Source organism: Vallitalea longa (assembly GCF_027923465.1).
GTDB classification, from domain to species: Bacteria; Bacillota; Clostridia; order Lachnospirales; family Vallitaleaceae; genus Vallitalea; species Vallitalea longa.
Genome location: NZ_BRLB01000006.1, coordinates 115,344 through 173,014, shown reverse-complemented (window position 1 = coordinate 173,014; position 57,671 = coordinate 115,344). Strand labels below are relative to the sequence as shown.

Sequence of the window (57,671 nt, the reverse complement as noted above, 5' to 3'; positions counted from 1 at the left end):
TATTCTAGAAACTTCAACAGTTCCTTTTATATCGTTTACAGTATGTACATGGGTTAATGCCCAATCATCAACTGTAACTTTTTTATAGTTACCTTCACTATCTTTTCTTTCTTTTACGATAGTATCTGTAAAACACATTACTTCTTTTATTGGCTCAATTAGAAATTGCAGAACATCAAAAGCATGACTACCTAAATCATATAACGCTCCACCACCTGATATTTTCTCGTCTAGTCTCCATGCATAAGGTTTATCTGGATTAAGATACGAAGAGTGATAATACTCAATACGAAAACTAGAAATATCTCCTATAACATTATTTTTAATAGCAGCTCTAGCTTTAGCAAATGCAGGGATATATCTCATTATATAACATATTTGAATTCTCGATTTACTTTTTTTATGTCTATTCAAAATTTCTCTGGTTTCTTCACCATTCATGGAAAGAGGTTTTTCACAATAAACATGTATATTTTTTTCTATAGCTTCTATTACTAAATCTTTATGATTGATATTCGGACTACATATATCTATTAATTGTGCTTTATTACTATCAATTTCCCATGACTCTACATCTACAGTTTTTTCAAAACCTAATAACTGCGCTGCTTCTAATCTTTTAACAGGATCTCTTGTAACTAATTGATTCTTAATAATATTACTTTTAATAGGTAAATTTAATAAATTAAAATTATTCATTGCCATCAAATGAATTTTACCAATATACCCTAAGCCAACTAAATTATAATCAATTTGCATTAGTTGTCCTCCTTAATAATAATATAAAAAGCTCCTATTTTATTTAGGAACTCTTATATTATATCATATATACATTTTACAAAATACTACTTTTATATCATTTTACTTACATTCATATAGAAAGCAATTTACTACCTTAAATTGTTTTCTGTTTATCTTACTTTCCTCCTGTTGTAGCAATACCTTCAATAAACTGTTTTTGAGCAAAAAAGTAAATAATTATTGTTGGTACTATAAACATTGTTGTAGCTGCCATTAATGGGCCCCAAGCAATACTATGTGCTGTTAGATATTGTCTTAACCCTAGAGACAATGTATACATATTCTCGTTGTTTAAATATATTAATGGTCCTAAAAAATCTGACCAAGAAGTTAAAAATGTAAATATTGTAACAGTTGCTAATGCTGGTTTTATTAATGGGAGTATAACTTTCCAATAAACTTTATATTCAGAAGCCCCATCAATCTTAGCTGCTTCAATTAAAGAATCTGGTATTCCTACTATAAATTGACGCAATAAAAAAATATATAGAGGATATCCAAAAAAACTTGGTAAAATTAATGGTAAAAATGTACCTACGAAACCCATCTTATGGTAAATCATATATACTGGAATCATTGTAACTTGAAAAGGTAAAAACATTGTTCCTATTATAAGCATAAATACTATTTTACTACCAAACCATCTAATCTTAGCTATAGAATAAGCTACTAATGGAGCCGCAAACAGTTGACCTATAACACAAAATACAGTAACAATCAAAGTATTAGAAATATATTTAAAATATGGGATAGAAGTTATTGCATCAACATAGTTTTTCCAGTGAAGTTTAGTTGGTAAAAAGGCAAATTTAATCCGATAAATTTCTTCTGGAGATTTTAATGATGTAGAAATCATCCATAATATGGGAATCAAAAAGAATATACTAAAAACTATTAGAAAGAAATATACTATTATTTTATGTAAATTATCTGTTGTTTTTATACTTTTTGCTTTTACATTTCTCATTAATCTCCACCCCCATAAAATACCCATTTCTTAGAACTTTTAAATACACACAAAGTTATAATCGTGGATACAATGAAAAGTATCCATGCCATTGCTGAAGCTTTACCCATTTCTAGATACTGAAAAGCATTATAAAATATTGATATAGCGTAAAACAACATAGAATTTTCAGGACCACCACTAGCTAACGTATAACTATCTGTCGAAAGCATTACATAAGCTTGAGTGAAATATTGTAAAGCAGCAATAATTCCAATTATTACTTGAAAAAATATAACTGGAGAAATAACTGGTAATGTAATATAAAAAAATTTATGTATTCTATTAGCACCATCAATCTTGGCAGCTTCATATAAACTTTTAGGCACATCTTGCAATGCAGCTAAGAAAACAACCATAGTCATACCACAAGCCCATATACCAATGATTAATAGTGATACTTTCGTAAATTTCGGGTCAACCAGCCACCCTGGTTGATATAAATTTAGTTTATCAAGTATAACATTAATTAAACCGTTCTTTGCATTGTAAATCCACATCCACAATATTGAACAGGCAACAATAGGTACAATTGAAGGAATAAAATAAATAGTTCTGAATATGGACTGTCCTTTAACCTTACTATTAAGTAGCATAGCCATTAACAAACCAAAAATGATATTTAAAGGAACACCAATAATTGTAATATAACCAGTATTTAACATACTTTTATAAAAATTATCATCTTGAAATAGTTGTATATAATTATTTAATCCAACAAAACTCGGTTTTTGAAATATATTAAAATTCGTAAAACTATAGTACAAAGAAAGTATTATAGGAACAACCGTGAAAACTATAAATCCAATTAACCATGGACTGGCAAAAATCAAACCATTTATATTGTCTTTATTTCTTCTTCTCATATTTATAACACCTCCGATATATGTGTAAAATTAAGGAGGCAGTTTTTATTATTTATTACTCTGCCTCTCTTAATAATGATTTATTTTTACTTTAATTATACTATTTTATTAATTTTACATTTTAGGATCGAGTTTCTTTTTAATTTTTTCAATTGCTTCTTCAGCTGATATCTTATTGTTCATAATCATGTCATATTGAGCAATTAACTCGGATACATATTCAGCTTCTGGATTCATTGGAGCAATTGAGCAAATATTATCACCTTGAGCATAATCCAAGAATACTTTAAATCCATTTATATGGTCATAAGCTTTATTGTCCATACAGCTTTTTCTAGCGGGAAGATTCCCTATCTTAGCAGTAAATTTAACCATAGCTTCTTCAGATACTAAATATTTAAGGAAAGTCCATGCTTCTTCAGGATGTTTAGTTGATTGTGGTATGTACATAATACTTGGGGAAGCATATCCAGCATTTTTAAGTTCTGGTTTATCATCAGGATAAGGTAATGGTGCAATTGAATAATTTAAATCTTTTGCAAATTCGTCAATAATTGATACAAGCCATTCTCCATCAAATTTGACTGCAACATTTCCAGTGAAAAATGGATTATCAGGAGACATATATTTGCCAAATGATGAACCATATTTTGCGATACTTTCATAACTATAATTATCTGTAAATTCTTTTTCAAATTTATATGCATTTATTAATGCTTCATCTTCTAAAATTTCCTTACCATCGTCAGAAACAAATTTTGCCCCATACATTGATGCAATATTAAAAATTCCAGGATCAGCTGAAGGCATATAGCCTAATTGTTTAATGTTTCCATCTTCAACTACACTTAAGTCATTTATCATTTGCTTGAACTCACTAATTTTTTCTGGAAATTTATCGTAACCTGCTGCTTCTAACATGTCCTTATTGTAATACAACATGTTAACATGCATTGCTATGGGTAACGCATATAATCTATCGTTAAGAGTTACTGTTTTTACTGTTGAAGGAACAAAATCATTAATATCATATTTATCTCTTTCAATTAACTCAGATAAATCCATCATCGCACCTTTTTGAGCCCATGATGCTACATTAAAATAGAAATTTCCTGCTATATCTGGACCGCTGCCAGTAGATAAAGCAGCTAACTGTTTCTGAATATCTGTACTAAGGAGAGTAACATGAATATCTGTTTGACTCTCATTAAAATCATCTACTACTGCTTGAAGTGCTTCAGCTTCAGAACCAGTCCATAAATGCCAAAAATTTAATTCAACTGTTTTTTTATTATCTACATTATTGTTATCAGTTTTTTTAGTTACCTCATCAACCTTCGACGTGGATTTATCCTCTGTCTTATCTCCGCACCCTGTAATACTAAAACACAATACTAATATTAATAATAAAGTCATAATTTTTTTCATACAATCTAACCTCCATTTTATAATTACAATTTAGTTATCTGAACAAAACAGTATTTGCATTGGATGATCACTACCTGGTACTATTTGAGTTTCTAAATAATAAGTGCTAGGATTACACTTAGAAAATACGTATCCTCTATTTCTTGAATTTACCCATCTAGGTGAAACTTTAATTTGATTACCAATTTTACCAACAAAATAAGCATAAAACCAATTAAGATTAGCTTCGTGTACAGGATCTGTAAAAATCATATCAATTTTAGAATAACCAGACCAAGGATTACTTAGATTTATTTTCAACTTATAATCAATACCATAATTACCGTAGTTCTCAACCTGTTTATTATCTACACTACTATAGCCTACCTCTTTTTCTCCTGCTAAATAGTTATATTCACTTCCCCATCTTGGATCATTACCAAGATTAATATATCTATTTCCTGTAGTTCCATTATAATTTATAGTGGATTCTCTTGTATTAGAGTTCCATTTTCCTCTAGTTATCCCTACAATATCCCCTTTATAATTGGTTACCCAAGGTAAAATAGGTATAGATAAAATAGATGCATTATCAATTCCGTTACTAGGATCGTTATTAGGATAATTATCAGAAATAACAGTTGTAACTTTTGCAGTATCACTATTTCCATTCATATCAGTAATATTAAAATCTATTATAGCTTCACCAGTATATTTATCATTTACCTTTCTTATTGTAAAATATTTTGTTTTTCCAGCAGGTATATTACCCCAGAAAATATCATTTGTACTTTTACTCAACCAATCTTTTGTTATTTGGCTACCACACTTAGCAGCATCTAAATCTTCTCCAACACCAATTCTATTCCAAAAAATTTTTATGGTATGATTAGTAGTATTGGATAATGCTATACTATAATATAAATCTTTATTACCATGGTTTTGATGGTAATACATCAATCTAAATCTACCATTGACCTCCTCCCTATAGCTCGCCCATGTTCCCTTAAAAGTTCCATTATCAGGTTGATTAGTCATAAATGGCATTAATACCTCTGGCATATCAACAAATATTAAAGAATCTCCTGTTTGACTAAAAGATGTATATGTTGTTAATTTCTCTGCTACTGGTATTGGTTCAATACAATCATCAACACTATAAGCATGAATAGGAACATTTGTTGAAATTGTTAATATCATACAAATCATAATTAAAACAATTTTTTTCATTCTACTAACCTCCAATTTACCTACAAACTTTATACTTTTCTAATAATAATCCTCTTTATTATTTTGTTTTTCACCTCCATGGAATCAATATTATGTATTAGAACTATAAATCATTTAAAAGTAATTCCAATTTCATACAATCTATTCCAAGGAATATTAACATCAAAATCAAATTTTAACCCCATAAGGTTTTTGTTTTGGAAATCATATAATTTATCTTTAATTGTGTCACATACATAATCTAATTTATCCTCTAGATTAAAATATGAAATTTGCATATCTTCTAACATATCAATTATGTCCTTTCTCACATAATGCTGATATGCCCAATCTTCAAGATATCTCTGACATAAAAATTTCTTTGATTTGATTTCATTTGAGTCATATAATTTATTATTAACAATATAATAAGAGGTAACCATGCTATGTGCTATTACTGTTCCAAGTGTATTAGAAGATGTATTCCAGCCAGCATATGATAATAACTTGTCTAATAAATGATAACTTTTTAGAAGCATCATCATATCATCATCTACATCATTTACCTGTGCAACATCTGCTACAGCACATGGAATATCTTTTTCAATATAATATTTAACTGCAAGGACAAATTCATTAATATTTCTATATGGATCATTTAATTCAATTCTTTTAAAAATTGAATCATTACCATCATATAACCTTAATGTATTATAAGAAGGTGGATTTACCATTAATACAAAATCACACTCTAAAGAATTATCAACAACTATACCTCCAGCTGCAATTATTTGATATTTTACTGTTTCGTGAACACTCCTATCCTCTAATCTAGGTATTAATGTAGGTCCTACTACAGAAGAATATCTTATATATAACCTTGGCTGATATTTTATAATTTTATTAAATGCCCTTGTAACTAACGTACACCCTACTTCATCAGCACCAGGATAGGAGTAAATTTTATGTAACAACCCTTTTTGGCGAATTATACTCATTATATTTCTTCGCTCTTTTGAGCTAAATCCAAACTCTGAACAATCATCCATAGGAATAATTAAAAAATCTATAATATCTTCTTCTACATAATTAATAACTGCTTTAGTAATCTTATTATTTAATTCTCTTCTTTTAATATAGTCTTGCATTGCATCACTGGGTATTTCTTCTTTTATTATCTCTTGTTGTTGTTTTTCCTCGTTTGAAGAAATATTTTGTGAAATTTTATCCATTAGAGCTCCCAGTTCAAATATTTTTTCTCCATATAATTCATAATAATCTGGTTCTTCATCATCACTATTATAAGATGGAACTCTCATTATTGTATCAAAAGCATATATTTTTAATTTATCATTTATATTCTTAAACTTCTTTAGTAAATTAAGGTTATTAATACACTGAATATAAGGTCTATTATGAATTCTTGATGGTATTAATCCACCGTATATAAACATATCTATAGATAGTACCAAATAATCTATATCACTAATGTTAGCCTCCATCCAATTAGAAAGTAAACTAATATCAGCATTTTTCTTTTTCATTCCCATTATATTAACTGGTGGTAATAGAACCTCAACATCACTTATGTCAAGTATCATCTTAGGATATACAACATTCACCGGACGTTCATCTAAAGGAATGTACATTATTCTTTGTGGCATTTTTATCCTCCTAACAATTTTATTATAAATATTTGAGTATTAATTTTGCTGCACCATACATTGTTGCTTTGTTACTAAGTAAAGCACTATTAATTTTTATATCTTTATCAATTTGTAAAATAAAACTATCCCACCATATTTCTTTTGAATTAATTAACCCGCCACCTATTATAAATATTTCTGGATCAAGTATATTTCTTAAATTATTGATTGCTATAGCTAGAGTCTTAATGGCTTCATTAACAACAAGATTAGCTATATTATCTTCTTTAATATATAACTCGAAAACTTCTTCTGCCTTATTAACCTTATTTCCACCTATCATCTTATTATATCTTTTTGTTATTCCATTTCCCGATACATACTGCTCTAAGCAGCCTTTTTTACCACAATTACATTCTATTCCATCTGGATATATAACTGTGTGACCAATTTCACCTGTACTAAAGTGTTTTCCCCTGACTAGCTTATTATCACATATTACAGCACCGCCTACACCAGTTCCTAAAGTTATCATTATAATATTTTTGTAACCTAATGCACTACCAATCCAATGTTCACCTAACACAGCAGTATTAACATCATTATCCGCTATAACAGGAATTTTATATTTAGTTTCTACTGTTTTTTTAATATTTAGATTAGTCCACCCTGGTAGATTATCTGTTGCATAATCTACTATCCCCTTATTATAGTTAATTCTTCCTGCTGAACCCACTCCTATACCTTTTACTTCTTTATCCATTAACTTATTAATGATACTAAAAATACTATTAATTATTGCATCTCTTCCACATAATGCGTTTGTTGGAACTTTAATACTTTCAATTAAAGTCCCTTTTTCATTAATTAAACCTCCTAATATTTTAGTTCCACCAATATCTATACCAATAACTTTTTTCATTTTATACCTTCCATCCCCCCACTGATTAGGCTTAAATTAATTAATACATTTTTTCTAATACCGCTTTAGCTGTTTTATCCAGACTCTTTACACCTTTATCTTTCATCTTAATAGCTACACTAGTATATAAAATATCTAATGTGTGAAGTTGTGCTATCTTAGATGTCAAAGCCCCACTTCTTAGAGGTGTTTCTTTTGCTGATGTTAATAATACAATATCTGACACAGCTGTAATCGGAGACCTTGCATAATTAGTTATACTAATAATTTTACAACCTGTTTTTTTTGCTAAAGTACATGTTTCAACTGTATCTTTTGTACTTCCTGAAAAAGATATTCCTATAGCTACATCATTTTTCCCTAAATTTACTGTAGATATTGCTTGAATATGTGGGTCCAAATTTACTGAAGTATTTAACCCTAATCTCATAAACTTATAATTAGCATCTAGTGCTACATATGCCGAGGCTCCTACTCCAAAAAATACTATTTTATTTGCATCTTTAACTAACTCTACAGCTTTTTCTAATTCATCTAGATCAATCATTTTTGTTGTGTTAGATACAGCTACTATATTCTCATTAGTAATTTTCTGTACTAATACATCTAGGGAATCATCAAAGGAAATTTTATCATGGATATTGGTTTCTGGTTCGACTATATCCTTTGCCATCTTTAACTTAAACTCTTGAAACCCAGTTAATCCAATATGCCTACAAAACCTAATAATTGTTGCTTCTCCAGCGTTACATTTTTCAGCAAACTCTGTAACCGAAAAGTAAATAACTTCTTGTGGATTATTAAGCACATAATCTGCTACTTTTTTCTGTGATTTGGTTAGTGATTTATAACAGCTTTGAATCTTTAATATAATACTACTTTGCTCTACAATAAAGCATCACTCCTTTTAATATACGATACAAATCTTTTCGTTATTTCTTGTGGTCTTGTTATTGCACCACCTACTACAATGGCATAAGCTCCAAATTTCAATGCCATAACTGTCTGTTCAGGTGTCTGTATTTTACCTTCACCTATAAGAGGAATATCTATATCTTTTGAAAGTCTTTCAATCAAATCAAAATCTGGTCCATTAATTTTAGTACTATAATCAGTATATCCTGACAATGTGGTTGATACTAAATCAAACCCAAGTTTATATGCTTTAATTCCTTCTTCATATGTAGATATATCAGCCATCATTAATATGTTAGGATACTTGATTTTTATTTGTTGAAATAATTCTCCAGTTGTTAATTGACCAGGTTTTTCTAATTTGGTTGCATCTATTGCTACAATATCAGCTCCAGCTTGTACTATTTTATCCACTTCTTGTATAGTTGGAGTTATATAAGGTAAAAAACCATCATATTTCTTTTTAATTAATCCAATTATAGGTAAATTTACCTCACTTTTAATTTCTTTAATATCTTCATATCCATTAGCTCTTATAGCAACCGCTCCACCTAGCATAGCAGCTTTTGCCATTTTCTTCATAATGAATGAGCTATGGAGTGGCTCATCTTCTAATGCCTGGCATGATACAATTAAACCGCCTTTTATCTTTTCTATTATATCCTTTTTCCCCATACCTTTCTCCCTTCATAAATATGCAATTTCTATTTAATTTTTAATACTTGAAATTTATATATATCTAAAGTTTAATCTTTTTAAAGAATTACTCCACCATTTACATTTTTTTTGGAGTATTATTTCTCTAATAATAACACAAATAATTCTTCCCGTCAATAATTTGAAAACAAAATTACATTGTAATATAAAAAAATACATGCAATTAACATGTATCTTTTTATATTTTCAAACTTTTATTTTAATGTATTTTGTTATATACTAACCTTTAATGTATGAATTTCAAATGGTTGAAATCTAAGATTAATTACACCTTTTTCAATTGATATTTCTCTAGAATTTTCCTCCATCATATCAACCATTTTTACAGATTTCACATCAAAATTAAAAATTATCTGTGTATCAACACTAGAATTATTGTTTTCGTACAATCTGATAATAAGATCATTATCAACTTCAGCTTTTTTTACCGATTCAATAATTACATTGTCACTTAAAACCTCAATAAATGATTTAGCTTTTGGCAATAATGCTTCATTGATATTTCCTTTTATATAATTCATAGGAATGTTAAGTTCATACGCTTTTTTCGCAACTTCTCCTACTACGTGATCTCCATTATGAGGATATAAAGAATATGTAAATTCATGCCTACCTCTATCCGCATCAATACCAGGATATTCTGTACTTCTTAATAAATTCAAATCTATAGTGTTTTCCAATACTTTATATCCGTACTTACAATCATTAATTAGTGCAACACCATAATCCCTTTGTGAAATATCAACCCATTTATGAGCACATATTTCGAATTTCGCTAACTCCCAACTTGTATTTCTATACAGCGGACGTTTTATAGTACCAAACTGAATATCGCAAATTGCTTCTGTAGCATATATATCTACTGGAAATGACGTTCTTAACATTTTATTTCGCTCTTCCCACATAACTTCAGTACTAAAGTCAATCCTGCGACTATCTTTTGTTAAAATAACTTTTTGTATTAGTTCAGATTCTCCATATTTATATACTTGTTTCATAACGGCTTGTGGTCCATCTACATAATTTTCTTTTGAAACTAACAGAAAACTATCGCATAGTCTTTCATCATAATTAATATCAAAATCCCATGCATCTCCTTGGTCATCATAAATAGCTAACTTATTAGCTACCATTTCTTCTTGTATGACCTCTCGTTTATATTCTTTATCATAAATTGATTTTATTGTTCCATCTGCATTAAATCGTAATTTAATCATTTCATTTTCCAAATGATCTTCTTTAATTACTAGGTTTTCATTAGGAATTTCTACTTTCTTCTCATCTGTTACTAAATATCCCATTGAGGGAACTGATAAATATTGCCAGTCATCATTTACTTTTACCCATTCTTTTCGTTCCCATGAAAGCGAATTAAATACAACATATGGATTATTCATTCCAGTAATATTAATTTTATCTACTATTGCAGCAAAAGATTGTTTTAATAATTCTTCTGTTTTATCCATTAGTATTTTGTATCTGTCAAGACTTTCATCATAAACCCGCTTAATTGATGAACCAGGTAAAATATCATGAAATTGATAAAGTAAAACTTCTTTCCATATTTCTTCAATGTCCTCTTGTGGATAGATCTTATCAGCATTTAACTGAGCTAACATGGATGAAAATTCTAATTCTCTTAACATTATCTCCATTTTTCTATTATATTTTTTATTTTTTGCTTGAGTCGTAAAAGTTCCCTGATGTTTTTCAAGATATAACTCACCATTCCAAGTTTTGTACTTATTAGAATCATTATCTATTTTTTTAAAAAAGTCTAGTGAACTTTCTTGAACTACTGGTGATAATCCATTAAGATTCTTAACCCTTTTGAGTCTCTCTAAATGCTCTGCTCCAGGTCCTCCACCCCCATCTCCTATTCCAAATAACATAAGGCAACGATCAGAAACTCCTTTGTCCAAGAATTGTGATTCTGTTTTTTTTATTGCTTGAGGACTTGCAGAACTATTATATGTACCTTCTGGTGGCATATGACATAATATTTTTGTACCATCTATACCTTGCCAATTAAACGTATGATGAGGGAATTGGTTGATTTCACTCCATGATAACTTAATTGTCATAAAATAATCGACACCTGATTTTTTTAATATCTGAGGCAATGAAGCAGTGTATCCAAAAACATCTGGAAGCCATAAGCTTTTCATGTCTTTATTGAATTCTTCTCTAAAAAACCTTTTACCGTAAAGAACCTGCCTAACTAATGCTTCTCCACCTGATATATTCGTATCTGGTTCTACCCACATAGCCCCTTGTACTTCCCAACGTCCTTCTTTTATTTTTTCCTTTATTTTTCTATATAAACTAGGATAGTGTTCTTTCATCCATATATAAAGTTGAGGCTGACTCGCTCCAAATATATAATCTGGATAACGTTCCATCATTTCCAAAACTGTTGAAAAAGTTCTAGCTCCTTTTCTAATAGTTTCTCTAATAGGCCATTGCCATGCAAGGTCCATGTGAGCATGACCAATAGCACTAATTGTTAATGATGGATCACCACCTTTTTTATTTAACTCACTCATTAATATTTTTCTAGCTATAGCTGCTTCTTCTTCTGTATAGTTTTTCATGATTTTTGCAGCTTCATCTAATTTATAAAGTATACTCATGTGTCTTGATTCACTATCTGGCAACTGTAACATCAAATTATATAATACTTCAAAATCATAATATAAAGCTCTCATTTGTTTGTTACAAACTGCAATACAGGCTTCTTCTAAAGTACCTTTTTTACTATATCTACCAAAAAGATCATTGCAACCTGTTTCTACCCATATATCAATTTTCTCTTCACCTTCAGCATGTTCTAAAAATTGGACAACCTGCTTACCAGGTTTTCCTAATGTATAATCAAAATATGAACTTATATTTGTTAATCCTCTAATAGGACATCCTTTTCTATCAAAAACACAACCCTCACCATTAACATCTATCAATAACACAACCTTCTTACCAGCTTGGGATTTAGGAACCTTACCTGTAAAATGGAACCATCCACAATCCCACAGCTGACCCCAAGTCTCTCCCATATTAATTTGTTTCTTTTCTCCAGTACATCGTTCTTCAAATGGAACTGGTTCTCTAGTAACCCATGCAACAGCATTTAATTCTGCCACCTTTATATACATAACTTCATTTATTTTTTTAATCACATTTTGAATATAGACATACATCTGCTTTTTATTATATGGCATAATTATACTAACTCCCATCTTATTAAACTTTACTTTATATTTAATTAAACTGATTTTTTATTTTATTCCTGTCATACTGATTCCTTCAACGAATTTTTTCTGGAAAATTAAGAAAACAATAACTATTGGAGCTAAGGTCGTAATTAATGCTGCAGATTCTAAGATCATATCATATCCTGTCTGAAAATTAGTCTGAAATCCCATCATACAAAGTTGAACTGTAAATACTTCTGATTTGTTAGTAACTATCATTGGCCAAAGATAATCATTCCACATCTGAGTATACGTTATAATAAAATATGTAGCTATTACTGGTCCTGATAATGGTAACACAACCTTAAAGAAAATTTTCATTTCACTAGCACCATCTATGTATGCAGATTCAATTATTGAATCCGGAAGTGTCTCTAAAAATTGTTTAGCAAGAAATATTCCTACAATATTAACTAACCCTGGTATAATAAGTGCCGCTAATTTATTTAATAGATTTAAATCTCGTATCAAAATATAATTAGGTATTAATAATACTTCTGCAGGTACCATCAAAGTGGAAAGTAACATGATAAATATTATTTTTCTTCCTCTAAACTTTTTCTTAGCTATCACATAACCTACTAAAATTGCAATAAATGCACTTACTATAGTAAAAATCGTTACATAAATCAAACTATTTTTATATCCTACTCCTAGATTTGACATTTTCCAAGCTTCAATATAATTTTCAAAATGAAATCCTTCAGGTAATAAATATATTTTACCTATTTCCGGTAAAAAATCTTTGGGTTGTAAAGAATAAACTATCCTAAGATAAAAAGGAAACAATTGAACAAATGCAAAGATACTTAATATTATATAAAATATTGTATTTCTGATTTTATTTTTACCTTTACTCATAAGTCACAGTCTCCCCCTCAAATCTAAATTGTATTATTGTAACAATTAGAATAAATATAAAAAACATAACCGCAATAGATGATGCATATCCCATTTTATTCTCAACAAAACCATCTTGATATATTCTTAGAACAACTGACATAGTACTACCTATAGGTCCCCCATTCGTAACAAGCTGCATTGGACCTATTACCTTAAAACTTTCTATTGTTGTATAGACTATGTTTAATAAAATAATTGGTTTTAATAATGGAATAGTAATTTTCTTAAAAATGGTCCAGTTACTAGCTCCATCAATTTTAGCTGCTTCATAAAAAGCTTTAGGTATTTGTTTGAAACCAGCTAAATAGATAAGCATCCTTATTCCAAAACCTAAAAATAATGGATAAAGCATTAATGATACTAAAGCCATATCTGGATCTGATAGCCAAGCTACAGATTTTAGACCAAAGTGTCCAATTATTGTATTCAAAAATCCATAAGGACTAGGATCAAATATCCATTCAATCATTGTAGCTCCTACAACCTGTGAAACAAGTATAGGCCAAAATAAAGCTGCTCGGAAGAATTTTTCACCCTTAGAAATGCAGGTAATCATATAAGCTGTACCAAGTCCAATTAGATTGTGTCCTATGACAGTACACACGGTCCATATAAATGTATTACTAAATGCTTTCCACAATGCTCCATCGTTGGTAAAAATACGAATATAATTATCTAATCCAACAAAACTTGGAGCCTTAAATATATTCCAATCTGTAAAACTCAAATAAATAACTCGAAATAATGCAAACACAAAAAATATTCCCCAAAGAATTAATGGTATTGCAAGCATCTTGTATGCTATGATTTCTTGCTTGTATTTAACTCTTCTCTTTCTATACTTATTATCAATCTTTTTCATGGATATACTTTTCATCATTAACCTTCTTTCAAAACAGGGTACAGTAAAATACGATACTGTACCCATAATTTTATGCAATTATTTGAACTTATTGTTATTTAATATTTTTTATTTCTTCATCACACTTTTCTTTTGCTTCTTTTAATGCTTCTTCTGGTTCTGCAACACCAGTTAGTACTTTTTGAATTGCATTTGAAAGATGTTTGTCAATTGAAGGCCATGCTGGACTTCCTGGTCTTGACACAGTATTTTTGAATTGTTCAATGAACACTTTCCATTCTGGAGTATTAAACATTTCATCTTCTAGTGAATCCTTTAATGAAGGCATTAGATTAGTCTGTTTAGCATAAGACAACTGTAAATCTTTATTAGTTGCTAAGAATTTACAAAAATCATATGCTTCTTGTTGATGTTTTGTTGCTTTCGTTATTGCTAGACTATATAATCCTAATGGAGCATAACCTGTAACTGAGTCTTTTAGTGATACTAAAGGTGCAACATTTAAATTAGCTGCTTCATCTGCTGTAAGTCTATTGATATTCCAACATCCCATTTCCAGTAAACCAATCTTACCTTCATAAAATTCATTTTCAAGATATACATTTGGTGGTATTGCTCCGCAACTAAGTAAATCATCTACTTGCTGTAATGCATTGACAGCTTCTTCGCTATCTAATGTACTTGCACTCCAGTCATCATTTAAGATAGAACCACCATTTCTAGCTACCCATGAACTAAATTGGAAAGATAAGAATCCGCTTTCTTTTGGATTGACTGGAACAGTGTATCCATATACTCCCTCTTCACCTAAATCATTAATTGCAAGTGATACTTCTTTTAATTCTTCATATGTAGTAGGAACTTTCTTACCTACTTTAGCTAATAAATCTTCATTATACATTAATGCTAGTGTATTAGCATCAAATGGTAATGCATATACATGGTCTTTATACATATTTGCTTTCCATGCTGCATCTACAAATTTATCTCTGATTTCATTTGCACCAAATTCACCCAAATCTAGAATTTGATCATCATAACCTAATGATTGAACAAATACATGATCAATTTTCACAATATCAGGTGCAGTATTTCCTACCAATGAAACTTTATAATTATCATAGTAATCAAAACTAGCTAACCATTCTGGTTCGATTTTTATATTTGGATGTTCAGCCTCATACTCTGAAATTGCATCTAATAATGGTTCCTTGAATTCATCTTGACTTGCCCACCAAATACTAAGTTTAACTTGTTTCTCATTATCTCCTTTTTGTTCATTAACTTTCCCATCTGTTTTCTTGGATCCTTCATTTGAAACTGTTTCTTTTGAACCACATCCAGTAAATAAACTCATTATCATTATTAGACTTATAACAAGAGTAAACCATTTTTTAGTATTAAACATTTTATATCCTCCCTAAAACCTTAGATTTATGATATTTTATAGATGTTTTTATATTAAAACTTGTCCTATAGAACCTGTTTTAATAATTTTGTATTCGTTCAAAACAATGTTTGATAGCTGTTGCTTATTATCTATAATCATAGTAATTTGTTTAGCTGCAGCTTCTCCTAATTTCTTATAATCTACTACCACCCTACTAACTTCAGGATTTAAAAAATAATCCATACCACCTAATGCAAAAACAGAAATATCATTAGGTATATTAATACCTTTATCTTTTGCTTCTTCATATACCCCCAGTGCCACTACATCAGATTCAGTAATAATGGCGCTAAATTCACCATTTTCTAGAATACTACTTGCTAACTTCCTTGCCTTTAATATTGTATTATCGCAGTTATATATATAAGAAGGTTCAAAATCAATTTGATTCTCTGATAGAGCTTTAATATATCCTTTTAAACGATCAGACGTTATAGTCAAATTAGGTTTACTATTGATAAATGCAATTTTTTTATGACCATTTTGTAATAACATCTTAGTGGCATTATAAGCAATTTCAATATTATCAATATCTAAGCTACATAGATTTTCATATGATTTAGGAGCTTTTCCAACTAAAACTATTGGAGTACCCGAACTAACAAAGTCTTTGATACGAATATCTTCAATTTCTGGGTCTAAAATAATTGCTCCATCTATAGGCTCTATTCTTAACTTAGTTCCTTTAGGTATTTTTTCATTATCTCTATCAATATATAGGATTACATTATAATTGTACTCATTTAATTTCATAGAAACACCTTCAATAATTTGATGATGCATACTTCGAAATTCCCCTAGGTTTTCTAAAAACAAACCTATCATATAAGTTCTTTTATTAGCAAGACTTGTAGCCAATTTATTAGGATAATAGTTTAATTCTTTTGCAGCCTTCAAAACTCTATCTTTTATTTCTTCGCTTACATACTTTGTATTGTTAAATACATTTGATACAGTTGATTTTGATACTCCAGCTAATTTTGATACATCATTGATTGTACTCATTCTTTAACCACCTTTTACCTTAAAATAGTACTGTAATCGCATTAGAGAACCGGTTTTCTATACCATAATATCACACTTATGCGTATATGTAAATGATATTTAACGATTATACTATTTATTAAGCTATAAGGTGTAGTATATTAATTTGACTAGAAGTAACTGGTATTAAAAGTAAATATATCATTGCATTGAGTAGTGACATTATCATCTACTGCTATAACTTTCCAATAATATTTTGTCATTCTGTCTAATGTTATAGTTGAAGTGTAGTTACTAGTCATAATATCTGAAACATTTATTTCAGGGCTAGAAAAATCACTATCGTTATCTACAATAATTTGATAACTATCAGCTTCAAAAGAATCTTCCCAATCAAAAGTCGTATTGGTTCTTGAAACCCAAGTATCACCATTTGAAGGAGTTAATAATTCAAAAGATTGTGCAGTTAGATTAATGTTCTCTTTAATCAATCTAACAAATTCATCTGGAGTAACTACCCTCACATTAGAATCTAATCTATCAACAATATATTGTAATGTTGCTGGTAAATCATAATTATTCCATGCATCTACTGCTATCATTGAATATCCACTTTCATTATTAGGATTTGTTGGTTGACTATTAAGGTAATTTACTACTTGATCTTTGTTGTAAGCATATGAGAGTCCATCTGCTAATTTCACACTAGTTGAAATTACAGGTTTCCCATTAGACCATATGATATCTCCATTATAAGGACTTCCAAAATATTGTGTCCATTCGTAATAGAACAAACCATCAATATTAGGCTGCATAGTATATTTATCCCATATGGAAGTATCATTAAAGGAATTTCTTCCAATGACAGCTACAATACCCATATCCAATTTTCCCATATACTCATTTAATCTCTGAGTATGTAAATCAAGTTCGCTAGCTGGATATGCTTTTGGATAAATAAATCCATTACCTGAAGGTCCAACAATAAAATTATCATTTGAAGTTGCTGATTCATAATACCAATCTAGTACACTAGGTGCTAAATCTATCATTCCAGGAGGCATTGTCCATCCTATTCCAAAATTACCTCTTGACTGACTCCCCCACCAATCATCTTCATTTCCTCTGTTTAGAGCCCATTGTAAATTATCTCCATCAGATACATAGAATGTTACATAATGGATATTTTCCTCATTAGTAGCTTGTGAAGTATTTTGAGAATATGTTCCTGCAGAAAATCCGCTTAGAACTGATAAATTCAATGCCCAATCAGAAGGAATGCTCATTACACCATTATAGGAACTATTAGAGATAAAAGCTTCTTCTGAACCACCACTAGTATCTCCCCATCCAAATACGACTGAATCAGGTTCTAACTTTTGCATTATTGATGTTCTAAAACTTGAATTTCCATCATAAAAAACAAGTGCTTTATTCATTGCTGCAAAATCTCTTAAGTGGGTTGAATGTTCATCATCCTCTTTAGCTTCTATAACAATACTGTGATTCAACTGATTCCAATAGTTATCTACTACCCATGATTCCGTTTTACCGGTAACATCTTGCACTAGGCTTAAACTATTATTCTGTGCAGTAGTTTCAATACTTACTTCAACAGCCACTGCATCTAATATTCCTGCTAGGGAGTTAGCAACATTAACGGAATCAGTACCTGTTTGATACAATATGTATCCATCAATATATTGACTGAATGTATTAATTAAGTCCCATGCACTATTAACTTCTTGATAAGTTATTCCTTTTTTGCTTACTAAATCATTCAAATATCTTAAGTATGCATCTTCAGTAAAATGTGGATCCGAATCAATTATGTATATTTGTGATGATGTCTTATTAGCAACAATCCCTTGTAAAGTTGCAATCATAGTTCTTTCTGCATAGGTCATATTTTGGATATCTATAACATATAAGTCAGTTGCGGTATATGCTGTTTTTTCATAATATGAACCATTAGAATAAGCATATACATCATTAAAATTAAAAGTTGTCAATGAAAACATCATACATAAACATAATAAAGTACTAAACACCTTTTTTTTCACAAAAATCCCTCCTAAATTCTATTATATTACCTATAATCAATTTGTAATTATGTTATGAATTTAAGATAAGTATACAATGAAGTTAGTTGTCTATATCTTGCAAGGTATGTTATATATTTTTCAGTAAACCGGTTTTCTGTAATTATAATAATATATATTTCGTCAAAAGTCAATACTTTTTTATAAAAGCAAGATATTGTCTAGTTGATAATTACCAGATTTTCAATTAATAACATTATAAATTTAATATAAAAGCAGTAAAAAATATTTTAGATAGAATCTATATAATTACATGACAAAAGATGAATCTTATTAAATATATTTATACTATTATTAATGCTAAATAAGATTCATCTTACTATTAAGTTTTTATATGTTTTTTAATCCCTATTTTTTGGTTTATCCAGCAAATATTATCACAACTAGAGTCGTCTTTTTCACATATAATAATACATTATAATTCTACCTCTAAATCAACCAAAGGAGCATGTTGCTGTGCACCATAAACATCTGTTTCTCCTAATTCTCCAGATGCCATTGGACGAACTATAGTAGCCTTTATAGCTTTGGCTGGTTTAAATTCTATTATATTGATGACATCTTCTACTGGTATATGATACAGCTTTGCAATAATTTCTTCATTAATAATTTTTTTATCACAAGCTGTTTGGTATGTATCCCAGTCTTTGAAAATAATATCAAAAGTCAATTCATAAGGACCTGCATTTTTACTTCTAATAACTTCTGCAATATCTTTTAATTTAGTTTTCATAATATTAAACCCTCCTCACCTTTTACTTTACATTGACATATTCAATCTTGAACAATTCATATGGATCATCTACTTCCACAATATGATAAATACTGAATTCATACACTTCTCCAGCTTTAAAATCAGAAGGAGAATAAGGAAAAGCCAAATTACCTGCAGTTGAAATTCTTCCATCATAACCATAATGGAGCATAGTCGATCTAGCGAAACTACAGATTGTATTAGCAATCTTTTGAGTATCTGCTACTGCTTCTATAACAATACCAATCTCATGACTGGTTATCTCTTTATTAGGTTCAAGTGAGCCCATGACACCATCTCTACCATATACTTTAAAATCTAAATGGTATTTATAATCAGCATCTTTGAAATTATCTTGTACTCTATCTCTTACCTCTTGTATGATTGCATCTATCTGAGAAATCATAATACTATCTCTTGTACCTGCTATAGAAACTGTCCTATAACCAACTTTCTTAGTTCCTTCTAGTTTAACTGTATACACCTTAGAAGGCTTAAATTTAGAACCAGTTACTTTCACTATATTATCAGTTTCTTGATAGAATTTTGTCTCTTGCAAATCAAGTATTCCACCTGGTCCAGGCAAAACATAAGGATTAGTTTTTTCATATAAAGTATGAGCCGCTACTGATAAAGTAGTACATTTTCTAATAGGATTGAGAGGTTCCAACCTGAAATCCTCATCTGATAGATAACCGAACATACAGTCGCTACCACTTCCAGGTGTAGCTGCGATACTAGCACATTCCAATATTTTACCCATATGCAATGCTAGTCCTTCATCAAAACCTTCTTTAACTGCTAAAGCCGCAAAAACAGTTGGATCATATGCCCTACCAGCAATTATAACCTCTGCTCCTTCATCAAGAGCCTTAACGATAGGTTCAAGTCCCATCTGTCCTACAATACGCTCTGTCTTCTCAAGTTCCTCTAGTGTCAATTCTGGCACTGGATGCAAAGGCTTAACTTTTCCATCCAACAACTTATTGATAACATACTCTTTTTCTATTTCAGCATGAATAATAGCCATCTTGAACTCTAAATTATTTTCTTGACCAATACTCTTAACTATATCAACAACTCCCTGTAAATGAGGTTCTCCACCAGACCCTCCAGCAGTACCAACAATAACAGGAATGTTATTCTCTCTAGCAGCCTTTATCATAATAGTTAGATCTCTCTTAACAGCGGACTCATCAGTAAATGATATCCCAGCTCCGAGATAATAAGGTCCTGGATCAGTTGACCCTGCATCAACCGCAATTACATGAGGTTTCCTCTTCATCCCCTCTTCAAAAGATTCCATAGGAAATCCATATCCTAATATAGCTGTAGGAGATAAAACCCTTAATTCTCTCATAACGTAAACCACCCTTTCTCTATCATCATTAATACTAAACTCTTATCCAACCAATTACACTAATCCATTCTTCTCTCTAATATCTCTAACCGCCAATATCCTCTCCATCTCATTAAAGACAATCATATATCCTTCATCTACACCCATTCCAGGTTTAGCAAGAATCTGTGTAGGCTGTGTAGCCATAGCTAAATGAACACAGACTTGTGAAGACCTATCAGTCTCATTACAAGTACCACCTTGATAAGCCCCAATTCCAAGATTTTTACAATACAACACAGCTTCAATAGTATTATTTATACCACCAAGATCAGGTGTCTTGATCTGAATCATATGACCTGCTCTATTATCAGCAAAATACTTGATATCATCAAAAGTATTACACCATTCATCTGCAACTATTTCTACATGAACATCATCATCATCAAGTCTTTTACACAAATCACTTAGAGCTTTCATCTGAGCTTCTCTTTCTTCCATATCCATTGGACCTTCAATCCTTAACTTCAAAGGATGAGCAGCCTTTTCCAATCTACTTAGATATTCAACCATCTTATCTACATCATTATTGAATATAAGACCTATAGTTCCATAAACATCAATATGAATGACTGGCTGATAATCTTCTACATCTCTTATCTCTACGACTCTATCACGAATCCACATTATATACTTTTCGAGTAATTCACCATTTTCCCCTAATTTCAACTTGACATTATTAATAAGTCCATGAGGTAGAATGTCAGCACCTTTTAGAATCATCTTATCAACGTTATTATATCTATCATCACCAGACTGCATGAATATAGGAATCTCATTTTTAGAAACAGTAGTACCATATTCATCAGCTACCACTTCTGCCATAAGCATTTTCCTACTTTTAGCTACAGCATCCAATATCGCTTGTGTAACACCATATCTAACGGCTGTATGCATTCTTGCACCTGTAGGTGTTTTATAATTATCTATTTCTTCTGCTATCTCTTTGAAACTAGTTAATTCTCTGCCTACCAATAATGGTTTAATATATTTATCTATAACAGGTATATAATCTTTTGCAAGAAATAATGGATCTCTTCCTCCTGCTCCTGAATATTGAACAGCAGCACAATCACCATAAGCGATTTGACCATCTTCTAATAAAAGCATAACTGATATTGCTTCCCCTGCCTGTCTTACAGAGCTAAATCCCTCTGTTAATGGTTCTCCACTATATGTTGCTCCGTTTTGAACAGCATGTTTTTTTATTGCTCTCTGATCATCAAAGAAAAAACCTGTTTTCCCTTCTGATAGAATAACATCTACGATTTTCATGTTTTTACTTCCCTTCTTTGTATACTACTATCTTGGTCTTCCTACTAATCTTCCTTTACCTATTGCATAAATATCATCAATAACCATCTGGAAACTCATATCTCTTTTTTCGTATTTAGCTCTTTCCTGTATCTTATTGTAATGATATTCTTTAATTTCTTTGGTAAATGGAATGTTAGCGCATTCTAAAAATCTTACAGCTCCTGTATTATCCCTTGCTGGGAATATCTTACCTGCATTCTGTCTACTTGGTGCAAATGGTATATCAATAACTCCTGCCTGAAAAGCTCTAATTGTTCCAACAGCAATGTCGCCTTCACCTAGTTCAAGGGTTTTATCAATGATACATCTTGTTTCTGCCTTTATTATCTCTTCCTCTTCTTCTAGTTCCCTAGTAAGCTCCATTCTCTGGTCTCTCAACATAGTAACTACTTGTTTGGTCGCTTTCAGTCCACTTGCATTTGCTTCTTTTGTTGGAACACCCATTGCTTCATGTGGAGTCTTAACTATTACTTTAGTAGCTCCTGCTAATGCTGCTGTAGCTGCTCCCCAAGAGATTACTCCAAATGCCTTTGATTCATCTTGTGGGAATCCACCCATCCATTGATGAAGTACAGTTGTAACTACAGTATCTTCATAACCGAATTTTTGTAGATATTCTTCTGTAAGGGTTTTTATTGTTTTGATAGCCGCAACATCTTGAATCAAGTTACCGCATTGTCCATAACCTACTGTAATATTTTTGACACCTTGTTCTGCTGCAAGTAAGCTTTCTATTATTGCAACACTATGAGAAATACATGGAGGAACCAATGTTCCAGTAAGTGGTCCAAAAGGCTCTCTATTAATGCTGATACCTGCTTCTTCATACATGCCCACAAGTCTATCAACATATTGCCAATCATATATAGTTTTATCTAGAGGTATATTTTTGGAATATGGAATATTATAAGAGATTGCTCCTCCTTCAAAAGAGGTAAAACCACCTGCTATAGTAATTTCTGCAAGCAGTCTAGCATCAGGTGTACCATGTCTGACTTCTACAGGTACATTTACGGATTCATTAACTTTTCTACATAAAGAAATGCCATGATTAACTGCAGGGAATCCATTTAACATTGATCTTCCTGCTTTTCGACTTTCATCAATTCCTTTTTCAACTTCATTATATCTATTATGTCTTGTGTAGCTATCAATTGTTGTAGGTAATAAATCAGCTTCTCCTTCTTTTACAAGATAATTTAAAAGTTCTATATGTTTATCAACCAACGCTACACCAGCTCTTGGTTGTATAAGTGTACTTCCTGCTTTACTTGCCTCATATAATTTTTCAGAGAATATTTTATTTTTTGGTATCTTCTCATGGTATTTTACAGCTTCATCAAAATCTACTTTTTTACCCGTTGACCATTGTAAAAGTACTTCCTGCCTAATCTCTTGAAATGACTTATCATCTATTTTCTTATTTTTTAATTCCATATTAATTCACCTCTAATATTAGTTTTATATCTTTCTTCATAATAGTTAGTGCAATATCCGGATATTTAACTGCTAATAACCCCATAGCAGCAAAAATGTATTTACTGTCTATAAAAATCTTACCTCTCATAGGTTTCAATATTGATGGTTCAACAGGGTCGAATAATGACTCTTTCAGAACATCTTTTGCTCTTTTACAATTAATTATAGGACCACCAGTACCAATGATGTTTCTAACAGTTGTCAAATCTTTCCCTGTCTGAACATAAGTAGCTCCAAAAGGTGTGTAATGTGTTTCAATTCTTCCAACATGTCTGTCTACCGCATTTTTAACTGCTAAAGCAGCTAACCCAAAGTCAAATTTTTCAAATATTTCGTCATCGTCAGTTATGAAACCAGGGTTTCTTTTTATCAATTGCTGATATTCTTCTATCTGAGATTTATCTAAATCAATTCTCTTTAATAGTTCTTCAACTCCACATGAACCAACTAAAGCATCTGCACTATACCTTACTCCCAAATCACCTTCTACGGTTCTTTTTACAAATGGCTCTGGAAGACCTTTTAATAGTACTCCCCCTTTACTAGGTAGTCCCTTTGCAATAGAATGAATATCAGTTGTTGCACCTCCTACATCAGCAACTATTAACTCACCAATTCCTTTTTGATTATCTGTACCTTCTCCAAGAAGTTTTGCAGCCTTCAATACTGCTGATGGTGTTGGCATTATTATACCTTCGATTAATTTATTGACTTTGGATAATCCTTTTGCATATACTATCCTCTTGAGAAAAACTTCTCTTATTGCTAGCCTAGCTGATTCAATATTGAGAACATCAAGTTCAGGCATAACATTTTCACATATAGTGATTTCTTTCTCACATAATATATCTGCAACTTTCTCTTGCACAGATTTATTACCTGCTATAATAATAGGTGCTGTTGTTTTCAATGAAGCCAACATCTTAGCATTATGTAAAATAACCTCTCTGTTACCCCCGTCAGTTCCCCCTGTCAATAGAATTATATCTGGTCTTATATCATCAATCTCTTCTGCTTCACTTTCGTTAAGTTCATAAGAAAATACTTTCATTACTTTTGCCCCTGCACTAAGAGCAGCTCTTTTAGCAGCCTCAGCAGTCAAATCAGGTACTAAACCGATTGCTACCATTCTTAGTCCTCCGGCCGCACTACTACATGCAAACATTTCTTTCACAGTTAAATCACTACATTTTGACTTTAGATTATCTAAAGCATTATCAAGTCCTTCGCATATATCTGATTCAATTGTCGTAAATGCTTTTGAAGTACCTATTATAGCTTTATTTTCTAAATCAACAGCAGTAACTTTCGTATAGGTACTGCCAAAATCAATGAGTAATACTGCTTCCATCAGTCAATCACTCCCAAATCATTTTTGAGATCTCTAATAGAAACATCTGGAAGTGTTCCTGGTGGATATACTCTGTTGAATCCCATATCAATAAATTTCTTTTTGACTTCTTCAAAAGGTGTCTTTCCAACTACTAAATTGCCACCAACGTATAACAATATGTCTCCTATACCTGATTCTTCACATTTTTCTCTAAGCCCTCTGCAATCTAATTCTCCATGTCCGTACAATGATGATACTAATATAGCATCAGCTCCAGTTTCGATTGCCGCTTTTATATACTCTTCTTGTGACACCATTACTCCAAGATTAATCACTTGAAATCCTGCATTATCAAATGCATATGCTAATATTTTATTCCCGACGGCATGAACATCTGCACCGATTACACCTAAGACTATCTTTTTATTATTCATATTGTCCCTCCAAATTACAATTAATTATTTCTAAGGGTGTTATTATTACAACATCAACTATGCCCTTAATATATACTGAAAGTATCAATATGTCAATAGCTTTTTTATATATTATGCACAATTATTCAAAATGATACTTTGTTTTTTTGTAGCATTGTATACAATAATTCATGAATCATACTATACTTATCCACACCTCTACATTTATGTAATAATTATAACAACCTAATGAATAATTATAGTAACCGATAAAAATCAGTTGAATCTAATATAGTGAAGTATTTTTTAATAAAACTTAATAAAACAAAAGAGATATTGATTTTACTCTAATACCTCTTTCGGTTATTTCATCATATATTTATTTTTATTTAGCTAAAAAACACCTTTTTTAATTAATTTCATTAAAATTTTTTTACTTAATTATCTTATATTCCTAGCTATTTCCATAAAACGTGGTAATGTATATTTATAAAATTCTTTATATGCACTACAGAAATAATTTTTAGTATATTTGCCATCGATTTTTGGTTCTTTATGTCTTTTGCATCCGCCACGGCAAATATTGTAAAATTCACAATCATTACAGTTTGAATCTGTATTTATTGATTCTTTTATAAATTGTATGCCTTTTTCCGAACTCAATATTTCCTCAAAACTGGAATCAACAACATTACCCAATTTCCATTCATCCAAAACATAAAAATCACAAGGATAAACAGAACCATCAGCTTCAATCACTGAACTGACTGAACAATGTCCTCTCATATCACAACTCTCAGGTTCATATCCCAATATAATCTGAAGGATATTATCAAACATTCTAATGCTTATCCTATTGCCATTTACAAAATCATCATACCATAAATCAAATAATGTCTTCAAAAAAATTTCATAGTCTTTTGGTGTTAGAGAGTATGGATTCTTACCGAATTCTTCCCCTATTTCATCTAGGCATGGAATGAATTGTAAGAATTTGAATCCTTGTTTTTTATAGAAATTATAAACTTTCCTTCCATGCTTAGCTATATGTTTGTTAACTACACAAAGGACATTATACATTACATTATACTTATCAAATATCTTAGCAGTCTTTAATACTCTATTAAAACTACCTTCACCATTAGCATCTACACGATAAAAATTATGGATTTCTTTATAACCATCTAGTGATAGACCTACTAGAAATTCATTGTCATGGAAAAATTTAGCCCATTCATCATTAACTACCATTCCATTTGTTTGTATCGCATTATTGACTTTTATATTATTCTTATTATATTTTTTTTCTAATTCTATCAGCTTTTTATAGAAATCTAAAGTAGCTAATGTAGGTTCTCCCCCTTGAAAAGCGAATGTTACCATTCCCTCTGCAAAATCAAAAGCTTTTTTAACTAATATTTCTAATGTTTCTTCTGACATTATCCCATAGTTCTTGACTTCTCTACTGTTCATTACGTCATAATAGAAACAATATTTACACCTTAAATTACAATTGCCTGAAGCTGGTTTTATCAGCGTCGTAAGTGGTGGCATACTAACATCTCCTTATAATCTAGTCAATCTATATGATCACTTTTTGACTCTTTTCTACTTATTATAACATTATTTTGTATATTTAACAGCTATTATTGATTATTTCAAGGGATAGTTAGTATTACTCCATATACTAATTTCTATTTTAAAGAAAGGTAAAAAAATAGAAATCAATAAGTGAAATTCTAATTATAGTTTCACTATTATTTTCTATTGTTTACACATATTGATTATATACTTCTACTCGGTTAGGAAGTAAGAACTATCTCCGTACCTATAGAGTTTCAATCCTTATTTTACTGGATTATGTACTTATACATGTACACTACAACACAAACATATCAAAGGGGGAAAGTTTCAATCCTTATTTTACTGGATTATGTACTTATACACCGTCTGGATGACACCAACCATGAGCGCCCCAGAGTTTCAATCCTTATTTTACTGGATTATGTACTTATACTCAGTAAACAGTACCCTAATACTCACAATGCCTTAGCGTTTCAATCCTTATTTTACTGGATTATGTACTTATACAGACTCAACAGCTACACCCCGCCAATTTCAAGGCTTTACTTGATTTTTACATTGCAACAAATTTTGTTGACTTTTCAATATTTTTAATATATTATGTCGAAAATATCGTTAATTTTATGTAGGACGAGCTAGCTCAAACCTTTGTCACAACTGGCTTTAAACCACTAGATAAATTCTGCACCAATAATTTTGTAACAATGATAAGCTTCAATCACTACTAATTTAATATTATTATATCATAAATTGGATAAATATTATACGTATTTATCCAACTTATGACATTAATCTAAAAATCATTAATCACCATCAAAGAGATTACCTAATCCTCCAAATACATCTAGTACACTGCCTTCACCTTTTGATTTTCCACCTGGTACTCCTCTAACGGCACTCAGCATTCTATCTGCTAATCTACTAAATGGTAATGATTGAATCCATACTTTTCCTGGTCCTGTAACTGTTGCAAAAAACAGACCTTCACCACCAAAGAAAGCACTTTTGATTTTACCAACATATTCTATATTATAATGTACATCTTTTGTAAGAGCCACTAAACATCCTGTATCTATCTTAAGAGTTTCACCTGGCATAAGTTCTCTCTCTATAACTGTTCCTCCAGCATGAACAAAAGCAAGTCCATCACCTTCCAGTTTCTGCATGATAAATCCTTCTCCACCAAAGAAACCTACTCCTAATTTTTTCTGGAATTCAATTCCTACCGAAACTCCTTTTGCCGCACATAGAAATGCATCTTTCTGACAAACTATCTTTCCTCCGTAATACGATAAATCCATAGGTATGATTTTACCTGGATATGGAGCTGCAAAAGAAACATGTTTCTTATCATTCCAAGTATTAGTAAATACTGTCATGAATAAACTTTCACCAGTAAGAACTCGTTTTCCTGCTCCCATTAATTTTCCCATGAAGCCACTAGAATTATTTTTAGAGCCATCACCGAATATTGTCTCCATTTCTATCCCTTGATCCATATAAGTCATAGCGCCTGCCTCAGCTATAACACTTTCTCTTGGATCAAGTTCAATTTCAACTAATTGCATATCATCCCCTTGAATCTTGTAATCAATCTCATGTGCTAATGACATAATATACTCTCCCTTACTATTTTATTTTCTTAAATGATATCAAATAAATTAGATAAATTCAATATATGTAAATGCAATGAAAGCAAACTATTTTTATCATAATTAATATAAAATGATATAAAAATAATCATAGCTTGAAATAACATGTTTCCCACAGGGCTATGAGTTAGTTTTTTTCTTTTCTAGCATCTACCATTGCTTGGTCTATCTCATATTCCACAGCTAAATTATCGTATTCCTTTTTTAATTCAGAGTCTTTCATACACTCATCTAAATAATCGTTGAAATTAGTCATTACGATGCTTCCTTTCAAACTCCCTTTTATATTTTATTACCATTTCTATTCTTGGTTATATTTTCTAAGTCTTTCCTTCTTTTATTTTACCTCTAGGTCATCAGCAATCTTCTTTATTCCCTTACGAACTACATCAGAACGATTACTATTAAGTCTCTCAGCGCACTCATCAAGCATGTCCATAGTATCCTGATCTACTCTAATCTGTAATTTTATATTCTTAGGATTTTCAGAATGTGGTCGGCCCATTTTCTTTGGCGACATCTTATCACCTCGCTTTATGTCAGTACAATAATATTATATATTAGCTATGACAAAAAGCCAACCTATATTTTAATTTGTATAGATAATTTTATTTACATTAAAATAATCTATTTCTGTACTGTTTTTAATATAAATAAGGTATAATAAATAATAAAGCACATGACAAACACAAGAAAGGTGGTCATAACATGAGTAACATAGCAGCTTTCTTTGATATAGATGGTACTCTCTATAGAGAAGGACTCATAACTGAAATATTCAAGAAATTAATTAAATCTGAAATTATAGATAAACAAAGATGGTACAACGAGGTTAGAGAAAAATATATTAAATGGGATAAACGTATTGGTAATTATGACGATTACCTACTGAAAATGGCAGAGATTTATACTGATGCTATTAAAGGTCTTCATAAAACTCAGATCGAATTCATAGCCGGAAAGGTTATTGAACAAAAAGGTGACAGAGTCTACACTTATACAAGAAATAGAATCAAGTGGCATACTGACCAAGGTCATAAAGTTATAACTGTATCAGGTTCTCCTTATGAATTAGTTAGCGCCATGTCCAAAAAACATGGGTTCAATGACTTTATGGGCTCAATATATTTAACGGATAAAAATAATATATACACAGGTGAAGTGAATCCCATGTGGGATAGCAAGAACAAAAAAGAAGCTATAAATCATCTTGTGGAAAAGTATGATATCGACCTATCCAAATCTTATGCCTATGGTGATACGGCTGGTGATTTCTCCATGTTGAAATCCGTTGCTAATCCGATTGCTATAAATCCTACAAAAGAACTCGTTGCAAAACTGAAAAACGATCCTAATACTTGTACAAAAGCTAAAATTATAGTTGAAAGAAAAGATATGGTCTATAGACTTAGCCCTTGTGATATTATTTTTGAAAATAATAATTAGTAAACCTACCACATTTCAATTAATAAGGGAAGTTTATTAATTATAGAATCAGTAAACTTCCCCTTGCCTATTCTGTTTCTTGTTGTAATTTCTTATCTTCAATAAATACTTTTATAAATAATGGACACAGCAGTAATAATAATCCTGATATAAAAAATGTTATCTGCATATTATTTATATGTATATTAAAAATAACTAACTCTTTATATTCGAGTAATTTAATCAATCTACCACCTATCCAAACTGCTATACCACTAACAATCCCACCTATAGCAGCATTCAGTCCAATGTACATTGTCCTTCCTTCTTTTTTAGCAAATAAGAATTGTATATTGAACATAGAAATCCCTATTCCACCCCATGCTATACCAGATAGTATATGTAATAATGGTGCAAGAACAACATAATTAGAACCGTTAACAAATCCCCATGTGAAATGTACAACCGCTAAAATCCCTATAGAACATTTAGTGCTTAGAAACCATGATCTTTTATCTGCAATACTTCCCCACTTATTAGCAAATATAACTCTGACTACTGTTGCAATTACTGACAACGTCATCATGTATGTATATTTTAAATTAAGCTTAGTTACCATGTATATAGCAATATATGGACCTCCTATTTGAAGAGCGAAATTCCATAATACGAATAGCATTATTATTTTTCTGAATGACACACTTTTTAATGGTGTAGTCAGTACCTGTTTCAAATTGTATTTTTTTATTGTATAATTCTCTTTGTACTCACTAATATTCATCAAAGCATAAACATTCAAAAAACCTAAAACAGCAATTATAACTCCAACTACTGCAAAACCTATCATTTGATTACCTGCATCTTTAAAATAGTCAAGTACTTTACCTAGAAAAATTGTTAAAATAGCAGTAACTCCTAAAGATATTTTATCTCTATACGCTAGATATTGTCCCCGTATTGATATTGGCGTAACATTAACCAACCAATCAAATAATGCTGGACATATAAGTGCATTCATGGAATAAGCCAATATATAGCAGATAATAAAAGCTTGTAATCCATATCCTAACGGTATTAATAACATAGGAATAAAATAAACTAGTGACAATAAACATCTAAGAGCTATAGCCATACTTACAATTGTCTTCTTCCTGCTTTCCAATTTTTCAAATATCAGTGAGGAAAATATTTGAAGTAAACCTACTGTAGCTGGAACGACTGCAACTATACCATTAATTTGTTCAGAACCATTTAAAAGTGCTATAAAACCAGCCAAAAAAGCTCCTGCAGTCAATGAGTTTTGTCCTATACCTGTTACACCTTCCAAGATAAAATATTTTCTACTTTTATGCATAGCCCCCTCTAGAATAGCTTTGTTCTTATAATTTCTAGACTTCTTATTTTTTAGCACACTTAATACAAGTGAACCCATTATGCTTCACCTCATTTCCAAACTTTATTTCAAAAGCATTATACGCACATTACTTAATAAAAAAAATGTTTATAATGGTATTTACAATGTCATTTTTGGTAATAGATTATTCGTCCAAAAATTATACAAAAAATATGGTTGTAATAAGTTATTTTTGTGGTAAAATAAATTTTATATTATAGAGTTGAGGATGTGCAATATGAATATAGCAGAAATAGTACATAAAAAATTTCCTAATAATGAATCTCATCATAGAGTATTAAGCAACAATAATTCTACTGGTATATTACTTAGCGGTTATGTTAGAAAAAATAGCCATACTGGTTCTCATATAGACTATACCCCTAGTGAATATCATGGTTTATTTGTTTTATCTGGTAAAGGTATATACAAAGATATTAACGGAAAAGAAATTCCAATAGAATCAGGAGATTTTGTCCAAAGATTTCCTAATAAGACTCATAGTACTATAGTTACTACTGATGATTGGAGCGAATTATATCTTTCTATAGGCCATAAAGTATTTAATAGTTTAGCTGAAATATATGTTTTTTCTCCTGATAAACCAGTATTGACCCCTGGACATGATTTCGAACTTATTCAACAGATGTTGGATTTTCATCATAGATTGGATAAAGCTAATAGAATAGAGCTTCCATTACTTATGAATGAAGCTATCGCTATTATCTCAAAAGCGACATATCTTGATAGAATCAATAGAACAACAACAGATGAAATGAACATATTGGCGATGAGCATTAAATATATAGAGGAACATATTACTAATAGAATTTCTGTTGAAGATGTAGCACAATACGTTAATATGGGTTATGAGAAATTCAGAAAGCTTTTTACGAAACAGTATAGGATATCTCCAGGCAATTATATCCTTAATCGTAGAATCAATGCTGCACAAAAATTACTATCATCCAGTAATTTATCAGTAAAAGAGATATCTTTAGAACTAGGATACCCAGATTCATACACTTTTTCTAAGCAATTCAAAAAAATAACAGGCCATACACCCTCTGAATTCAAAAGATTTTATTATTTATGATTACAGTACTTAGTTGTTGCTTGTAACTTTATTGAATATCTTAATGAACTCTCTAACTTTTTGTTGCTTAACTTTAAATGATGATACTGACGTATAAATTTTATCCTTATATATAGAAATAGTTAATGAAGCATAATAACCCTTTTGCACATAATTGATATTGTACAAAGGCTCTTCCAAATTATCATCTAATTCTATTTCATTATCAGAAGTAAAACTACAAGATTTGAAGAAATCCAGTATTTCTTTGATATCATCTTGTCTATCTATTATAATTATATCTGATGGCTTTTCCCTATCAACAATTTGTATATCTTGCATATCCTTACTTTCCAATGTATTTAAATCCTTAAAAAATGTTATTGCCTGACTATCATCTTTAGTGTTATCTTTACCAATATTGGAAATGAATAATATGATTGCTAAAATTGCAATGACTTCCAAAAATATCTTATCACTCTTTTGTGGATCCATATTGTCCTCCAATAACATGTTGTGTATTTATTTCTCTCTAATTATTTTTTATTTATACATTCTATTTCTATCATAATTATACTAATTAAATTTAAATTAGTAAAGTTATAATTATATGTATTTTATCTAAACATATTTTATTTGGAAAAACACCAATCCATATCAAGTATCATATGTTAATTTATAGACATTAATTAAGGAGTATTTTATGAGAGATATGTATAATAATAGAAGACCTATTTTATCAGAACGTCCCAATAATAGGATGCAAGCCCCAAAAAAACCAAATAATGATAAAGATGATTCTATGGAAAAACATGAAATCAGATTAGCAACTGCTTATATTCCCAATCAACCATATGTAGGACTAGTCCCTTTACAAGAAGGATTCCATAGAGGAAGCATGTTCCCTAATCTATACCAACCTTATCAAGATTGGAGGCGTCGTTAATGTACGATAAAAAGTTAATGAGGGAAATACAACAATTAGGATTTGCCACTCTAGACCTTAACTTATATTTAGATACTCACCCAGATTGTAAAAAAGCACTCTCGGATTATAATATGATACAACGAGAGTATGAAAACAAAAGACGTATGTATGAATTGAATGTTGGTCCTCTAGTTAATTTTGGTATGAGCCCAAGTAAATATCCGTGGGAATGGTTAGATGGACCATGGCCATGGGAAAATGAATAGGAGGTTAGTTTATGTGGTTATATGAAAAAAGATTGCAATTCCCAGTTAATATTAAACACAAGGATTTAAGAATGGCAGGACTATTAGTTACTCAATATGGTGGACCGGATGGAGAATTAGGTGCAGCGATTCGTTATCTTAACCAAAGATATGCTATGCCTACTAATAAGACTAAAGGATTACTTACTGATATCGGGACTGAAGAACTTGCTCATGTAGAGATTATCTCCGCAATGATCTACCAACTCCTAAAAGGAGCTACTATACAAGAAATCAAAGATGCAGGATTATCTGCTCACTATGCTCAACATAATCATGGTCTTTTCCCTACTGACGCTAGTGGAGTTCCATTTACTGTTGCAGGTATAGGTTCATTAGGTGACCCTATTACGGATTTACATGAGAACCTTGCAGCTGAACAAAAAGCTAGAGCTACTTATGAGCATCTTATGAATCTTACTGATGATCCAGATCTAATAGAACCATTGAAATTCTTACGTCAAAGAGAAGTTATTCATTTTCAACGATTCGGTGAAGCTCTTGATGATGTACAAAATGAATTAAGTAAGAAAAAATACTATTAATAACATAGTGACTATTACATATAAATTCACTATAAATAATTATTAGCTAGAATTGCATGCTGCAATAATCTAGCTTTTTATTTTGCTTGTTATCATAATATGAACTTTGCTACAAATATATTAGGACTGACTCAAAAGCCAGTCCCTTAATATATTTGTATCTTATAGCATCTAAACTTTATATTTTCACAGTTACTCCGATTATTAATCTAGAGGAATTAAATTTAATGGTGGATTATCATCTGCACCAACTACAGCATCAGTAGATCCATCGCCTGCTGCTATATCACCATTTGTATTGATTACTTTTAGAGTTGATCCATCTTTGAATTCTATTCTTGTTACTTCTACGAAACAATATGCTTCTGTAGGTATGTAGCTAAGTCCTTTAGCTTTAAGAGTACCTGTTAATTCATATTCATGTTCAGTCATATCTCTAATCTCTTTTAATAATTCTTTATCTTCTTGTTCTTCTATAAGTACGTCTTTACTTCTTGCATTTGCGAAATAATCATCAGTACCATCACCATAAATTACACTAAAGAAACAATTGAAAAGATTTCCACCCATGCCACTTTCTGTAAATGAACTATGCTCAGTAATTTCAGCATATTGTTCAACAGTAAGCTTGTCTTTATGTGTTTTGATAAACTCTATTAATTGATCTTGTGTTACAGTTTTAACTTTCATACTTACGTTAATATCTGCTTCTGCCCCAGCTGTTAACCTTACACCAGCTCTTCCTGCATATCCACTACCATTACTTATTTTAAAAGATTCAAACTCATCATGCTCTTCAGATGCGTAACTTGCAAAAGATAATGTAAATACCATACTTAAAATTAACATGCAACTAACCATTTTTTTTAATCCTTTTATTTTCATACCTGTAACCTCCTAATTATTTTTCATATAGTTTATTAATATTTTTCTGGGTATTTAGTTTTTTTCAATTGGCCAAAATTTTTAACTAAATTTAATTTCTGTCAATATAGATATTGTTAGTATATTTAATATTATATCTAGTAATAATACGGAATATTTATTTTTTTCAAAATCATCCTCCTTGTTGTATAATATAATTTACAAATCATATTATACAACTAATTGTCTAACTATTCAACCCCCAAAATAAAATTATTTGTAAATATATCTAATTTACATTATAATCTAATTTATTTCAAATTTTTCATCAAAAATGAATATTTTATAAATTACTTCCAATACCTATAACATTATGAAACTGAAGAACTAGTTCATGTTAAATAATCTGAACAATTATTGTTCGTTAAATAAGTCTATTACAGATTTGCTTAAGAAGAACAAATTATTACGTCATCAAAGGAAAGTAATTCATTTTCAACGATTTGGTAAATCCCTCAATGATATTAAGTGATTAAGTAAAAAGAAATAGTATTAATAATATAGTGATTTTACTATTCCATATATATTATCAATATAGAAAAAGCTAGTATTGCTACTGCAATAATCTAGCTTTTTTGTTTTTACGAACATATATTTTCTTTAAATCAGTTTTTTTATTCAATAACAAACATTATATCTTATGCATAAAGTTATATATTTATTGCATATTAAAACAATGATTGAAAAATATTAAACATATTTTCATTAAATATTAATGCTAATTCTGCTTCTTCAGATGAATTTCCCCATCTAAATATTATATCTTCTATTCCTCTATTTAAACTAAGGTTAAAATAATCTATTTTACTATAGTCACTACCTAAACTACTATAAAATGATAAATTAAATAGATGTGTAATTAATTTCTCTGTTAACATATCATTTTTATTAGTTGCAATTATAGTATTCCTTTGTGGGTTTGAAGCTACTATTTCTAATGCAGTTAAAAAGTTATTAACACTAAACTGTGCTACACTAGAATAAAATATCTTCTCACCTAATTTAATTTCAACTTCCGGGCCTTTAATAAATTCATCAAGTTGCCATTTAGGTTGAAGTAATTTCCAAACTTTTTTATACTTCTCTATTCTAGAAGAATTATCATCAAGCTCAATATTAACAAACAAATAAAACTTTAATTTACTTAAATCATTTCTTTGAAAAATTTGGCTAATATCATAAGCACATTTTTCTAGAAATACTTTACCACCACTTGTTAATAACCCATTTATACTAAATACACTTAGATTAGGGATAGTATTTATTAGTAACCTTGCTTTTTCTTTACTAAAAAATCCGAAATAGGAAAAAGCGTCTTTTTGAATCTCATTCCAATATTTCATTGTTTACCTCTTATTCTTTTTATTCTTTTTATTCTTACCTTTATATTTTTTTCTGCTGATACTCTTATTATAACTTTTTTTCTTATTGGCACTTCTAGTAAGCAACATAACTGATATTAATGCAGTTATTGGAACTGTAAGAACGATACCTATACTTCCTGATAGACCTTGAATGATCTCTGTTCCTATAAAAGGTATATTCATGAACTGTTTTCTTCCCATCTGGTACCCCCATATAAGCATAATACTATTAAGAGAGCTTCCAGCAAAAGCTAATATCAAAGTATTAGACATGGTTCCCATAACATCTTTACCGATATTCATACCTGATTTGAATAATTGCTTACTTGATAACATTGGATTTGTTTTATGTATCTCAAATATAGAAGATGTAATTGACATAGCTACATCCATAACCGCTCCAAGAGAAGCAATCAAGATAGCCGAGAACATCAACCCACTGATCTGTATCTTATAATCCATAGCAACATAAACCAGTTCTTGTCCTTTATCCATTGTTATTCCCGATAGATGTGCTAAATTACCGGAAACATATGAAATAATTCCTGCAATAACTACACCGATAATAGTTCCAAGAATAACACTAAATGTCTTAAGATTAAATCCACTTATCAATAGAAACGAAGCTATTATAATAATGCAAGCCGTTATTATTGTTACTACTATGGGATTATTACCTTGGAATATGAGTGGAAGCATAAAAAACACTATCATGATACCAGTGAAAATTAACGATATTATAGAATACACTCCCTGCATACGTCCAAGTAGTATTAATAGAATAAAGAATATTGCAACTAGAATATATAGTAAGGGCTCTCTCTTATAATTATATATCCATACAATATCTTCAAGAGATTCATCTACACTTGCAATAACAACATCATCTTTCTTAACATAGACATTATGATTTCTGCTAAGGGGATTCTTGATTTTGAATGATTGACCTTTGTATTTACCTGTTAACACTTCTATTTTAACTACTTGAGTACCCAAATATAGTCCATCAAATGCAGGATCCTCATCTACCTCTTCACTAATGACTTCTAATACTCTTGCATCTTCAAAATCTTGTTTAAAATAATTAGGCTGATTACTATTAATCTTGAACATAGGAGATATAATAATGATTAATGCTGCTAATAATATAAATCCAATGATAGGTAAGTATTTTTTCATAAGCTCGCCCTTTCCGTATATTGTAAGATAAATATTTAGAAGGAGCTGTAATATATACAGCTCCTACACTAATAATCTCGTTATTTTATGAAGCTTTTGGCAGTTCTTCATCAGTTTTTATTTCTTCTAATTTACCCTCTTCAATCAAATCATTTGCATTAATTGATTTAACATTAGGTGTTCTTCCATCTTCTGATGTAGGAATTGTCAATTCACCACTTTTAATCATTTCAAATACTGTATCCTTATATGCATTTTCAAGATCAATACCAATTATCTTCCAGTTATTATCAACTGTTGGAACTGCTTTACCTTCTTTTTCTTCTTGGATGTACTTAACTATAAGTGCACGTATACGTCCAGCATCCTGTATTAATTCATATGAATCATAGAATACATCTTCATCTGTAGCAAATCCTTCATTCTTTAATGTACCAAAACGATAATTATTAATTGTTAATTTATATATTTCATCATCTTTAACAGGCTCACCTTTAAATGTAAGATTCTTAATTCTGTTACCTGCTTCTTGAGATATATCAATATCATAGTCTACGCCAGCAAACATATCATAATTGAATCCTCTTATATCAGGATTGAAACTTACTGTTACATCGCCTTCTTTATATGTATTATAATAGCTTGCAGACCATTCCATGTATTTCTTTAAATTCTCACCAGTGATATTTACACCGATTAAAGTATTAGTATATTTATATATGTTAGCTACGTCTTTTTTCTTGAATTCACCTTTAACCAAGTTCATATCGTTTTTAAAAGCTGCTGCGGAACTTATATCAGCTCCTGAATAGAATAATTGCACTTCATTAATTAAATCCATTAATGCTGTATCTTCTACCTGAGCTGTAGGCATTGTAGTTACTTTTGCATCTCCAGTAATATAGTCAACGTTTTTAACATAATCTTCTTCGATTTGACCAACTACTATATTAGCATCTTCAACAGATTTTTTATGTACGAATTCAAATTCATTCAATATATCTTTATCTTCTTCAACTTCTGCAGTTTCAATATTCTCTACTGTCACATCTTCGACTACATATCCGTTACCATATTTACCCACAGTAATTTCTGCTTTGGCAAGAGCCCAACCATAACAACCGGGTTCAATTAATTTAGTTCCATTAACTTCTTTATCTGAGAATTTAGAATGAGCATGTCCACAGAATATTACATTGAACTCTGGAACTGCTTCTGCTATCTCTAAAGCACCTTGGCTTCCATATTCTCCATCAGGTCCAATATGGAATGCTCCAACTAGAATATCATATTTACCTTGTAATTCTTTTACTACCTTTTTGGCTTCTTCTACAGGTTGAGTAAAAGTTAATCCTTGAAAATGTTCTGGCGCACTTGCTTCCCATCTTGGAATATGAGGTGGTAGTAGGCCTACTACTGCAATACGAACACCATCTTTTTCAAATATCTTATAAGGTTCAACATAACGAGTACCATCTTCTTTATATATATTAGCAGCTAATACATTGTTACTAAATGCATCAATATTTCTATCTAAGAAAGATTTATCAAAATTGAACTCATGATTTCCAAGTGTCCATAAGTCATAACCAATACTATTCATAGCTTGTACCATTGGATGGACTGGAAGATCATTAAAAAGTTCAGCACTATTATCTTGAACTGTATCTCCACAGTCTAATAATATTGCATTAGGGTCTTTTGCTTTTTCTTGTTTTATAAGTGTCTGGAGTTTTGCGAATCCTGCATCAGCATCAGGACTATCTGTTGCATATTCATACGCATAAATACGTCCATGAACATCACTGGTTCCTAGAACAGTTATCTTTTTGCCTTCTTCAACTACCGGATCTTCTGCAACAGGTTCTTCTACTACTGGTTCCTCTGCTACCGGTTCTTCAACAACAGGCTCCTCTACTACTGGTTCTTCTACGATTTGCTCTTTGCTAGGTATTTCCAATTTTTGTTCAGGGTAAATCAAATGAGGATTACTTAATTCGTTAAATTCTGCTATCTCTTCCCAAGTTGTGTCATATTGTTCAGCAATCTTCCATAAAACATCTCCTGGTTTTACGGTATACACTTCTTTAGCTAATGCTGATGATGCAAACATACTTGTTATCATTAGAACAGCAACTAGAAGTGTTAAGGGTTTTCTGATTTTCACTAAAAATCACTCCTTCAGTATTTTGATTATTGGAACACACATAACTTTTGATAGCTATCGCCATCCATTTAATTATAACCCTAATTCTAATATATATCAATAATTTGATACTTTATTTAAGTTTTATTAAACTTATATTTTGACATTTATTAACTTTATTCGACATATTGTCCGGATTTATAGATAATAAAAAAGCAAAGACATCTTTTTTAAATATCTTTGCTTTTGTTTATTATAATTTCACATCAACATTTTTACCTATAGGATTTTGCTTTCTTTGATCTATACTTCCTTTATTATCGCTAGTAGAAATCATTTTTTCATTTTTATTTTCTTCTAATTTTTTATCTTCTTCTACTTTATTATTTATCTCTTCGTTTTTATCTTTTACCTTTTCTAATGACTCTCTTGTCTCTTTGATTATCTTGTTAGTCTTTCCTAGAGTTTCCATTGCTTCATTCTGTACTTTATCAGCCCTAGAACGTAGTTTGGCTACCCTTTTGACTCTATAATCTGACAATCCTACACTTTGTCCTCTACCTATGTCAGTCTCATACTCTACCTGTAATACCTTAGCTTCTTGTCTGAGGTCTGATGCTATTTTTAACTTATTGTTAGCTACATCCAATGATCTTGAAGCTTTTATCATATTTTTAGAAGATACTTCTATTCCTAGTTCAGCTTTAATTTCTTCTAAAGGAGTAGCTGGCCTTTTCTCTTTCTCTCTTCTTTTTTCTTCAATTTCTTCTGCTTCTTCAATTTTCTTTTCTGTCTCATTCATTTTTTCTTTAATTTTTTCTTCGTTGATTCTTTCAAGCAATTCTTGTTTCTGTTCCTCTAGTTGCTTAATCTTTTCTTTTTTATCGTAAGCAGATAACTTTTCATTTTCTCGAACACCAGCAATATTTTTATCTATCGCTGTCATTTGCTTTTGTAATTTGGAAACAAGAGTATTTTTTTTACCATTAGCATTATTAGTAATAGCATTATTATTAGTATTATTATTAAAATATGTATTAACACTATTACTATTATTCAAATTAATATTCATACTTCCACCTCTTAGTATCTTAAATTTTATGTTATCACTCAACTTTTCCACTATCTTATATAACTAATATATTCTATAGTGATTAAGTTGTATCTTATATATATATCGTCATTTGATAAAAATATTTAACATAAAAATAACACAAAAACATAATATACTACTTAATATATGGAATAACTACTAATAATCAACTCAACTTTTCCACCAATAAATAAAGGATTATAACAGCTAATTATATGCTTTTAGCACTTTTACTAATTGCTTATCATAATCAGTTATGATATTATCTACACCCATTTCAATAAATTCCTTCATCTTTTCAGTTTCATTTACTGTCCATACATGTACATCCCTATTGATTAAATGTGCTTTTAGAACGAAATTCTCATCTAAATAACTTTCTTCAATACTATAAAAATCCACATCTTTAATACTGTTTATATCACCTATAGCTACAAACATTATATAGCCAGTTTTTATATTACTATTTAACCTTTCAACTTGTTTTAATAAGTCATAATCTAGTGATGTTACAACACAAGAATCTACTATTTTTTTATTATTAATGATTTCTACCACTTTTTTGACTAAATCTCTACCTTTTCCTCTTTGCTTCAACTCGATGTTTAATGAAATTTTCCCTCTTGAATAATCTATTACTTCTTTTAGAGTAGGAATCTTCTCACCTTTAAATTCTTTACCAAACCAACTCCCTGCATCTAGTTGTTTAATCTCATCATAATTGGTATTATATAATTTTTTATTAGATCCAGTGATTCTTTTGAGACTTTTATCATGGTAAACTACTACTACACCATCTTTTGTTTCTTGTACATCTATTTCTACAAAATCGGCTTTGTTTTCAATGGCTTTACCTATAGCTGATAATGTATTTTCTGGAGCTTCTATTGAACTTCCCCTATGTGCAGTCACTTCTACATGGTAATGCGTACTTGCTAAATCTGCTAGAATGTATTTTGTTATTACTAATACTACACAGAACGATAAAGTTATCAAAATTTTAATGGCTTTTTTGTTATTGAATACCTTATCTATTATGGATAATTTTGTTACTTTAGTTTTTATTGATAAATCTATAGGTGAACTATTTACACTTAAATATAGACAAGTAAAATGATGAATTATATATGGTATGATCAAAAAACTTATCAAATAAAGAAAAAGCCCCAGAAATAGAACTACTCCATTAATAAGAATATTGGTAACAGAATTATCTAATGAAATCATAGGAAATGATATTGCAATACTACCGAAAATACCTAAACTGACTACTATCATCAATACTATAGTAATCACAAAACTTTTTATTACTAATTTAAAATTGTTCTTAACCAAATGAAAACTTTTTTTCATAGCCTGTAAAGCCGACTTATTTTCTAACATAATTATTTCCATAGAAAATATAAAGCCTATGGATAATATGAATACTATTACTGTACCTATTTTCATAGTAACATATAAAAATTGATTATTGTTGATATATGCTCTAATAAAATTGGGTATCTGTAAAGAAGTTAATAGACTAGTATGATATCCCATATCCAACCATGGAAAAATGATTACTACATATGTCAGTATAGTTAATCCACCAAAACCCAAAAGATTCTTAAATCTCTTAATGCTTAACTTCAATACATTAAAAAGTGTGCTTGGATGTTTATTACTAGAAGCTTCATAACTAATAATTATTATTCCACCATATTCTATTAGTAGAACTAATGTTGCAAATATAGTAATTAAAATAGCACTTATAAAACCTTGAGGAGATAAAACAAATTTAAGTATTACTCCATTCAGAAGTATACTTAACCCTTTACTCTTTAAAATAAGTTTGAATAGTTCTTTGAATATTGGAATAAGAACAATTGTAACCAACACTTTTGCAACTATCTGATATTTTATAAAAGACCAGAAATTTCTTTTAAAACTTGTAAATGTACTTTTATATTTTTCTTCTAACCTAAACTTCTTACAATTCAATTAAGTTCCTCCGATATACTATCTATACTTATAAACAAATGACATTTAAGAGTTAAGAATATCCGATAGCTAAATTGATTGTAATAACCATTGCTTACTTAATCTATTTTGGTTATCATCTCTCTATAGTTATCCAATGACTCCTTTTTAACCATTCTATCCCTCTTAGGAATATCAATTGATAATTCCTTCTTTATTTTTGCTGGCCTACCTTCTAATATATATATCTTATCCGCTAATAATAATGCTTCATCTATATCATGTGTTACAAATACAACTGTTCTGTTGTCTTCCTCCCACAATTCTAAAAAAGCATTTATCAACTCTATTTTCAAATCATAATCCAAACCTTGAAATGGCTCATCCATAAGAAGCATTTCTGCCTTATAAGCGAATGCTCTTGCTATTGAAACTCTTTGTTTCATACCACCGCTTAATTGCTTTGGATAATACTTACAAAATTGAGTGAGTTTAACTATATCTATATATTTCTTCGCCAACTTCTTAGCATCTATTTCATTATTACTCTTTAATACAAATGTTATATTATCTTCAATAGTCGCCCAAGGTAATAATCTAGTATCTTGAAAAATGTAGGATACATTATCACTAGTCCCCTCAATAGATCCTATATCATATTCTAGAGTTCCTGAAATAATATTGAGAAGTGTTGTTTTTCCACATCCAGATGCTCCTAAAAAACAAATGATTTTACCTTTTTCAATATCCATATTGAAATCTTTGAATATAACCAAATCATCAAATGCCTTGCTAATATTTTTTAGTCTGATCATCATAACACCTACTTTTGTATACGTACTGGTAGTATTTTTCTAAGCAAATATTTAAATATATATTCTAAAATTAAACTTAAGGCAATAACAACTATAGTCCAAGCAAATAATTGCTCAGATTCAACATAGACTTTTGCATCATATAATTTAGTTCCTATTGAGAATTTCGGGCTACTCAATACTTCTGCTGCAACTGTAACTTTCCAGCCTAGACCTAATGATGTTATCATTGCAGTTGTTATATAAGGAACAATTGAAGGTATATAAATATCTTTTACTATATATTTTTTATCTACTTTATAGACATATGCCATATCAATTAATCTTTTATCAATATTATTGATACCACCAACAACTGAAGTCCATATGATTGGGAAACACATCAAAAAACATATGAATATTGGTACATTATCCGATTTAAACCATATTACAGCTATAAGTATGAATGACATAACTGGTGTTGATTTAACTGCAACTATTATCAAATTAAGAATTTCATATATAAATTTATTAACACCACATATTATTCCAAAGATTATTCCTATTATACAAGCTATAAAAAAGCCAATGGCAACTCTAAAAATAGTAGAAAAGACTGTCTGCCAAAACATTGCTGTCTTAATTTCACTCACTAATACCTTAAATGTATTATAAGGAGTAGGAAGATATATCTCCTTATTAATAAGTAAAGCGATAATCTCCCATACTAATATCCAAAAAATAAATGCTATAATCTTATATACTATTCGTCTATTCTTTGTAATAGAAGTCTCCATCAGGTAATTTTCCTCCTACAGATGTTGGATTAAACTCAAATAATATTTCATATAAATTTTGTAGAGTCTCTTTTGCATCTTCAGCAGTTATGAAAACAATGTTACTATTAGGTATAGCAGTTTCTGCAATCTTAGCGTTATTAATAATGCCTTGATTCTCTATTACTTTTCCAGCTTCTTCAGCGTTAGCATTAACCCACTCTACTGACTGCTTGTACTCTTCTAAGAAATCAGCAACCAATTCTTTATTATTAGCCGCAAATTCTGAATTGACAATGATACATCCCATAGCTAAAGGACTATCTTCTCCTTGAATTTTTTTCCATTCTTCAGTTATATCAAGTGCTATCCTTGCATCTTTGTTTTTCATAGAAACTGTAGTAACAAAAGGTTGTGGTAACATAGCTAATTTATTATCTCCTGATATAACAGTTGTAGCAACTTCTGCATGTTGCATAGTGTAATTAAGAGTAACATCTTTTTCAGGGTCAAGATTGTTTTCCTTTAATATGTATTGCAATATATAATCTGGAACTAAACCTTTACCACTAGTATAGATTTCTTTACCTTTCAAGTCTTCTACACTTTTAATCTCATCCCCAACTTCCATGACATATAATACGCCTAGTGTATTAACTGCTGCTAGTTTTATTTGACCCTTTGATTTATTATATAGTACTGATGCTAGGTTTGTTGGTACACACGCTAAGTCAACTTCATTACTGATTATTTTTCCTGTTAATTCATCTGGAGCACCACTTAAAGTAAATTCACATTTTAGTGCTGATTCACCAGAATCTACATCATCCATTAATTTTGCCATACCCATTCCTGTAGGCCCTTTTAAAGCCGCAACTTTTATAACTGTAGCTTCTTTATCATTCTCACTTGTATCTGTTTCTTTGTCAGTACCTTCTTTATCTGCATCATCTTTTGATTTGTCATCTTCTACTTCACCTTTTTCTTGCTCTTGATTATACTTATCATTCTCTACATCTTTTTTACTAGACTTACAACCAACGAATAAAGTTGATATAAGTACAAGAGTTAACAATATAGTTACAATCTTACTTAAATTTTTCATAATAATAAATCCTTCCTTATAAATTGATTATATTAATAGGTATAGCCAAATACTATTAACATAATAATATACTGTTATTTGTATTTTATATATTGTATATATAATTTATTATTATAACACAAATTTTGATATTCGATATCATTTATTTTACTTTTTTTTAATTTTGACTAAAAGATTAAGACTCATAGAAGATTTCAAGAAAAATAGAAAGTATCACTTTACATTTAATAAAAAATAAAGCTTATCTTATAAGCAAATAAGATAAGCTTTTATTCATTTATATGTTATTATTGTCTACCCATTGTTTGACCGCTTGATTTTAGTACATTACATGCTTCAATAACTCTATCAGCTATACCAGCTTGTGCTTTTTTCAAATAAGCTCTTGGATCATAAGCTTTTTTATTCCCTACTTCACCCTCAACCTTAAGTACTTCGTCATAATGTTTAAACATATGCTCAACAATAGGTCTAGTAAATGCATATTGAGTATCTGTGTCAATATTCATTTTTACAACTCCATATTCAAGAGTTTCTTCTATTTCTGCTTTTGTTGAACCTGAACCACCATGGAATACTAAACAATAGTTAGCATCTTTTCCATATTTAGCTTTTAAAGCATCTTGACCTTCTTTTAGTATAACTGGTTTAAGCTTAACGTTTCCTGGTTTGTACACACCATGTACATTACCGAATGTTGCAGCTAACATATATCTTCCATTCATACCTTTTAAAGCTTCTTCAAACATAAGCATGTCTTCTGGAGTTGTGTAAAGTTTATCTTTTGATACATCTTCATTACTTACACCGTCTTCTTCTCCACCAACTACTCCTGCTTCTACTTCAAGAATAATTTCATTCTCTGCACAAAGAGCCATAAGTTCTTTAGAAATTTTAATATTTTCTTCTAGTGGAATATCTGAACCATCAAACATATGACTGTTGAATAGATTAGGTAATCCCTGTGCTCTTCTTTTTTTAGTCTCTTCAATAAGAGGTTTCATAAATGGCTCAACATTAGCAGCTGTACAGTGGTCTGTGTGTAAAGCTATGTTAATATCGTATTTCTCAGCCATAAGGTGAATATGATTTGCTAAAGAAATAGCACCGATTGCACTATTAGCAACCATACCTGATGCATGTTTTCCTCCACCTATGGATACTTGAATAATTCCGTCTGATTTTGCTTTAGCGAATGCTTCTAAAACTCCGTTAGCTGTCTCAATATTAGAAACGTTAACTGCTGGATAAGCAAAGTTATTTTCTAAAGCTCTGTCAAGCATTTTGCAATAATTTTTGTAATCAACTACTGGCATGAAATTCACTCCTCATAAATTTATATTGATACTTTGATAAATCAAAGCATTCTCCTATTATAGTGTTACACATTCATAATAAGACATTATTCATAATACGTCAATGATAATGATAAATATTTTTTAATTATATCACTAAATAGTATTATTGATGCCCTAATTTTATTACAGCTTTTCATAATAAGTTAATTTATATTGCTTAGGTGTCATATTATACTTATCTTTAAAAAGTCTAATGAAATATGAAATGTTAGAGTAACCAAGATTAAATGCAACATCTGTTACACTTTCATTTCTTAAATAATCCAATGCTAATTCCAATTTTTTGTTCTTAATATATTCTACAGGTTTTATACCCATAACTTTTTTAAATAGATGAGAAAAATTAGATTCTGACATGTGAAGGCTTTTCGCTAATTCTTTAATGTTAATCATATCTCTAATATTTTCATTAATATATTTTACCGCTATATTTATAGGATGAGAATTATTACCGTTCAATATCTGATATGTCGTTTTGTTCTTTATCAAATCGAACACTAATTTTTGGGCATACAAATCAATTAAGAACTCATTATTATTGTCCCTACTCTTAGATGCAACGAAAATATTATTAATATCTTCTGATATATTATATTTATTTTGACCTAAAAAATAATTATTAGTTGTTGATCTAACTACTTCTTTCATATTATCTTTCAGATCAATCTTATTAAGTACATTATTGACTAGTTCGTCATTTAATTCAAAAACCAATGCTGTAGTATGAGTATCTATGTCCATATGAACTTTTGAGTTAGATGGTAATAATAAATAATTATCTTTTGTATAAACAAATTTTTTGTTATTATTTAGTGTCACATGTTTTCTGCCATTAAGTATTGTACAAAATCGAGCATAATTATATGATTTATAATCCCCAGAAAAATTTTTGGGTAAATCATAATAAAGTATTTTAACATAGTCAGTTTCGAATCCATCAATCATTTCTAGTTTTTTATCAAAGACATTTAACATAATTTCACCTACTTTTGTTAAAATTTTATCAATAATACTCAAAAAAGTGTTAGTTTTTCAAAATTAGTGTTAGTTTTATTCTTAATAACGTAGTATAATATTCCCATAAGTACATGATAACTAAAACTTAGTAGAATGTCAATGCTAGTATTTCTCCAATTTCTTGCAGAAATTTACACTAGTTTTGTTTAGACGTCATTTTTCTAATAAGTACTAAATATGTAACAAAGTGTTTATAAATTAACAATCTATAACATAATGAGGTGGCAGAATGTATAAAATTGTAACAAAAAGAAAATTAAACGATTTAGTTGAACTTATGGAAATAGAAGCACCATTTGTTTCAAGAAAATGTGAACCTGGACAATTTATCATCCTTAGAGTTGATGAAGAAGGTGAACGTATTCCACTAACTATAGCAGATTATGATAGAGAAAAAGATACAGTAACTATTATATATCAAGTAGTTGGTTACACAACAAAAAAATTAAGTCTCAAAAATGAGGGCGATTATATAGAAGACTTCGTTGGTCCACTAGGTCAAGAAGCACCTCTTCATAAAGTAAAAAGAGTTCTAGGTATCGGTGGAGGTGTTGGTATTGCACCGCTCTACCCTCAATTAAAGAAAATGAAAGAATTAGGTGTAGAAGTAGACGCCATACTAGGTGGAAGAAGTGATGAATTCATCATATTAGATACAGAGATGGAAAATACTTGCGATAACGTTTATTATGCTACAAACGATGGTTCAAAAGGAATTAAAGGTTTCGTAACAGATAAACTTAATGAATTAATTGAGAACGGTGAAAAATATGACTTAGTTATAGCAATCGGACCATTAATTATGATGAAAACCGTTTGTGAAATTACTAAAAAATTAGGTATCAAAACAAATGTATCCTTAAATCCTATTATGATTGATGGAACAGGCATGTGTGGTGGATGTCGTGTAACTGTAGGCGGCGAAACTAAGTTTGCATGTGTCGATGGTCCAGATTTTGATGGTCATGAAGTTGATTTCGATGAAGCTATGAGACGTCAAGGTATGTATAAAGAAGAAGAAAAAGATCATGTATGTAGACTAGGATTGGAGGACTAGAAATGCTTAATAAATCACTAACAAAAACACCAATCAGCGAACAAGAACCTTTAATAAGAAACAAGAATTTTAAAGAAGTAGTATTAGGTTACACTGAAGAAGAAGCAATACAAGAGGCTAAGAGATGTTTACAATGTAAACATAAACCTTGTGTAAGCGGATGTCCAGTTAATGTACCAATACCAGAATTCATTCATGCAGTTTCTGAAGGTAACTTCGATGAAGCTTATAAAATAATTACTGCTGAAAATTCATTACCTGCTATCTGCGGAAGAGTATGTCCACAAGAAAACCAATGTGAAGGTAAATGTGTAAGAGGTATAAAAGGCGAACCAGTAGCAATAGGTCGTTTAGAAAGATTCGTAGCAGATTATCATATGCAACATCAAAAAGCTAATGATACTGTTGAAATAGATAAAAACAATATTAAGGTAGCTGTTGTAGGTGCAGGTCCTTCAGGACTTTCATGTGCATCAGATTTAGCAAAAAGAGGTTATGAAGTTACATTATTCGAAGCACTTCATAAAACAGGTGGAGTATTATCCTACGGTATTCCAGAATTCAGACTACCTAAGAAATTAGTTAGTAATGAAATTGAAACAATAAAAAAATTAGGTGTAGATATTAAGACTAATGTACTTGTCGGTCGTTCCATTACAGTAGATGAATTATTCGAACAAGATTTTAAAGCTGTTTTTATCGGTAGCGGTGCAGGTCTTCCAAGATTCATGAATATAGAAGGAGAAAATCTTAACGGAGTTTACTCTGCTAATGAATTCTTAACTAGAGTCAATCTCATGAAAGCCTATGAAAAAGATTCAGCTACTCCAATTAAAGTTGGTAAAAGCGTTGCGGTAATAGGCGGTGGTAATGTTGCAATGGATGCAGCTAGAACTGCAAAACGACTAGGTGCGGAAAATGTATATATCATCTATAGAAGAAGCGAAAACGAACTTCCTGCAAGAAAAGAAGAAGTACATCATGCAAAAGAAGAAGAAATAATATTTAAATTATTAAATAACCCAACTAAAATCATTGGTGAAAATGGTTCTGTTACAGGAATCAATTGTATTAAAATGGAACTCGGCGAACCAGATGCATCAGGTAGAAGAAGACCAACACCAATTGATAATAGTGAATTTTCAATAGATGTAGAAACAGTTATCGTAGCAATTGGTCAAACCCCTAACCCACTTATCAGACAAACTACTGAAGGTCTTGATACTCAATCTTGGGGAGGCATAATTGTAGAAGAAGAAACAATGGAAACCAGTAAGCAAAATGTCTATGCCGGCGGTGATGCAGTTACAGGTGCTGCAACAGTCATACTCGCTATGGGAGCTGGAAAAAAAGCTGCTGCTGCAATAGATGATAAAATAAAAAACAACAAATAATATATATTTAAGGAGGAAATTATAATGAACATAAAATGGTTTAGAGTTCCAAAAGATATCGTATTCGGTGAAGGTGCATTAGAATATTTATCAACTTTAGAAGGCAAAAAAGCTACTCTTGTAACAGGTGGTAGCTCAATGAAAAGATTCGGTTTCTTAGACGAAGCTAAAAAGCAATTAGAAAAAGCTGGTATGGAAGTATCTATCGTTGATGGTGTTGAGCCTAACCCATCAATTGACACAGTAGTAAGAGGCGGAAAAGAAATGGCTGAATTCAAGCCTGATTGGATTATTGCAATCGGTGGTGGTTCTGCTCTTGACGCTGCTAAGATCATGTGGGTATATTATGAATATCCAGAAACTAAATTTGAAGACTTAGTTGCAGGTAAATTCCCTAAATTAAGAACAAAAGCTAAATTCATCGCTATTCCATCAACAAGTGGTACAGCTTCAGAAATTACTGCATTCTCAGTAATCACTGATACAGCTAATCATATCAAATATCCATTAGTATCTTATGAGATTACTCCAGACGTAGCATTACTTGATGCAGCTCTTCCAGCTAAAATGCCTGCTCATATTACAGCTAACACTGGTATGGATGTTATGACACATGCTATTGAAGCTTACGTTTCAACAAGTGCAACTAGCTATACAGATCCTCTTGCTATGGAAGCTATCAAATTAGTTTATAAACAAATTCCAATTGCTTATACTGACGGTAGTAACATGAAAGCAAGAGAAGATATGCATAACGCTTCTACTCTAGCAGGTATGGCATTCACTAATGCTTCATTAGGACTAGTACACAGTTTAGCTCATAAGATTGGTGGAGAACTTGGAATCACTCATGGTTTAGCTAACGCTATCTTATTACCATATATAATTGAATATAACATGAAAGCTACAGATAAATTTGCAGAAATCGAAAAGCAACTTGAAATTAGTGACTTAGTTGCTGAATTAAAAGCATTAAATAAAAAAGTTGGTATCCCAACTACCCTAAAAGAAGTTACAGAAGTTGAAATCACAGAAGAAAAATTCAACGAAGTATTAGATAGAATGAGTAAAAATGCATTTGCAGACCCTTGCTCTTTAACTAACCCAAGACAATCTAATGCAGAAGAAGTTAAAGAAATCTACAAAGCAGCATTCTATGGTACAACTGCTAAAAATATTTAATTTCAATTTATTAATTTGTTTGCAAACCTTCTTATAAAATAAATGGAAACCCTTCTTGGAAACGAAGATTCAAGGAGGGTTTTCTATCAAATCCAAACTTTTGATATTGACAATCATTATCATTAGTAGTATAATTAAATAAATGCAACAATAGAACAGATAAATTTCAGGAAATAGAATTTTCCTAATTGTATAAGAAAAAGGTGATTATATGAGTATAGTATTAATTGGCGGCCATGACCGTATGCATAGAGAATATAAAACAGTCTGTAAGAAAGCTGGACATAAAGTAAAAGTTTTTACACAAATGTCAGCTGGATTGAGTAAAAGTATAGGTACTCCTGATGCGTTGCTGATATTTACCAGCACAGTATCACATAAGATGGTAAGAGTCGCTAACAAAGAAGCAAAAAGAAAAAATATTCCTGTTCTAAGATGTCATTCCAGTAGTATTGATGCACTACATAACTCTATAAAAAGTTTAGAATCTGTAATTTAATTCTAAAATAAAAACAAGGCTATGTAATTTTACTTGCCTTGTTTTTATTTTACTTTAATTATGATTATCTACGTACTCTTCTCTATTGTAATATTTAACTAATAATTCTATTCAATGAATGATTTATTGATTTATTGGTGCAATGATTTTATTTTTACTACATCCATCAATCTTCTTATAAAAGTATTTTTTTAAATAATAGATACTTACAAAAAACGTTCCTACTTCTGCGAAAGTGTTAGAAACAAAAATACCACTATCCCCTATTATACGAGGTAAAATTATTAGTCCTATGATAACTAAAACTAAACTTCTTGATAATGAGATAACAGCTGACATTAGAGGCTGTTCAATTGCAGTAAAGAAAGCTGATGATGTTATATTGAACCCTATAAAAATATATGAAGTAATATATAACCTACTCATCCAGACCCCCATATCTATCAATTCTTTGTTTCCTTTAGCAAAAATACCAACTAATGGTTCACTAAATATAAATACTATAACCATGGATATCATTGAAATTGATTGAGCTGTTATCAGACATAATTTAAGTCCTTTTTTAGCTCGATCCACCTGCCCTGCTCCTAGATTATAACTAACTATAGGTTGCAGGGATTGACTGATTCCAAACAAAATCATAATAATTAAAGTAGTAATATAGAGAACGATACTTATTGCTGATACACCCATTGGTCCCATTCTTTTCATAATCACTATATTAAATATCAATAAAACTATGGATGATGATATTTCTGTTAAGAATTCGGAACATCCATTATATAACATTTTACCTAGTATTCTAAAATTTCCTGCTGGTTTCGTAAATTTCAAATTAGCTTTTTTGGTGAAGAAATATGTCATCATCGCTATTCCACTCAAACCAGCTCCAACACATGTAGCTATAGCTGCTCCAGTAAGACCCATATTTAATTTTATAACAAGTATATAATCAAGAACTATGTTAATAATTGTTCCTATTATAGATACTACCATACAAAATGACGGTCTTCCATCAATACGTATAAAATTCTCCATAATCGGCGAAAGCTGAAATAATAAATTACAACTTAACATTATAACAAGATATTCTTTTACTAGATGAATCAAGGATTCGTCTGCACCAAGTAGTTGAACCAATGTATCCAAAAATATTATTGAAATCAAAGAAGTTATGATTATAAATATTACTGCTATCATAACTGTAAATGAAAATCTTCTACTTGCTTCTTTTTCATTGTTTTCTCCTAATTTAATAGCTGTTAGCACTCCACCACCTATAGTAATCATAATAATTATACTGTTAAGTGCTTGAATGAAAGGTAATGCAATATTTACTGCAGCTAAACCATCAGGACCTACTCCTCTGCTAACAAATATCCCATCAACAATTATATATAATGAAATAACTACCATACTAATAACAGCTGGAACTGAATAATTAATAAATAACTTACTTACTTTGTCTTTTCCTAGATCTAATTGTTTCATATGATTTCTTGCCTCCACGATATCTTCTAACTAATATTAGATATTGTAAAGGTTAGAGTAACTCTAATGTCAAGGATTAATTTTTACAGGTATATTGAATTCTGTGAAAAAAGCTTTATTAGAACTATTAATAAAATGTGATGGTCTTAAAATTTCATAAATACCAGTTTGTATAATGAATCCTCTATCTCTTATACCATCTAGTATTTTAATAAGTTCATTATAAATATTTTGTTCATTTCCCTTATAATAATAGAGTACATAATTACCCTCTGGAATAATAAATACATCTTTAGCTGAGTATTCCATTTTTCCATCATACTCTATATAAAAGTCAGTAGATTGATCTTGAACCTTTTCTAAATCATCAATACAATACTTTACCATCAAGTTACTTTCTAACAAAACTTCAGAATTACCTAACTCAAGTATAGTGTTAAGCTCATCTCTTCCATTACTAAAATAGACAAATTTCCTTTCCATTAATTTTTTGACGCGCCATTTATTTTCAAGACTTTTTTCATATTTTGCGACATTTAGCTTATTATCTATCAAATCACTTACTCTAATCATTCTTTCTATTTCCGCATCAATGTGTTTTTTACTATTACTTAATAAATCAATGAAATCTTCCATATTATCATCAACAAGACTTTTTTTGATATCTTTTATAGGAACATCCATCTGTCTTAATAATTTTATGGTAACCAAATTATAATAATGGTCAAGAGTATAATATCTATATCCGTTAACATCATAATTAGGTTTAATTAATCCTACTTTATCATAATATCTTAATGTGTACTTTGATATGTTAAGCAATCTGGACATATCAGACAAACTTATTCTTCTATTCATTAACTCGACTCCTACAATAATTCAACATTTCTAAACCCTGTATCTTTTCTTTTCACCCATACCAAAAAATTGATTAAGCATAATCTTATTATCATCTTTATCTTTTATATATCCTTGGAAAATTCCCATAGGACCTTCGTAATCTGAATAAATAATGCCTAGATTGAATTTCAACTGTAATTTGGTCAGTGGAAAAAAAGATATATTTACAATACCATATTCATCTTTGATTTTCCATACTTCTTTATTATCTTGCAATTCTCGATTGAATTTTATTGGAGGGAGAACTTGCATGCTACCATTGATCCATAAACAATTTTCATTATATTTTTCATGATTCCTAATTTGGTTATCAGTCAGATTGAAACCTATAAGTCCTGTATTTTTACTGTTGATACACCCTGTAATCCAATCATACTTTACATTATTGGGATAATAGCCTTTATGGTCATCTATAATAGTGAAAGAAGATTCTTTTTCAAATACTATTTTCTCTTTTCCAAGATATAGGGTTCCTTCCATATTCATTAATGCCTTATGGGAATATAATCCCCTATTAGTATCAAAAGGCTGGCAGATAACTATAGGCTCGGTTAAGTGATAAGCAGTCATTTCTAACTTGATATCTGGTAGATCATTTTTATTTTTTATTGTAACTGAAATATCAATCTTACCTTCATCAAGGTCATTATAAATGATTATCGAAAAATCTTTAGAATCATATTTGCTTTCACTTTGATACATCCCATTACTTAATGTTTGCTTCCATGGAATACAATACTTCCTGTAATTATATAGTTTGTCGTTTCTTTTATCATAGATGGATAATTGATTCAGGGCAGATGTTTTGGTATTATATACAGCTCCAAGCATAAAAATATCCTTATTACCTGCTTGAAATGCTTCCCACTCTTTCAACCTGAAATTTTTGAAGTGCTTAGTAAATGGAAATCCTAATGGTTTCTTGGCATCTAACATATTTAATTTCTTGACAGGTTTGTTATATGTTCCAAATTGAAAATTACCATCTGCATCCACTAGACTTAATATTTGCTCTTTGACTTCCCTTGTATAATTTCCCATAATAGAACCTCCTATAGTTTATTAACTTCTGCAATACCCTATGGTGTACTCTATTGGTGTCATATACTAGTAATATACAAGTAAGTTACCAAATAAAATTATAAGTCAAATTTATCTCTCAATAACAAAAACTATCATATAATCCATTAAGCATCAACAAATTACACAATAGTCTTAACTATTACTTACATTATATAATCATTTCATATTAATAACAAGTCAAATTTCCTTTAATTATATAATAATTTATAATCTTAACTCCTTCTTTAATAAAGTTGTCTCATCTGAACTTGGTCCAACCATAAATTTATAGATACCATGTTCTAATTCCCAATTCATTGACTCACTACTAAAATAATATAATTCCTTTATGTTTATTGGTATAGAAATTTCTTTGGTTTCACCTGATTTGATAAATACTTTATCAAATCCTTTTAAAAGTTTTTTTTGACGTTCTATCATAGAATTAATTACTCCTACATAAACCTGAATAATTTCTTCTCCATCAACTTTTCCAATATTAGTTACTCTTACTTTAACATCTACTAAACCATCTTTCTTCTCAAGTACCATATCTGAATATCTATACGAAGTATAACAAAGTCCAAATCCAAATGGATAAGCTGGTTTATGATTTTCTTTATCCAGTAGAGTATATCCATGATATAAATCATAACTGATTTCTTTATCAGTACTACTAAAATATGGTAAATGATCTCCATCTGTTGGTACTGTAAACGGTAACTTACCACTTGGATTAACATCACCAAATAATATTCTAGGTAGAGCATTTCCCCCTTCCATACCTGAATACCAACTATACATGATAGCTGGAACACTATCATCCCATTCTTTTGTCATTATCATGCTTCCACCTATTAAACACACAACGGTATTTGGATTAATGCTCCCAATTTCTTTTATTACATTTATTTCAGATTCCTTTAGAGATAAATTCGACCTATCTCCACCCATTGTATCTCCACTGTTATCTGTATATGAACTTTTCTTATCATTTCTTTTACTTTGCATTGACATCAATTTCTCTATTTGCCCTTGATTTTTATACCCTTCAACAATAATATCTTCCATTGAAACATCTTCATCTGGCGCAACATATTCTCCTTCATCTCTATAGTCATTGCCAGCGAAAATAATCACGCAGTCTACCTCTGTTGCTAAATCTTTAGCTTGCTCTACTTCTATGTCATCACAATAAATAATATCTACTTGATTACCAAAATAATTCTGTAATCCTTCAAGTTGTGTTACAACATAAGGTGCATAAATTCTGCTACTACCATAATCCCCTGTATTTGCTTTTGTTGCAAGCTTACCTACTATTAAAACTTTTTTAATATCTTTAATGAATGGCAATACATCATCTTTATTCTTGATAAGAACCATAGATTTTTCAGCAACTTTTCTTGCTAACTCTGTGTGTTTTTCATTTGCTATTAACTTTTCATCATATTCCATTGAATCTTTTGAATTACTAAAAGTGAGAACTGTTTTTATAACTCTTGTTGCTGAAAGATTAATGATATCTTCTGAAACAACCCCCTGTTGAACTAAATCCAATAAATTCTGTTGATAATAAACAGGCATTGGCATTTCAATATCCATACCAGCCTCAATAGCTTTTTTTGTATCACGTATAGCAAATAAGAAATCTGAAGAAGTAAAACCTTCAAATCCCCATTCATCCCTTAATATCTTAGTAAGTAAATGATAACTTTCACTGCATTG

Annotated in this window: 51 protein-coding genes (2 of these 51 cut by a window edge); 9 read left to right on the top strand and 42 right to left on the bottom strand. The window is 30.2% G+C overall.

The genetic code is table 11. From position 1 onward, the window contains the following. The 25 genes from QMG30_RS12255 to QMG30_RS12135 all read right to left on the bottom strand — a co-directional run. Positions 1-759, bottom strand: the 5' portion of a protein-coding gene (locus QMG30_RS12255; RefSeq protein ID WP_281815743.1) for a Gfo/Idh/MocA family protein. The gene continues 372 nt to the left of window position 1, outside the view; 759 of the gene's 1,131 nt are visible here — the first part of the coding sequence; its start codon is at positions 757-759; the stop codon falls past the left edge of the window. Between the two features lie 157 nt (positions 760-916). After that, positions 917-1,768 (bottom strand): carbohydrate ABC transporter permease, encoded by an 852-nt coding sequence (locus QMG30_RS12250; RefSeq protein WP_281815742.1) that lies wholly within the window; start codon positions 1,766-1,768, stop codon positions 917-919. Continuing rightward, complete coding sequence (locus tag QMG30_RS12245) at positions 1,768-2,673, bottom strand: carbohydrate ABC transporter permease (RefSeq protein WP_281815741.1); 906 nt, start codon at positions 2,671-2,673, stop codon at positions 1,768-1,770. The genes QMG30_RS12250 and QMG30_RS12245 overlap by 1 nt, the downstream gene beginning before the upstream one ends. Positions 2,674-2,787: 114 nt before the next feature. Continuing rightward, positions 2,788-4,101, bottom strand: coding sequence for an ABC transporter substrate-binding protein (locus tag QMG30_RS12240; protein WP_281815740.1), 1,314 nt, complete (start codon positions 4,099-4,101; stop codon positions 2,788-2,790). A 30-nt stretch (positions 4,102-4,131) separates the two neighbouring features. Then, positions 4,132-5,310, bottom strand: coding sequence for a hypothetical protein (locus QMG30_RS12235; RefSeq protein ID WP_281815739.1), 1,179 nt, complete (start codon positions 5,308-5,310; stop codon positions 4,132-4,134). Positions 5,311-5,420: 110 nt separating this feature from the next. Continuing rightward, a complete protein-coding gene (locus QMG30_RS12230) occupies positions 5,421-6,953 on the bottom strand; it encodes a DUF4127 family protein (RefSeq protein ID WP_281815737.1) in 1,533 nt (510 codons plus the stop codon). A 22-nt stretch (positions 6,954-6,975) separates the two neighbouring features. After that, positions 6,976-7,857: an ROK family protein gene (locus QMG30_RS12225; protein WP_281815735.1), complete on the bottom strand. Its 882-nt coding sequence runs from the start codon at positions 7,855-7,857 to the stop codon at positions 6,976-6,978. A 40-nt stretch (positions 7,858-7,897) separates the two neighbouring features. After that, positions 7,898-8,719: a MurR/RpiR family transcriptional regulator gene (locus QMG30_RS12220; RefSeq protein WP_281815811.1), complete on the bottom strand. Its 822-nt coding sequence runs from the start codon at positions 8,717-8,719 to the stop codon at positions 7,898-7,900. Between the two features lie 23 nt (positions 8,720-8,742). Beyond that, positions 8,743-9,447, bottom strand: coding sequence for an N-acetylmannosamine-6-phosphate 2-epimerase (locus tag QMG30_RS12215; protein ID WP_281815733.1), 705 nt, complete (start codon positions 9,445-9,447; stop codon positions 8,743-8,745). A 254-nt stretch (positions 9,448-9,701) separates the two neighbouring features. Continuing rightward, the gene (locus QMG30_RS12210; RefSeq protein WP_281815732.1) at positions 9,702-12,707 is read right to left on the bottom strand and encodes an alpha-mannosidase; all 3,006 of its coding nucleotides are present in this window, start codon (positions 12,705-12,707) and stop codon (positions 9,702-9,704) included. Positions 12,708-12,764: 57 nt separating this feature from the next. Beyond that, entirely contained in the window at positions 12,765-13,601 is an 837-nt protein-coding gene (locus QMG30_RS12205) for a carbohydrate ABC transporter permease (protein WP_281815731.1), read from the bottom strand. Beyond that, positions 13,594-14,520 carry a carbohydrate ABC transporter permease gene (locus tag QMG30_RS12200; RefSeq protein WP_281815730.1) on the bottom strand — a complete coding sequence of 309 codons (927 nt, stop codon included), beginning with the start codon at positions 14,518-14,520 and terminating at the stop codon, positions 13,594-13,596. The genes QMG30_RS12205 and QMG30_RS12200 overlap by 8 nt, the downstream gene beginning before the upstream one ends. Before the next feature lie 79 nt (positions 14,521-14,599). Beyond that, positions 14,600-15,913, bottom strand: a complete 1,314-nt coding sequence (locus QMG30_RS12195; RefSeq protein ID WP_281815729.1) for a sugar ABC transporter substrate-binding protein — start codon at positions 15,911-15,913, stop codon at positions 14,600-14,602. Positions 15,914-15,961: 48 nt separating this feature from the next. After that, positions 15,962-16,960: a LacI family DNA-binding transcriptional regulator gene (locus QMG30_RS12190; protein WP_281815727.1), complete on the bottom strand. Its 999-nt coding sequence runs from the start codon at positions 16,958-16,960 to the stop codon at positions 15,962-15,964. Positions 16,961-17,109: 149 nt separating this feature from the next. Further along, on the bottom strand, positions 17,110-19,002 hold the full coding sequence (locus QMG30_RS12185; protein WP_281815725.1) for a GxGYxYP domain-containing protein: 1,893 nt from the start codon (positions 19,000-19,002) through the stop codon (positions 17,110-17,112). A gap of 454 nt (positions 19,003-19,456) precedes the next feature. After that, positions 19,457-19,774 carry a DUF4387 domain-containing protein gene (locus tag QMG30_RS12180; protein ID WP_309298648.1) on the bottom strand — a complete coding sequence of 106 codons (318 nt, stop codon included), beginning with the start codon at positions 19,772-19,774 and terminating at the stop codon, positions 19,457-19,459. 22 nt (positions 19,775-19,796) lie between these two features. Further along, positions 19,797-21,155, bottom strand: coding sequence for an acyclic terpene utilization AtuA family protein (locus tag QMG30_RS12175; protein ID WP_281815723.1), 1,359 nt, complete (start codon positions 21,153-21,155; stop codon positions 19,797-19,799). 54 nt (positions 21,156-21,209) lie between these two features. Beyond that, on the bottom strand, positions 21,210-22,469 hold the full coding sequence (locus tag QMG30_RS12170) for a methylaspartate ammonia-lyase (RefSeq protein WP_281815721.1): 1,260 nt from the start codon (positions 22,467-22,469) through the stop codon (positions 21,210-21,212). Between the two features lie 27 nt (positions 22,470-22,496). After that, on the bottom strand, positions 22,497-23,948 hold the full coding sequence (locus QMG30_RS12165; RefSeq protein ID WP_281815718.1) for a methylaspartate mutase subunit E: 1,452 nt from the start codon (positions 23,946-23,948) through the stop codon (positions 22,497-22,499). Position 23,949: 1 nt separating this feature from the next. After that, positions 23,950-25,341 carry a methylaspartate mutase accessory protein GlmL gene (gene glmL / locus QMG30_RS12160; protein ID WP_281815717.1) on the bottom strand — a complete coding sequence of 464 codons (1,392 nt, stop codon included), beginning with the start codon at positions 25,339-25,341 and terminating at the stop codon, positions 23,950-23,952. After that, positions 25,341-25,757, bottom strand: a complete 417-nt coding sequence (gene glmS, locus QMG30_RS12155; protein WP_281815716.1) for a methylaspartate mutase subunit S — start codon at positions 25,755-25,757, stop codon at positions 25,341-25,343. Before glmS ends, glmL begins: the two co-directional genes overlap by 1 nt. A gap of 420 nt (positions 25,758-26,177) precedes the next feature. After that, complete coding sequence (locus QMG30_RS12150) at positions 26,178-27,290, bottom strand: anaerobic sulfatase maturase (RefSeq protein ID WP_281815713.1); 1,113 nt, start codon at positions 27,288-27,290, stop codon at positions 26,178-26,180. 833 nt (positions 27,291-28,123) lie between these two features. Continuing rightward, on the bottom strand, positions 28,124-28,933 hold the full coding sequence (locus tag QMG30_RS12145; RefSeq protein ID WP_281815711.1) for a TIGR00266 family protein: 810 nt from the start codon (positions 28,931-28,933) through the stop codon (positions 28,124-28,126). 166 nt (positions 28,934-29,099) lie between these two features. Continuing rightward, complete coding sequence (locus QMG30_RS12140; protein WP_281815710.1) at positions 29,100-29,228, bottom strand: hypothetical protein; 129 nt, start codon at positions 29,226-29,228, stop codon at positions 29,100-29,102. An 81-nt stretch (positions 29,229-29,309) separates the two neighbouring features. Then, positions 29,310-29,492: a ribbon-helix-helix protein, CopG family gene (locus tag QMG30_RS12135; RefSeq protein WP_281815708.1), complete on the bottom strand. Its 183-nt coding sequence runs from the start codon at positions 29,490-29,492 to the stop codon at positions 29,310-29,312. Between the two features lie 188 nt (positions 29,493-29,680). Between QMG30_RS12135 and QMG30_RS12130 the strand changes: the two genes are divergently transcribed. Beyond that, positions 29,681-30,418, top strand: a complete 738-nt coding sequence (locus QMG30_RS12130; protein ID WP_281815707.1) for an HAD-IB family hydrolase — start codon at positions 29,681-29,683, stop codon at positions 30,416-30,418. 67 nt (positions 30,419-30,485) lie between these two features. Here the strand turns inward: QMG30_RS12130 and QMG30_RS12125 are convergent, their stop codons facing one another. Continuing rightward, positions 30,486-31,829: an MFS transporter gene (locus QMG30_RS12125; protein WP_281815705.1), complete on the bottom strand. Its 1,344-nt coding sequence runs from the start codon at positions 31,827-31,829 to the stop codon at positions 30,486-30,488. A gap of 199 nt (positions 31,830-32,028) precedes the next feature. Between QMG30_RS12125 and QMG30_RS12120 the strand changes: the two genes are divergently transcribed. Next, entirely contained in the window at positions 32,029-32,886 is an 858-nt protein-coding gene (locus tag QMG30_RS12120; protein ID WP_281815703.1) for an AraC family transcriptional regulator, read from the top strand. A 9-nt stretch (positions 32,887-32,895) separates the two neighbouring features. Here QMG30_RS12120 and QMG30_RS12115 read toward each other — a convergent pair whose 3' ends face one another. After that, complete coding sequence (locus QMG30_RS12115) at positions 32,896-33,360, bottom strand: hypothetical protein (RefSeq protein ID WP_281815701.1); 465 nt, start codon at positions 33,358-33,360, stop codon at positions 32,896-32,898. 208 nt (positions 33,361-33,568) lie between these two features. Between QMG30_RS12115 and QMG30_RS12110 the strand changes: the two genes are divergently transcribed. From QMG30_RS12110 to QMG30_RS12100, 3 genes are read left to right on the top strand one after another with little or no spacing between them, the layout of a single operon-like run. Next, positions 33,569-33,811: a spore coat associated protein CotJA gene (locus tag QMG30_RS12110; protein ID WP_281815699.1), complete on the top strand. Its 243-nt coding sequence runs from the start codon at positions 33,569-33,571 to the stop codon at positions 33,809-33,811. Further along, on the top strand, positions 33,811-34,059 hold the full coding sequence (locus tag QMG30_RS12105; protein WP_281815698.1) for a spore coat protein CotJB: 249 nt from the start codon (positions 33,811-33,813) through the stop codon (positions 34,057-34,059). The genes QMG30_RS12110 and QMG30_RS12105 overlap by 1 nt, the downstream gene beginning before the upstream one ends. Before the next feature lie 11 nt (positions 34,060-34,070). Next, entirely contained in the window at positions 34,071-34,643 is a 573-nt protein-coding gene (locus QMG30_RS12100; protein ID WP_281815697.1) for a manganese catalase family protein, read from the top strand. Between the two features lie 204 nt (positions 34,644-34,847). Here QMG30_RS12100 and QMG30_RS12095 read toward each other — a convergent pair whose 3' ends face one another. The 11 genes from QMG30_RS12095 to QMG30_RS12045 all read right to left on the bottom strand — a co-directional run bounded on the left by QMG30_RS12095 (position 34,848) and on the right by QMG30_RS12045 (position 48,316). Next, positions 34,848-35,528 (bottom strand): hypothetical protein, encoded by a 681-nt coding sequence (locus QMG30_RS12095; protein WP_281815696.1) that lies wholly within the window; start codon positions 35,526-35,528, stop codon positions 34,848-34,850. 707 nt (positions 35,529-36,235) lie between these two features. Further along, positions 36,236-36,910, bottom strand: coding sequence for a hypothetical protein (locus QMG30_RS12090; RefSeq protein WP_281815694.1), 675 nt, complete (start codon positions 36,908-36,910; stop codon positions 36,236-36,238). A gap of 3 nt (positions 36,911-36,913) precedes the next feature. After that, on the bottom strand, positions 36,914-38,110 hold the full coding sequence (locus QMG30_RS12085) for a YibE/F family protein (protein ID WP_281815692.1): 1,197 nt from the start codon (positions 38,108-38,110) through the stop codon (positions 36,914-36,916). A gap of 85 nt (positions 38,111-38,195) precedes the next feature. Further along, entirely contained in the window at positions 38,196-40,277 is a 2,082-nt protein-coding gene (locus QMG30_RS12080) for a 5'-nucleotidase C-terminal domain-containing protein (RefSeq protein WP_281815690.1), read from the bottom strand. A 232-nt stretch (positions 40,278-40,509) separates the two neighbouring features. After that, positions 40,510-41,328 (bottom strand): hypothetical protein, encoded by an 819-nt coding sequence (locus QMG30_RS12075; RefSeq protein WP_281815688.1) that lies wholly within the window; start codon positions 41,326-41,328, stop codon positions 40,510-40,512. Positions 41,329-41,556: 228 nt separating this feature from the next. Then, the gene (locus QMG30_RS12070) at positions 41,557-43,329 is read right to left on the bottom strand and encodes a glycerophosphodiester phosphodiesterase (protein ID WP_281815686.1); all 1,773 of its coding nucleotides are present in this window, start codon (positions 43,327-43,329) and stop codon (positions 41,557-41,559) included. 98 nt (positions 43,330-43,427) lie between these two features. Beyond that, the gene (locus QMG30_RS12065; protein WP_281815685.1) at positions 43,428-44,123 is read right to left on the bottom strand and encodes an ABC transporter ATP-binding protein; all 696 of its coding nucleotides are present in this window, start codon (positions 44,121-44,123) and stop codon (positions 43,428-43,430) included. 8 nt (positions 44,124-44,131) lie between these two features. After that, positions 44,132-44,899: an ABC transporter permease gene (locus tag QMG30_RS12060; RefSeq protein WP_281815683.1), complete on the bottom strand. Its 768-nt coding sequence runs from the start codon at positions 44,897-44,899 to the stop codon at positions 44,132-44,134. Further along, positions 44,874-45,983 (bottom strand): ABC transporter substrate-binding protein, encoded by a 1,110-nt coding sequence (locus QMG30_RS12055; protein WP_281815680.1) that lies wholly within the window; start codon positions 45,981-45,983, stop codon positions 44,874-44,876. Before QMG30_RS12055 ends, QMG30_RS12060 begins: the two co-directional genes overlap by 26 nt. Positions 45,984-46,270: 287 nt before the next feature. Further along, complete coding sequence (fbaA, locus tag QMG30_RS12050) at positions 46,271-47,299, bottom strand: class II fructose-bisphosphate aldolase (protein WP_281815679.1); 1,029 nt, start codon at positions 47,297-47,299, stop codon at positions 46,271-46,273. Between the two features lie 165 nt (positions 47,300-47,464). Then, positions 47,465-48,316 carry a helix-turn-helix transcriptional regulator gene (locus tag QMG30_RS12045; protein WP_281815676.1) on the bottom strand — a complete coding sequence of 284 codons (852 nt, stop codon included), beginning with the start codon at positions 48,314-48,316 and terminating at the stop codon, positions 47,465-47,467. Positions 48,317-48,587: 271 nt separating this feature from the next. Here QMG30_RS12045 and QMG30_RS12040 point away from each other — a divergent pair, with 271 nt between their 5' ends. The 4 genes from QMG30_RS12040 (at position 48,588) to QMG30_RS12025 (ending at position 52,490) form a co-directional block, all read left to right on the top strand. Further along, the gene (locus QMG30_RS12040; RefSeq protein WP_281815674.1) at positions 48,588-49,415 is read left to right on the top strand and encodes a sulfide/dihydroorotate dehydrogenase-like FAD/NAD-binding protein; all 828 of its coding nucleotides are present in this window, start codon (positions 48,588-48,590) and stop codon (positions 49,413-49,415) included. Between the two features lie 2 nt (positions 49,416-49,417). After that, a complete protein-coding gene (gene gltA / locus QMG30_RS12035) occupies positions 49,418-50,809 on the top strand; it encodes an NADPH-dependent glutamate synthase (protein WP_281815671.1) in 1,392 nt (463 codons plus the stop codon). 30 nt (positions 50,810-50,839) lie between these two features. After that, the gene (locus QMG30_RS12030) at positions 50,840-51,991 is read left to right on the top strand and encodes an iron-containing alcohol dehydrogenase (RefSeq protein WP_281815808.1); all 1,152 of its coding nucleotides are present in this window, start codon (positions 50,840-50,842) and stop codon (positions 51,989-51,991) included. A 211-nt stretch (positions 51,992-52,202) separates the two neighbouring features. Further along, positions 52,203-52,490, top strand: coding sequence for a DUF2325 domain-containing protein (locus tag QMG30_RS12025; RefSeq protein WP_281815668.1), 288 nt, complete (start codon positions 52,203-52,205; stop codon positions 52,488-52,490). A gap of 123 nt (positions 52,491-52,613) precedes the next feature. Here the strand turns inward: QMG30_RS12025 and QMG30_RS12020 are convergent, their stop codons facing one another. The 4 genes from QMG30_RS12020 to QMG30_RS12005 form a co-directional block, all read right to left on the bottom strand. Then, a complete protein-coding gene (locus tag QMG30_RS12020) occupies positions 52,614-53,981 on the bottom strand; it encodes an MATE family efflux transporter (RefSeq protein ID WP_281815665.1) in 1,368 nt (455 codons plus the stop codon). A gap of 69 nt (positions 53,982-54,050) precedes the next feature. Next, on the bottom strand, positions 54,051-54,839 hold the full coding sequence (locus QMG30_RS12015; protein ID WP_281815662.1) for a MerR family transcriptional regulator: 789 nt from the start codon (positions 54,837-54,839) through the stop codon (positions 54,051-54,053). Between the two features lie 30 nt (positions 54,840-54,869). After that, positions 54,870-55,922: a DUF2804 family protein gene (locus QMG30_RS12010; RefSeq protein WP_281815659.1), complete on the bottom strand. Its 1,053-nt coding sequence runs from the start codon at positions 55,920-55,922 to the stop codon at positions 54,870-54,872. Between the two features lie 246 nt (positions 55,923-56,168). Continuing rightward, a protein-coding gene (locus QMG30_RS12005) for a beta-glucosidase (protein WP_281815656.1) crosses the window boundary here: on the bottom strand, positions 56,169-57,671 show its 3' portion. The gene runs 657 nt beyond the window's last position; only the last 1,503 of its 2,160 coding nucleotides appear in the window; its start codon lies beyond the right edge, outside the window; it ends in the stop codon at positions 56,169-56,171.

What these genes read in the sequence shown, in the direction of transcription:
- QMG30_RS12225 (WP_281815735.1), bottom strand. Translation starts at nt 7,857, where the DNA reads ATGAAAAAAGTTATTGGTATAGATATTGGTGGAACTAAAATATTAGGA.
- QMG30_RS12085 (WP_281815692.1), bottom strand. Translation starts at nt 38,110, where the DNA reads ATGAAAAAATACTTACCTATCATTGGATTTATATTATTAGCAGCATTA.
- QMG30_RS12215 (WP_281815733.1), bottom strand. Translation starts at nt 9,447, where the DNA reads ATGGGGAAAAAGGATATAATAGAAAAGATAAAAGGCGGTTTAATTGTA.
- glmL (WP_281815717.1), bottom strand. Translation starts at nt 25,341, where the DNA reads ATGGAAGCAGTATTACTCATTGATTTTGGCAGTACCTATACGAAAGTT.
- QMG30_RS12205 (WP_281815731.1), bottom strand. Translation starts at nt 13,601, where the DNA reads ATGAGTAAAGGTAAAAATAAAATCAGAAATACAATATTTTATATAATA.
- QMG30_RS12130 (WP_281815707.1), top strand. Translation starts at nt 29,681, where the DNA reads ATGAGTAACATAGCAGCTTTCTTTGATATAGATGGTACTCTCTATAGA.
- QMG30_RS12115 (WP_281815701.1), bottom strand. Translation starts at nt 33,360, where the DNA reads ATGGATCCACAAAAGAGTGATAAGATATTTTTGGAAGTCATTGCAATT.
- QMG30_RS12105 (WP_281815698.1), top strand. Translation starts at nt 33,811, where the DNA reads ATGTACGATAAAAAGTTAATGAGGGAAATACAACAATTAGGATTTGCC.
- QMG30_RS12140 (WP_281815710.1), bottom strand. Translation starts at nt 29,228, where the DNA reads ATGACTAATTTCAACGATTATTTAGATGAGTGTATGAAAGACTCTGAA.
- QMG30_RS12210 (WP_281815732.1), bottom strand. Translation starts at nt 12,707, where the DNA reads ATGCCATATAATAAAAAGCAGATGTATGTCTATATTCAAAATGTGATT.
- QMG30_RS12125 (WP_281815705.1), bottom strand. Translation starts at nt 31,829, where the DNA reads ATGGGTTCACTTGTATTAAGTGTGCTAAAAAATAAGAAGTCTAGAAAT.
- QMG30_RS12060 (WP_281815683.1), bottom strand. Translation starts at nt 44,899, where the DNA reads ATGGAGACTTCTATTACAAAGAATAGACGAATAGTATATAAGATTATA.
- QMG30_RS12230 (WP_281815737.1), bottom strand. Translation starts at nt 6,953, where the DNA reads ATGCCACAAAGAATAATGTACATTCCTTTAGATGAACGTCCGGTGAAT.
- QMG30_RS12240 (WP_281815740.1), bottom strand. Translation starts at nt 4,101, where the DNA reads ATGAAAAAAATTATGACTTTATTATTAATATTAGTATTGTGTTTTAGT.
- QMG30_RS12145 (WP_281815711.1), bottom strand. Translation starts at nt 28,933, where the DNA reads ATGTCATTAGCACATGAGATTGATTACAAGATTCAAGGGGATGATATG.
- QMG30_RS12075 (WP_281815688.1), bottom strand. Translation starts at nt 41,328, where the DNA reads ATGAATATTAATTTGAATAATAGTAATAGTGTTAATACATATTTTAAT.
- QMG30_RS12245 (WP_281815741.1), bottom strand. Translation starts at nt 2,673, where the DNA reads ATGAGAAGAAGAAATAAAGACAATATAAATGGTTTGATTTTTGCCAGT.
- QMG30_RS12235 (WP_281815739.1), bottom strand. Translation starts at nt 5,310, where the DNA reads ATGAAAAAAATTGTTTTAATTATGATTTGTATGATATTAACAATTTCA.
- QMG30_RS12135 (WP_281815708.1), bottom strand. Translation starts at nt 29,492, where the DNA reads ATGTCGCCAAAGAAAATGGGCCGACCACATTCTGAAAATCCTAAGAAT.
- QMG30_RS12015 (WP_281815662.1), bottom strand. Translation starts at nt 54,839, where the DNA reads ATGAATAGAAGAATAAGTTTGTCTGATATGTCCAGATTGCTTAACATA.
- QMG30_RS12110 (WP_281815699.1), top strand. Translation starts at nt 33,569, where the DNA reads ATGAGAGATATGTATAATAATAGAAGACCTATTTTATCAGAACGTCCC.
- QMG30_RS12010 (WP_281815659.1), bottom strand. Translation starts at nt 55,922, where the DNA reads ATGGGAAATTATACAAGGGAAGTCAAAGAGCAAATATTAAGTCTAGTG.
- QMG30_RS12065 (WP_281815685.1), bottom strand. Translation starts at nt 44,123, where the DNA reads ATGATCAGACTAAAAAATATTAGCAAGGCATTTGATGATTTGGTTATA.
- QMG30_RS12170 (WP_281815721.1), bottom strand. Translation starts at nt 22,469, where the DNA reads ATGAAAATCGTAGATGTTATTCTATCAGAAGGGAAAACAGGTTTTTTC.
- QMG30_RS12025 (WP_281815668.1), top strand. Translation starts at nt 52,203, where the DNA reads ATGAGTATAGTATTAATTGGCGGCCATGACCGTATGCATAGAGAATAT.
- fbaA (WP_281815679.1), bottom strand. Translation starts at nt 47,299, where the DNA reads ATGCCAGTAGTTGATTACAAAAATTATTGCAAAATGCTTGACAGAGCT.
- QMG30_RS12180 (WP_309298648.1), bottom strand. Translation starts at nt 19,774, where the DNA reads ATGAAAACTAAATTAAAAGATATTGCAGAAGTTATTAGAAGTAAAAAT.
- QMG30_RS12045 (WP_281815676.1), bottom strand. Translation starts at nt 48,316, where the DNA reads ATGTTAAATGTCTTTGATAAAAAACTAGAAATGATTGATGGATTCGAA.
- glmS (WP_281815716.1), bottom strand. Translation starts at nt 25,757, where the DNA reads ATGAATAATAAAAAGATAGTCTTAGGTGTAATCGGTGCAGATGTTCAT.
- QMG30_RS12040 (WP_281815674.1), top strand. Translation starts at nt 48,588, where the DNA reads ATGTATAAAATTGTAACAAAAAGAAAATTAAACGATTTAGTTGAACTT.
- QMG30_RS12095 (WP_281815696.1), bottom strand. Translation starts at nt 35,528, where the DNA reads ATGAAAATAAAAGGATTAAAAAAAATGGTTAGTTGCATGTTAATTTTA.
- QMG30_RS12165 (WP_281815718.1), bottom strand. Translation starts at nt 23,948, where the DNA reads ATGGAATTAAAAAATAAGAAAATAGATGATAAGTCATTTCAAGAGATT.
- QMG30_RS12090 (WP_281815694.1), bottom strand. Translation starts at nt 36,910, where the DNA reads ATGAAATATTGGAATGAGATTCAAAAAGACGCTTTTTCCTATTTCGGA.
- gltA (WP_281815671.1), top strand. Translation starts at nt 49,418, where the DNA reads ATGCTTAATAAATCACTAACAAAAACACCAATCAGCGAACAAGAACCT.
- QMG30_RS12195 (WP_281815729.1), bottom strand. Translation starts at nt 15,913, where the DNA reads ATGTTTAATACTAAAAAATGGTTTACTCTTGTTATAAGTCTAATAATG.
- QMG30_RS12120 (WP_281815703.1), top strand. Translation starts at nt 32,029, where the DNA reads ATGAATATAGCAGAAATAGTACATAAAAAATTTCCTAATAATGAATCT.
- QMG30_RS12200 (WP_281815730.1), bottom strand. Translation starts at nt 14,520, where the DNA reads ATGAAAAGTATATCCATGAAAAAGATTGATAATAAGTATAGAAAGAGA.
- QMG30_RS12055 (WP_281815680.1), bottom strand. Translation starts at nt 45,983, where the DNA reads ATGAAAAATTTAAGTAAGATTGTAACTATATTGTTAACTCTTGTACTT.
- QMG30_RS12020 (WP_281815665.1), bottom strand. Translation starts at nt 53,981, where the DNA reads ATGAAACAATTAGATCTAGGAAAAGACAAAGTAAGTAAGTTATTTATT.
- QMG30_RS12190 (WP_281815727.1), bottom strand. Translation starts at nt 16,960, where the DNA reads ATGAGTACAATCAATGATGTATCAAAATTAGCTGGAGTATCAAAATCA.
- QMG30_RS12175 (WP_281815723.1), bottom strand. Translation starts at nt 21,155, where the DNA reads ATGAGAGAATTAAGGGTTTTATCTCCTACAGCTATATTAGGATATGGA.
- QMG30_RS12250 (WP_281815742.1), bottom strand. Translation starts at nt 1,768, where the DNA reads ATGAGAAATGTAAAAGCAAAAAGTATAAAAACAACAGATAATTTACAT.
- QMG30_RS12100 (WP_281815697.1), top strand. Translation starts at nt 34,071, where the DNA reads ATGTGGTTATATGAAAAAAGATTGCAATTCCCAGTTAATATTAAACAC.
- QMG30_RS12150 (WP_281815713.1), bottom strand. Translation starts at nt 27,290, where the DNA reads ATGCCACCACTTACGACGCTGATAAAACCAGCTTCAGGCAATTGTAAT.